Raw genomic sequence first — 57,671 nt, 5'->3', positions numbered from 1 at the left:
TGGTGTCGTGTCATACCAATAGGAATAACCGGTAATCGACACATCACACACGCGTTCAATACGCGATTTAATCATGGTTGCACGCTCGAAAGCCGTGTCTAACAACTGGCTTCGACCCAATGCTAATTTCAATACATCCACAGCCAGTTGCAACGCATCTTGTAAACGCACGAGCTCTCTCGCAATCGACTCTGACTTCAACGCCTCACGCCAGTTACCACGAAAGCCGGTATCACCGAGCACAATACGTAGGTCAGCGGCTGATTGAATTAGCCTCTCGCCAACCTTTTGCAACTGACGCATGTCTTTGGCTTCAGTGCGGTAAGCGATTTCAATGTCTTTGGCTAGTTCTTGGATTTGGCGGCTTGATACTGATTGTCCGAAGTACTGACTGGCAATATCAGGAAGTTGATGCGCTTCATCGAAGATAAACACATCAGCCTCTGGAATAAGCTCACCAAACCCGGTTTCTTTAATCGCTAAATCCGCAAGAAACAGATGGTGGTTTACTACGACAACATCGGAATCCATCGCTTTTTTACGCGCTTTCAGCACAAAACAATCAGTGTAGCTTGGGCATTCTTTACCTAAGCAGTTGTCGTTAGTTGAGGTAATGGTTGGAATAACCGGGCTATCTTCAGCAATATCATCGCAATCACCTAAGTCACCAGTTTGAGTCGCCGAAGACCAGCTGCGCACTTTCACCAACTGAGCTAACAATGTTGGATCGGTATGAGTGCCATGACTTTCGATCATCTGGCGGCTCAAGCGGTCTAAACACAAATAGTTTGAACGGCCTTTCAGCAAAGCAACCTGACCATAAAAGCCAAGCGCATCGACCATGAGTGGTAAATCACGATGAAACAACTGCTCTTGAAGGTTTTTAGACCCCGTACTGATAATAGTTTTCTTGCCACTTAGCAGCGCTGGCACAAGGTAAGCAAACGTCTTACCGGTACCTGTCCCCGCCTCAACAACCAATTGGCTTTGTTGCTCAATGGCCTGTGAGACCGCTTCAGCCATATCCAGCTGAGCTTGTCGTGGTTGAAACCCAGGGATCGCTTTACCCAGAGCACCATCAGCAGAAAACGTTTTAGATATCATAAAGTACGTGGTTTAGAAAAATAGAAGGCGAATTATGGCAGGTTTAGTGAGCCGGTGCGAATCAGAAATGACTGCGCACCGGAGATGTATATCGAATAGAACATGGCAGGCTAAGTCCTTCTTATCAACCTAGCCCAAAACAAGTGAAAGGGTTGTTTAACTACTTACGATTCAAATAACGAGATAACCAAGGCGCACCAGTAAAGTCGGTATCACTTGATTGCATGGCTTTAGCAGCATCAGTCGGAGAAGCCTTACTTTCCCACATTTCATCAAGAACGTTGCCGTCCACCTGAACATCACCAACTAATGAATTTACACGCTTACAATATAACTTTTTCGCTAGTAACTCTTTATCCATAAATGATCACCTATGTATGGCTGAAATGTTGGCTCGCTCTAGTGGGACTTGACCGAGAATGTCGGTTAAAACCGTCAGAAATCTAACCTCTACCTGAATTTGTTAAGCCTCTCAATTTATTAATCCCCTAAATGAACGGTAGATTTTGTTGAAACCAAATTGATAATAGATTAATTATAACGGTGATATTGCGGCTCAGTTCACCGTTCGACGGCCTGCATTAAATTTGAAGAATAAAAACATTTCATGGAAGTAAGATGCAAATGGAAAGAAAAACTTTATTAACACATTGTACTGACGCCCCAGGCCTCATCTCAAAGATCACCAACATTTGTTACAAGCACCAACTCAATATTATTCACAACAATGAGTTCGTTGATAATACTAGCGGCCACTTCTTTATGCGTACCGAGCTAGAGGGTTACTTCAATGACGAAACCTTACTCGCCGATTTAGATCAAGCGCTACCAGAAAACACAAAACGTAAGCTTGTTGATTCATCTCGTAAGCGTGTCGTGATACTCGTGACTAAAGAAGCTCACTGCCTTGGCGATATTCTGATGAAAAACTTCGATGGCAGTTTGGATGTAGAAATTGCCGCTGTTGTTGGCAACTACGATACTCTACAAAGCTTAACCGAGCGTTTTGATATCCCTTATCATCATGTTTCTCACGAAGGTTTAAACCGTGAAGAACATGAGAAGAAGATGCTTGAAGTGATTGACCAGTACGAGGCGGACTATTTGGTTCTTGCCAAATACATGCGAGTGCTGACTCCGGGCTTTGTTGAGAAGTACAACCACAAGATCATCAACATCCACCACAGCTTCTTACCTGCATTTATTGGCGCTAAACCATACCAGCAAGCGTATGAACGCGGCGTAAAAATCATTGGTGCAACGGCGCACTTCGTGACAAACGATCTCGATGAAGGCCCAATCATCAAGCAAGATGTTATCCCAGTGGATCACAACTTCAGCGCAAAAGACATGGCTCAAGCCGGTCGTGACGTAGAGAAAAACGTATTGAGTAAGGCTCTAAACAAAGTGATCAACGATCATGTGTTTGTTTACGGCAACAAGACTGTAATTCTGTAAGTCGGGGATTCGATTTACAGTAAGACTTTCAGTTAGAACCCAATAAAAAACGCGCAACAGGGTTAACCCGTTGCGCGTTTTTTGTATCTGGTTATTAGACTAGCTTTTAGAGATTTCCAACTACGCTCTTTCGTCGCTATCGGGAATGACGAATTCAGCCATGAATCTTCTAACTGTAGACTCTGACATACGTCCTCGAGCGCTCAGTCAGCATCTAAAGATAAACTTTGGCAAACACTATCAAGCACTCCGTCATTCCGACGAGCCTAGGCGAGATCAGGAATCTATCCCAGCAATTCTCTACCCAAATTAAGCCTGTTCAGACTCTACAATCTTCTTCAAAGAGTGTGGATGCAGCTTGATGCAAATCCCTTGATGTTTGAATGCAACCGTTGGGTTATTCAAACGCTCACCCTCGCCTTTCGGGCTAGAGAGTTTGATCTTAACACCTTGCTCAGCCAAGGTTTCAAACTTAGCGGCAAACTGTGGGTAGGTTTCTTTAAGGTCCGCTAGATACTCATCGGCAGTCTGTGCGTGAGAAGGAATCACAAACTCAACGTGCTCCCAGTCTTGAGACGGGTAAATTTTGCCTTCAGCAGGGTACGGAAGCTCTAAACACTCAATCTTCCAACCAAGACTTTGCAATGGTTCATCGAAAGCCAACACGACAATTGGACGACCGTTAATCATCGCTTCTGAAATCGTAGATCCATATTCAGACCATGCTTGATGTGCTGATTTCGCAAGCTCAGTTTCGTTGATTCTTAATGCAATATGATCCGCTTGAGCAAAGCTTAAATCTAAACCCAATGTATTTCCTAGGTTCTCAATTTTCGCCATAAACGTATCAAGGCGCGCAATCATTTGTTGTGGTTCTAGTTCGGCTTGCTTCAGGCTCATCGTCATTGTCTTTGTTCTCCAAATAATGGCTGCATGGTATCAGTTTTACTTTCAGCAACAAGCGTTGCTTTGACAAAAAAACGTTCAAAAAGTACGGTGTCTTACTTTCCTAAATAGACAAAGCTGGCTTGGTCAAAGTCGATTGTCAAAAACCCCTCAGGAAATGTTAATTTTCTATCAATTCGACCTATAAGAAACCCCACAAAATTGGTATGATTAACGCCATTTTTGTGAACTTAAACAGAGTCTGTTGTTCATTTCGGCATTAAATCGTTAACTCGAAGCATAATTAACCAAATTTAATACCCACGAAATAACGGCCACTCTTATTCATCCTTGAATTGAAGGAAACGCGTGTGAATATCCAAGCACTGATTAATGACAAAGTATCTCAGGCTCTAGAAGCCGCTGGCGCACCTGCAGGCTCTCCTGCGGCTGTTCGCCAATCTGCAAAACCACAATTTGGTGACTACCAAGCAAACGGCGTTATGGGCGTTGCTAAACGACTAGGCACTAACCCTCGAGAATTTGCTCAAAAAGTATTGGACGTTCTAAACCTAGACGGTATCGCTTCTAAAGTTGAAATCGCAGGTCCAGGTTTCCTAAACATCTTCCTAGATGAAGCATTCCTAGCACAACAAGCAGACGCAGCACTGGCTGACTCTCGCCTTGGTGTTGCAGCAGCTGAAGCACAAACAATTGTTGCTGACTACTCTGCTCCAAACGTTGCAAAAGAAATGCACGTTGGTCACCTACGTTCAACGATCATCGGTGATGCTGTTGTTCGTACACTTGAGTTCTTAGGTCACAAAGTTATCCGTGCTAACCACATTGGTGACTGGGGTACTCAATTCGGTATGCTTATCGCAAACCTTGAGCGTATCCAAGCTGAAACTGGTGAAGTTTCAATGGAGCTTTCAGATCTTGAGCAGTTCTACCGTGAATCTAAAAAGCTTTACGACGAAGACGAAGAATTCGCAGTAAAAGCACGTGGCTATGTAGTGAAACTGCAAGGCGGCGACGCATACTGTGCTGAAATGTGGAAAAAGCTGGTTGACGTAACCATGGTTCAAAACCAACGTAACTACGATCGCCTAAACGTATCACTGACACGTGATGATGTGATGGGTGAAAGTATGTACAACCACATGCTTTCAAACATCGTTGCTGATCTACAAGCACAAGGCCTAGCAAAAGAGTCTGACGGCGCACAAGTTGTATTCCTAGACGAATACAAAAACAAAGATGGCGACCCGATGGGCGTTATCGTACAAAAACGTGACGGTGGCTTCCTGTACACCACCACCGATATTGCATGTGCTAAATACCGTTTTGAAGAACTGGGCGCAGACCGCGTACTTTACTTCATTGACTCTCGTCAGCACCAACACCTAATGCAAGCTTGGACTATTGTTCGTAAAGCGGGTTATGTTCCTGAGTCTGTATCTCTTGAGCACCACGCATTCGGCATGATGCTAGGTAAAGATGGTAAGCCATTTAAAACTCGTGCAGGCGGTACAGTACGTCTTGCTGACCTTCTGGACGAAGCAGAAGTACGTGCAACTCAGCTGATTGAATCTAAAAACCCTGAGCTAGCAGAAGGCGAGAAGAAAACCATCGCGAACACAGTAGCAATGGCAGCGGTTAAATACGCAGACCTTTCTAAGCACCGTACCACTGATTACGTGTTCGACTGGGAAAACATGCTGGCATTTGAAGGCAACACAGCACCGTACATGCAGTACGCGTACACTCGTGTTGCTTCAATCTTTGCTAAAGCAGGCATTTCTATGGACTCTCTTGAAGGTGAAATCAAAATCACTGAAGAGAAAGAGAAAGCACTTATCGCGAAACTTCTACAATTTGAAGAAGCGGTACAGTCTGTTGCTCGCGAAGGTCAACCACACATCATGTGTAGCTACCTGTTCGAACTTGCTGGTCAATTCTCTAGCTTCTACGAAGCGTGCCCTATCCTTGTGGCTGAAGACGAAACAGTTAAACAGAGCCGCCTGAAGCTTGCTGCACTGACAGCTAAGACTATCAAGCAAGGCCTGTCGCTTCTAGGTATTGAAACTCTAGAGCGTATGTAATTCCCTTCGGGTTACAATGAATAAATACAAAGGTTGATGTGAGAGCATCAACCTTTTGTTTTATCTAACGTATACTGAATTCAAGAAATCGAAATGGATAATAATAATGAGCTTTGAACTTCACCCACAGTTAGCAAAAGACACCACGCTTATCGGCGAATTTCCACTAAGCTTGGCGCTGCTAAGCAAAGACAGCGCAGTGCCTTGGGTTATCTTGGTACCAAAACGTGCCAACCTAAAAGAACTGCACCATCTACCAATGAAAGAACAACAGCAGTTCTTGCTTGAGTCTCAAGCGGTAAGCCAAGCATTAGAGGCGACATTCCAACCAGACAAGTTAAACCTAGGCGCATTGGGTAACATGGTGCCACAACTGCACATTCATCATATTGCACGTTTCAAAGATGATATCGCATGGCCAGGACCAGTATGGGGAAACACCAAAGGTGAGCAGCGTACAGAAGAAGAACAAGCAGCAATCCATACTCGTATCCAGAACGTTCTGTCATTGAGCTCTATCTTCAAGAAAGCATAATTCGAGTTCATCTCAGTACGCTTTAAAGTAAGACTGTTCAGAAAAGATACATAACAAAAAGCCGCTCATCTAAAATAGGTGAGCGGCTTTTTTATTGTCTAATCTCGCCGTTTTCAACGAGAGTATGAAGACCTGAACTACATCATCACATTCAGTGACAGGCCATCTTGTTTGCTGATGGTGTAACGAATACGTGTTGTATGTCCATGCTTGTTGGTGTCGACCAAGCGAGATACCTTCCCTTTCTTGACCCACACACTCAGCATCGCATCAACACCATCTTCACTCATGCCAAACTTAGACGCGAGTTCACTACGAGCTGCGACACCCTCGTTATCAATGTATTGATGAAGTTCAGTTAAAATCATACTACTTGCACCTCTAATGCTTTCTGCTTACTGCCGACTTTCTTGAAGACTCGATACGTCAATACAAAGCCACCAGCAATCGCCACCATCCATACCGCACTGCTGACTGGGTGAGCAGCGAAGTTTGCCGCTTGGTAATAGAAGGTCGCACCGAAGTAGCCAAGTGCCATTGTCCAAACTGCGATGAAACGCGCAAACATCTGACCAAATTCACGAACATAAGCACCCATCGCTGCCACACAAGGTGTGTAAAGCAAGATTAGGATTAAGTAAGCAAATGCCGCATGCCCTGATACAAATTTGTCTTTCAGGTTACCAAAGATAGAAGTATCAACTTCTTGATCCGCAGCGACAGAGCTTGAGTCCGATAAGTCACCCACTTCGATACCTAACGGATCTGAATAGCTCAAGCCAGATAGATTTTCAGGGATGGTCATGACTGCTTCTTGCAAGCTTGCAGCTAAATCGAATTCAGCCGCTTCCTCGTCAGAAGGTGTGGTGTACAAGCTGTTTAATGTACCGACAACCGCTTCTTTAGCGAAGATACCAGTGATGATACCAACCGTTGCTGGCCAGTTCTCTTCAGTAATACCAATCGGTTGGAACACTGGAGTCACAACTTGAGCCGCTTTAGATAGCACTGAGCTTTCGCTGTCTTCGTTACCAAAACTGCCGTCCATACCTAATGAGTTCAGGAAGCTAAGAATAGCCACAACCATTACGATTGTTTTACCAGCACCAAGCACAAAACGCTTTAGTTTTTGCCACGTTTTTAGCATTACGTTTTGCACAGTCGGCAATTCGTAATCCGGCATTTCCATAACCAAGCTATCACTGCTGCCAGGATAGATTGTATTTTTAAGGAATAGGCCTGTGAACACAGAAGCAACAATACCCATGATGTACAAAGCGAAGACTACGTTTTGCCCTGCACCTGGGAAAAATGCGGCTGCAAACAGTGCGTATACTGGTAAACGCGCACCACATGACATAAACGGTGCCATTGATGCTGCCAGTTTACGCTCACGCTCTTGGTCAAGAGTACGTGTTGCCATGATCGAAGGAACGTTACAACCAAAACCAAGTACCAGAGGAACAAAAGCCTTACCCGGCAAGCCGATTTTCTGCATCACTTTATCAAGTACAAATGCAGCACGCGCCATGTAGCCTGAACTTTCTAGTACCGCTAAGAATAGGTAAAGAGCAGCGATTACCGGAATAAAGGTAGCAACCGTTTGAATACCGCCACCGATACCATCGGCAAGGATTGTCACTAACCAAACAGGTAAATGTCCGTCTAATAAGTGATGACCACCATCAACCAATAACGCACCTACACCAATATCAAAGAAGTCGATAAACGCACTACCGATATTGATAGAGAACATGAACATCAAGTACATAATGACGAAGAAGAAAGGAATACCAACCCACTTGTTCAAAATGAATTGGTCTGCTTTTTCTGTGAAGTTTCGGCTTAGCTTGCCTTCACTGCGGCGAACACGCTTACACAGGTCATGTAGAAAAGTGTATTTTGCATCGGCAACCGCAAGGTCAATATCAAAGTCAGCACTCAGGCGCACGCTATCAATTTGAGTGCGAGGCTGAGGAGCAAGACCATTTAAAACCAAGTAATCATTTTCTAAAGCACGAATCGCTAGTGCTCTATGCGACACATCAGCATCATCAAATTGTGATTCAACAGAAGGGATTAGTGCTTCTAATGCTGCGTCGTAATCGATAGAGATAGGGTCAAGGCTCACACCTTGAACAAGTAACTTATGAAGGCGTTCTTTAAAGCGAACCACTTGGCCTTTGTCGTTAGCAGACAAGCTCAGAACCGGACAGCCTAGCTCTTTTTCTAGAGCCTTAAGGTTAATGACCTGACGTTCACGCTTTAATACATCCATTTTGTTCAATACAACGATCATTGGGCGACCCAATTCTCGCAATTGTAATGTCATGTATAAGCTTCTTTCCAAACAGCTCGCATCAACAACATTGATGATCACATCTGCTGGGTGAGTAAGCACAGCGCGAGATGCAATAGACTCATCGATACTGTTCGCGTCATTACCACTGTCTAGCGCGTAGATACCAGGTAAATCGGTAAGCTGAAACTTATCACCAGCGTGAGAATAGACACCCGTCTTCTTTTCTACAGTTACACCGACCCAGTTACCAACATGCTGCTTGGCGCCGGTCAATGCATTAAATAATGTTGTTTTACCACTATTAGGGTTACCAACGGTTAGAACTTGATAATCCATTTAGATAACCTCGATTTGTTCTGCGATGCTTTCACGAATGGCGATTGAAACGCCTCTCACTTCAACTTGAAGCGGATCACCCATAGGTGCACGGCGAATCAACGTCACCTCGGTTTTTGGCAACATGCCCATGACCATAAGTTTTTTTCTAACTTCTGGTGTTAAACCTGTTAGTGCAACAATAGAAGCCGCTTTGCCTTGCTCTAGTTGTGAGAGTTTCATAAATACCCAATTCGTGACTGATAATGAGAAAGATTGTTATTACCAGCATAATACACATACATGACCACAATTCCATTGTGTGAAATCAATGTTTTCGAAAATACATACTCGTAAATTTCGTTAAAAACGTTTACGTCAAAAACGTTACTTTCAACAAGCAACGAGAACTACCTCACTAGTACGAATCTTTCAAAACAACACAAAACCACTATTTATCAAACACTTAAAATAATGTCGGTTTTCTCATGGCCATCTGTCGTTAATTTTATAAGTAAAATAAGTGGGCAGACGTATAGTTACTCCATCGAAGAGAAACTAATTCTCTTTAATTTTATTCCAGAGGTGATGTGGCTTGCCATATCACTCCGGCAGCAAGCGAAGGTGTCCTTGACACCCGTGGTATAGTCCCCCCGGCTATGCCACGATATTTTTTTTCTTCCTCGTTATATCCCTAGCAAACTTACTGCAACCCTAACCCTTTCTATCTCTATCTCTATCTCTATCTCTATCTCTATCTCTATCTCTATCTCTATCTCTATCTCTATCTCTATCTCTATCTCTATCTCTATCTCTATCTCTATCTCTATCTCTATCTCTATCTCATATGAGCGTAAAAAAGCCCCAACACGAATGTCGAGGCTTAGAGTATCTTTATCTAAATGAAAACAGTCTGAATCAGCAGATCACTACTCTTCGTTGTTTTCTGCAAACTTAGAGGGAGACATACCAAAGTGATGCTTAAACCTTTGGCTAAAGTAGGACGGGTCATTAAATCCGGAATCAAAGGCCACGTCTGACACTTTTTCTTCCGCGAGTAAGCGCTCACAAGCATGTTCGAGACGAACTTCATTCAAGTGTTCCTTGAATGTCTTGTGATAAGCGAGTTTAAAACGTCGTTGTAAGCTTCTCTCAGACATGAACAAATACTTCGCAGCAGTTGCTGTACCAAATTCGGCATCAGCGTAGTGTTCACTCACAAGCTGTGAAACTTTGTTTTTCCACTCCTGTTCCGCACTCACTTTCTGTTGTTCTGAACTTGACGCTGTGTGCTTGATCGTCTCGATTTGCTCTATGGTACTCGCTTCAAGGTTTTGCAATACTTGATATTCAATTGGCCAAGACAGTTGAACTTTATTTTGAGAATCCGAAATGAAGGCATTGAGTTCTCCACCACTTTGATTCATCAATAAAGGCAGCTTTTCAATATTAAGATCGGTTGATTTCCCACTACTGTCATTAATCGCTGAAGCCAACTTAGGGAAAGGCATACCATGATCTCTTATCGTAACAACGAGATGACTTTTAACCTCTTCCACCAATATCACCATACTCTGCGATTTGAAATTTCGCTTGATGATACTCGCGACCAAGCTATTAAAGATAATATCGAGATTAAAATACAACAGCGACACATGTCGGTGCTTGGTTTCAACGCTGATATCCAGCTCGATTCCCGCTTTAGCTAAGTCGTCCTTCCAAGCTTTGAGTACCGACTCCAAGATCAAAATCACGTCGTAACAAACCGTTCCCTCTCCCTCTTGGCTATTACTCAATTGAGCTAAGCCATTTTTTAGCGCTAGGATCGGAGACTTTCCTTGGTCATCATTCCAATTGGGTAGCATTACGGCAATCTGATTCACTTCATCGGACAATTCTTTCGCCGTATGAGAAACCAATACATTCTTAACAGACAGCTGCTTTTTGAGCTGTTGATTGGTCGTTAATAAAATCCGGCTTTGATGCCTTAACTGATCGGTCTTTAAAGCGACTTGCGCTTTTAAATGTCTGTTGGCAAAAGTGACATAGCGTGAACGCCAAAACACCAGAATAGTGACTACACAAATAAGTAGAATCAAGGAGCTTGCTGCTGCCCAGTTGCTCAGATACCAAGGCTCAGCTATCGAGAAGCTTTGATTGGTGGAAACAAAACGGTAGTGCGAGTCCTTCACCGGTTTCACTTCAAGCGTGTAGTCACCGGGAAGCAAGTGGTCTAGCGTAAGCAAGCCTCCCTCAAATTCACTCCAAGGTTCATTATCATTGAGCCTATACTCCATCGCAGGAGCAAACGTCGCGGGTAAAATACCAAGCTTGAAACCAATGGAAGAGCCATAAGGTATTTCTTTTAAATCGACCGTTCTTCCGCCAAGCGATACCGTTTCTTGATCAACACTGATCTTGCTTAATAATGCTCGGCTATGAGGCGTCGTCGATACTAAAAGCTCATTGGACAATGCACTGACCACACCATACTTAGAACCTAGAACAAGCCTCGAAGATTGATTTGCCTCACTATAAAACAGTGCACAAGCACCCGCCGCTAATTCATTGGTGATCAAACCAAACGGTGAGCCGATGTGTTTATGCAACTGGCCATCGAGTCCGTAATAACTGATCCCCTTAGATGATCCCAGCCACACACCATTGTCATCGCTGATTAAACAATTCGGGCTGATATTGTCTTCGACAAGGGCGATCTCATCAATGATGTTGCTGTCATAGGGAATTCGGTACACGCCGTAACTGCCAGCAAACCACTGAGAACCGTCCTTTGCTTGCTCAATATCGACAACTTTGCCAAATCGCTCACTAGAACGATTGAAACTGATTCTCTTATCGATAAATGAATAGAAACCATGATCCGTGCCGATGTACACACTGCCTTGCAAGCCTACATTGAGGTCTGTAATTTCGGCGGGGAGAAACTTATCGACCAACCAATCAGCCCCATAAGACGCTAACTGCATAGTCTGGATCGATAACGAATATAGGTTTTGCCCAGATGTCATCCACAAAGTTTGGTCCGGTTGAAGAGCAAAATTCTCAACATGAACGCCCTGAATCGCTCTCGGCAAATCGAGCGGTTCAACCTGTAACGTTTGGGTATTAAAACTAAGAATGCCCTCTTCAGTTGCGATCCAGATTGATGAACCAAAGATCTCAAAATCCTTAACTGGTTTTGTATGAACACGAATAGGAACATCTTCACTTTGCGAATCGACCAAATATAGGCCCATAGATGACGCGACCCAAGACTGGTGGTCAGCAACAGGCTGCACTTTGTTGATCACAACGCTACTCGAGTGCATTCCCATTCCGTTAAGTGGCGTGCGAGAAAAAGTCTTACTAAACAATGAAAAATAACGGATACCATTATTTGTCGCCACCCACATTCCGCCAGCATGATCATTAATTAGTGAGTAAATTTTCTCGCCCGGTAACGAAAAGTCTTGGTTAGCAGCTTGTTCAAAACGAGTGATTTCGCCGGTAATAAAGTTGTAGCTAATCAGGCCGTGCTCAGTACCAATCCAATATTGATCCGTGGTTTCAGCAACCGAGAGAACATGCGAGCCACTGATCTTGGTCTCTTTCTCTGAATTAGCCAAATCGACAATCACAACGCCATTTAATGTCCCAATCAGTAATTCACGTCTCGCATTCGAAAAGTAGACGGTTTCGATGTAGTGTTTATCGGAAGCAGGAACATGGGCAAACTCTTGATTTTCTGAAAGGTAAGTACCAGAACTTGTGGCCAGAACCCATTTTGATAGTACCCACTCAGCATCATTAATCGTAATGTCGCTACTGTTGTTGTATCGGTACAGTTTGAGAAGTGAGTAGGTATTAAATTCTAAGGACTGAGTGTTATAGGTGTAGAAATTGGCTCCATCTGTGACCCAAATAAAGTCACCTGAAGCACCAATATTGGCGATCTCAGCACCGGGGCTCAAACTGAAGGCGAGTTCATTACCGATGCCAGGACTATGTCGGTAGACTTCGTTGTCAAAAAAAGTCCAAAACTCATCGTTAAGAAAAGCGACGCTTTCCGATGAAAACTGCAGAAGGCTGCCCTTGCGTGGCAGTAGAGCCCGACCATCATAAAAGAGCACTTTTCCATGCACATCATGGATCCATAATCCACCACCAGCACCTAGATAGAGGTTTTTGGCCGCAAGGAAATTCCCCTGCGCCTGAACAGGCAAAGGGTAAAAAACAGAGGGTGAGGTATTTACCGCTAGAACGCTAAATGAAATGCTCATTAACATGAACATTCTGAAGATAATTTGAGACAACGTTTAATCCTGAACAGCAACAACACATGAAATTTCGTTCGCCACAACGTCTTATCGTTGCTTCAACGGAAACTAAGTTTTTTTGTGCTTATAATTATCTCTCTATTTTAGCGGAAATTATCGAAGGAGAAAGGAGGTTTGTAATTTGTTGGAAGGTTTTATCTTAGCGGTCACGAAAATGCCGCAAAAAGCGGCATTATTCATAAATTATCGAGAGCAAAGTTAGCAATTAATAACTCGCTAACCATTAATTTCCCATTAGGCAACTTGTGTAGCTATCTGTAAGTTGCTGAAGAAATTCGAAATAACTTCCACTCTTAACTTCAACACTTGAACCAATCGGGTCAAGTTGTCCTTGTTTCGTACTGCTCCCTCGAGTTACCGATTCAATAACAGCGGGGGTAAACTGAGGTTCAGCAAACACACATTGAACATTGTCACGTACCAGAGTTTTCTTAATCGCTATTAAGCTCTTCGCTCCGGGTTTACGTTCAGGGCTCACAGTGAAGTGACCTAAATTATTCAACTCAAATTCTTTCTCAAAGTAACCATACGCATCGTGAAATACGTAGTAGCCTTTGTCTTTAACTGGCGCAAGCTGTTCATGAATAGACTGCTGCTTTTCTTTCAAGGCAATCAAGAATGAATCTAGATTTTCTTGATACGCCATCGCATTGTCTGGATCAGTTTCAATCAACTTAGCTGAGATATAGTTCGCGGCTACTTCAACTTGGTCGATACCTAACCAAAAGTGAGGGTCATGGCTACCATGATGGTGCCCTTCATGAGCATCGTGATCTTCATGTCCGAACTCTCTCAAATTAATCCCAGGGATTTCACTGATTTCGATAACGTTCTCTTTTGAACCAATCACCTTAGTCAAAAAAGCTTCTAGGTCGGGACCGAACCAAATCACCATATCTGCACTGTGAACTTTTTTGACATCAGATGGCTTAAGCGCATAGTCGTGTGGTGACGCATTGCTGTTCATCAACACATCCGGTTCACTAACGCCTTGCGTTAATTCTGTCACTATCATTTGAATAGGTTTGAAGCTTGTTAGAATAGTGCTCGCGCTTGCAACATTTGGGGCTAATAACAAAGTAGCAAGTATAAAATATGAACGTGACATAATTCCTCGATAATAGAAAAGTAGCTTAGGCTTGCGGTAAATGTTACATTATAACATTAGCGAATTGCAAATGAGTTCTATTCATGGATAACTTAATCCAACTAGATTCTGTTAGCGTCGAATTTGACGGTCGAAAGGTTCTAGACAACATCTCTCTAAATTTAGAGCGTGGCAGAATCACGACCCTAATTGGGCCGAACGGTGCTGGGAAATCGACACTGGTAAAAGTGGTACTGGGCTTACAAACCAAGTTTTCAGGTAAAATAACAAAATCGAACAAACTGAAAATTGGTTATGTTCCGCAGAAGCTAAAGCTCAATGATTCACTCCCCTTAAGTGTCGAGCGCTTTCTTAAGTTGACAGGTAAGTTTAGCCAGCAGGAGATACTGGAAGCATTAAAGCTCGTTGGCGCAGAGCACCTGCAGAAAAGCAATATGCATCAGCTATCTGGCGGTGAAAATCAACGAGTTCTTATCGCTCGTTCATTGCTGAGAAGACCCGATCTACTGGTTCTTGATGAACCCGCACAAGGTGTTGATGTACAAGGCCAAATAGACCTGTACGACCTGATCGATACCATTCGCCACCGTTTTGGTTGTGCCGTATTTATGGTTTCACACGATCTGCATTTAGTGATGGCAAAAACAGACGATGTTATCTGTTTGCACCACCATATCTGTTGCTCAGGCGCCCCTGCAGATATCAAACATCACCCCTCTTATATCGCGCTTTTTGGCACCGCGACCCAAGAGACATTAGCCTTTTATCACCACCAACACGAACATCACCATCATGATCTCGCAGGACAGCCTGTCGAAGGCGACGTACATGAATGTTCAAACCATAAACACGGACACCACTAATGCTTGAGTTTCTTCTTCCCTCTATTTTAGCTGGCTTGGGCATTGCTCTCATCGCGGGGCCACTAGGCTCTTTTGTGGTTTGGCGAAAGATGGCTTACTTTGGAGATACCCTTGCTCACGCCTCTTTGATGGGCTTAGCGCTTGGCTTCTTATTCAATATTAATTTGTACTTAGCGCTGCTGATTTGCTGTTTGATGCTGGCTGTATTACTGGTTACGCTACAAAAGCAAAAGCTCGTCGCGACCGATACCCTGCTGGGTATTTTGGCACACAGTGCGCTCTCTTTAGGCCTTGTAGCGGTAAGCTTCTTAGACAATGTTCGTGTCGATTTAATGAGTTACCTATTTGGTGACTTGCTTGCAGTTTCTCCGACCGACTTAGTATTTATCTATGCGGGTGCTGCCGTGATTGGACTGGTACTTGCTATCTTTTGGCGACCACTATTGTCGACGACCGTTAACGAAGATCTCGCAGCAGTTGACGGCATCAACATTGATTTAATGCGTCTTATTTTAATGCTATTGGTTGGGATCGTGATTGCGGTAGGTATGAAGTTTGTTGGTGCATTAATCATGACCTCACTACTTATCATCCCAGCAGCAACGGCAAGAAAGTTTGCCAATACACCGGAACAAATGGCGTTTCTTGCCTCAGTTATTGGCTCTATCGCTGTGTTCGGCGGATTAAGTTTGTCTTGGTTCTATGACACACCAGCCGGACCTTCTGTTGTTATCAGTGCTGCGGCAATGTTTATGTTGTCTCAAATGTACAGAACCCGCGCCTAAAGAGAAAAGTCGGAGTTCATTCTGACTTTTAACAACACAACCGTTGATGCGGCAGTCGTTTACAAAAGAATCGTTATACAAAGTAATCAGTTACAAAAGAAAAAGGCTTGGTCAATGACCAAGCCTTTCTTATATCGTTCAGTTAGCTTCTATCTCATTCGATAAAAGCCAGCTAATTACCAACCCGTGATTTCACGTAGGCCTTTACCGATGTCAGCAAGAGACTTAACAGTCTTAACGCCTGCTGCTTCTAGTGCTGCGAATTTATCTTCAGCAGTACCTTTACCGCCAGAGATGATTGCGCCAGCATGGCCCATACGTTTACCCGGAGGAGCAGTAACACCAGCGATGTAAGATACAACTGGCTTAGTTACGTTTGCTTTGATGAACTCAGCTGCTTCTTCTTCCGCAGTACCACCGATCTCACCAATCATTACGATTGCTTCAGTCTCTGGGTCTTCTTGGAAAAGTTTTAGGATATCAATGAAGTTTGAACCTGGGATAGGGTCACCACCGATACCAACACATGTAGACTGACCAAAGCCTTCATCTGTTGTTTGCTTAACTGCTTCGTACGTCAGAGTACCTGAACGAGATACGATACCTACTTTACCCTTCTTGTGGATATGGCCAGGCATGATACCAATCTTACACTCGTCTGGAGTGATAAGACCTGGACAGTTAGGACCGATCATGCGAACGCCAGTTTCTTCTAGCTTCACTTTAACGTCGATCATATCTGTAGTAGGGATACCTTCAGTGATCGTTACGATCAGTTCGATACCTGCATCAATCGCTTCTAGGATTGCATCTTTACAGAAAGGTGCTGGTACGTAGATAACTGTTGCTGTTGCGCCAGTCACTTCTACTGCTTCACGTACTGTGTTGAATACTGGAAGGCCTAGGTGAGTTTGACCACCTTTACCAGGTGAAACACCACCAACCATTTGCGTACCGTATGCGATAGCTTGGTCTGAGTGGAATGTACCTTGACCGCCAGTGAAACCCTGACAGATTACTTTAGTGTCTTTGTTAATTAATACAGACATTATTTAGCCTCCGCAGCAGCAACAACTTTCTGAGCAGCATCTGTTAGAGATACAGCAGCAATGATATCAACATCAGAATTAGCAAGTACTTCGCGACCTAGGTCTGCGTTTGTACCTTCTAGACGAACAACGACAGGAACTGTTACGCCAACTTCTTTAACTGCACCAATAATACCTTCAGCGATCATGTCACAACGAACGATGCCACCGAAGATGTTTACTAGTACTGCTTTAACATTGTCATCAGAAAGGATGATCTTGAATGCTTCAGCTACACGCTCTTTTGTTGCGCCGCCGCCTACATCAAGGAAGTTTGCTGGCTTGCCGCCGTGTAGGTTTACGATATCCATCGTACCCATAGCAAGGCCTGCACCGTTAACCATACAGCCAACGTTGCCATCAAGTGCTACGTAGTTCAGTTCCCACTGAGCTGCGTGCGCTTCGCGCTCGTCTTCTTGTGAAGGATCGTGCATTTCACGAAGCTTTGGCTGACGGTACATTGCGTTTGAATCAATGTTGATCTTGCCGTCTAGACAAAGAAGGTTACCTTCATTTGTAATAACAAGCGGGTTAATTTCTAGTAGAGCTAGGTCGTACTGAGCGAACATTTCACCAAGACCCATGAAGATCTTAACGAACTGTTTAATTTGATCGCCAGCTAGGCCAAGTTTGAATGCCAGTTCACGGCCTTGGTAAGCTTGAGGGCCAACTAGAGGATCGATCGCTGATTGGTGAATCAACTCTGGAGTTTCTTCAGCGATTTTCTCAATGTCCACACCGCCTTCAGTTGACGCCATGAATACAATTTTGCGAGTTGCACGGTCAACAACAGCACCTAGGTAAAGCTCGTTAGCAATGTTCGATGCTTCTTCTACTAGGATCTTTGTTACAGGCTGACCATTAGCGTCTGTTTGGTAAGTCACTAGGTTTTTACCTAGCCACTTTTGTGCAAACTCTTTAACGCCTTCTTTAGTGTCATGTAGCTCTACGCCGCCCGCTTTACCGCGACCACCAGCGTGTACTTGACACTTAACGACTTTCTTGGCTGTACTGATACGGCCTGCAGCTTCGAAAGCTTCTTGTGCTGTATCACATGCGAAACCTTCTGGTACAGGCAAACCGAATTCTGCAAACAGCTGTTTGGCTTGGTATTCATGCAAATTCATTTTGATATTCCGTTTATTTTCCCTTAAGGGATTATTATTTCCATAACGACACAGTTTCCTGTGGTACGTCTGTAGGGTCTTCTCAAATCAACTGCTGTCCATTTTCTAATGGCTTTACAGTTCAATTGAAGGCCAGACGTTGAGCAGCCTAGCCTTTGAAACTTTTTACGTCTAGCTAACGGGGCTAACTAGACGTTTTAGAGATACTAAACGTCTAATAGCAGACGTGCTGGATCTTCTAGAAGCTCTTTGATTGTCACTAGGAAGCCAACTGATTCACGGCCGTCGATTAGACGGTGATCGTAAGAAAGCGCTAGGTACATCATTGGTAAGATCTCAACCTTGCCATCAACAGCCATTGGACGATCTTGGATTTTGTGCATACCCAAAATTGCCGCTTGAGGCGGGTTGATGATTGGCGTAGACATTAGAGAGCCAAATACACCACCGTTCGTGATAGTGAAGTTACCGCCCATCAGCTCATCAACCGTTAGCTTGCCGTCACGGCCTTTGATTGCTAGCTCTTTGATGCCTTTTTCGATGTCAGCGAAACCTAGTGTGTCACAGTCTTTCAGTACTGGAGTCACTAGACCACGTGGCGTTGATACTGCCATGCTGATGTCGAAGTAGTTGTGGTAAACGATATCTGTACCATCAATAGAAGCGTTAACTTCTGGGAAACGTTTCAGTGCTTCTGTTACTGCTTTCACGTAGAAAGACATGAAACCAAGACGCGTATCGTGACGCTTCTCGAATTGGTCTTTGTACTGCTTACGAAGGTCCATGATTGGCTTCATGTTCACTTCGTTGAAAGTAGTCAGCATTGCTGTGCTGTTCTTCGCTTCTAGAAGACGGTTTGCAACTGTCTTACGTAGGCGAGTCATTGGCACGCGTTTTTGGCTACGAGCTGCTGCTGGCGCTTCGACTACTGGTGCTGATGCTGCTGCCGGAGCCGCTTTCGCTGCTGCTAGGTGTGCGTCGATGTCTTCACGAGTAATACGACCACCAACACCAGTGCCTTTAACGTCAGCTGGTTGTAGGTTGTGTTCTGCAAGAAGACGACGAACAGCAGGGCTTAGTGCGTCGTTGCTTTCTTCTGTAAGTGCCGCTTTGTGGCGCTTATCAGGAGAAGCTTCTGTATCTTCAGTCGTGTCTTTCGTTGGTTCACCAGCGACAGCACCAGGTTTGATTTTCGCAAGAAGCTGCTTAGAAAGTACCGTAGCACCCTCTTCTTCAATGATAGCTTCCAGAACACCCGCTTCAGGAGCCGGTACTTCTAGAACTACTTTATCTGTTTCGATGTCTACAATGACTTCATCACGTGCAACGGCTTCGCCTGGTTTTTTGTGCCAAGTCGCTACTGTTGCATCAGCCACAGATTCAGGTAAATCTGGAACCAGAATTTCAATTGTCATGTCTGTATTTTCCTTTTACTTCTAGTTCTTAAGTAGGGTCAAAGCGTCGTCTACTAACGCTTTTTGTTGTTTCAAGTGTACCGACATATAGCCAACAGCTGGTGACGCTGATGCAGGACGACCTGCGTATTGAATATCAGCACCCACTGGGATAGCAGCTCGGAAATTATGTTGGCTACTGTACCAAGCACCTTGGTTTTGTGGCTCTTCTTGACACCAAACGTAATCGACTACATTTGTGTATTGAGCGATCGCAGCTCTCACGTCTTCGTAAGGGAACGGGTAAAGTTGCTCAATACGCACAATAGCGACATCGTCTTGCTCGTTCTTACGTCTTTGGTCAAGAAGGTCAAAGTAAACCTTACCTGAACAGAACACGACGCGTTTTACGTTCTCAGGAGCCAGATCATCAATTTCTGCGATAGCTGGTTGGAACGTACCGTCTGCAAGATCTTCAAGAGAAGACGTACACAGAGGGTGACGAAGCAATGACTTAGGTGACATTACAATCAGTGGACGACGCATTGGTCTAACGACCTGACGACGAATCATGTGGTAAACCTGTGCTGGCGTTGAAGGAACAACAACCTGCATGTTTTGTTCAGCACATAACTGAAGGTAACGCTCAAGACGAGCAGAAGAGTGCTCAGGGCCTTGACCTTCATAACCGTGAGGAAGCAGCATTGTTAGGCCACATAGACGTGCCCATTTTTGCTCACCTGACGAGATAAATTGGTCAATAACAACTTGTGCACCGTTTGCGAAGTCACCAAATTGTGCTTCCCAAAGGGTTAGACCGCTTGGCTCTGCTGTTGCATAGCCGTACTCAAATGCCAACACAGCTTCTTCTGACAATACCGAGTCAAACACTTGGAATGGCCCTTGTTTGTCATGAATGTTCGCAAGAGGAACATACGTGCTTGCGTCAGTTTGGTTATGAAGTACAGAGTGACGGTGGAAGAACGTACCACGGCCAGAATCTTGGCCAGAAATACGAATACGCTTTCCGTCATCAACAAGCGTTGCATACGCCAGTGTTTCCGCCATACCCCAATCGACTTGTTTCTCGCCATTAATCATGGCAGTACGATCGTTGTACAGTTTATTTACACGGCTCTGAAGCTTGTGACTATCAGGGTACTGACAAATTTTTGAACCCAGCTCTTTCAGACGCTCGATATCAATTTTGTTGTCCCATTCAATGTTCCAGTCATGACCAAGGTATGGAGACCAGTCGACAGAGTGCATGGCCATTGGGCGCCACTCTTTAACCACAACTTCACCGTGATCAAGAGCATCGCGGTATTCGTTAACGAGTTGGGTTGCAGTATCAATACCAAACTCTCCGCGCTCCATCAGCACATCAGCGTATAGCTTACGTGGTGTTGGGTGCTTCTTGATTTTTTGGTACATCAAAGGCTGGGTTGCATTCGGCTCATCGGCTTCGTTGTGACCGTGGCGACGGTAACAAACCAAGTCGATAACAACATCACGTTTAAATGTATTACGGTAATCCAGCGCTAGACGAGCAACAAAAGCAACCGCTTCTGGATCATCGGCATTTACGTGGAAAATCGGTGCCTGAACCATCTTAGCGATGTCAGTACAGTACATTGTAGAGCGAGTATCGCGAGGGTTAGAGGTTGTGAAACCAACTTGGTTATTCACAACGATACGAACCGTACCACCCACACAGAAACCACGAGCAAGTGACATGTTAAATGTCTCTTGTACAACCCCTTGGCCTGCAATTGCAGAATCGCCATGGATAGTAATCGGTAGTACTCGGCTGCCATCATTATCGTCTAAGCGATCTTGACGAGCACGAACCGAACCAATAACTACAGGGTTTACGATTTCTAGGTGTGAAGGGTTAAATGCCAATACTAAGTGAACATTCCCACGTGGCGTTGCGAAGTCAGCAGAGAAACCTTGGTGGTATTTCACATCACCGGTTCCCCATGTGTCGTCGTGCTTACCCGCAAATTCGTCAAATAGGTCTTGTGGCTTTTTACCAAGCACGTTGACCAACATATTTAGACGACCACGGTGAGCCATACCAACAACAACTTCACGCATGCCTTGACCACCAGCATGACGAATAATTTCCTTCGTCATTGGGATCAACGCATCACCACCTTCCAATGAGAAGCGTTTTGCGCCAGGGAATTTAGCACCAAGATAGCGCTCAAGACCTTCAGCAGCAGTTAGCTCTTCTAGGAAAGCTTGCTTTTCTTCTTTATCGAAAGAGGGTTGACCAGAAACAGACTCTAAACGTTGTTGAATCCAACGTTTTTGCTCTGTGTTAGTCATGTGCATGTATTCAGCACCAATCGAACCACAATAAGTTTGCTTTAGAGATTTGTACAAATCTCGAAGCACCATCGTCTCTTGGCCAATAGCGTAAGAGCCGACGTTAAATGTCTCATTGAGGTCATCTTCGGTAAGAGTGTGGAAAGAAGGGTCCAGTTCAGCGACTGTATCTCTTTTCCATAAACCTAGGGGGTCTAGGTTTGCTGCTTGATGCCCTCGGAATCGATAGGCATTAATCAGTTGCAGAACCTTTACTTGTTTCGCATCGACATCAGGATCACTAACTTGGACACTGTAATGCTTTGTTTCTTGAGCGAGTCGACGGAAGTATTCACGAACGCGAGAGTGTGGTTGTTCCACCGTTTCTGAAGCTTGCACAGGCAATTCTTCAAATACGCTTCTCCATTCGTCACTTACCGAGTCGGGGTCACTTAGATACAGTTCGTAGAGTTCTTCTACGTACGTTGCATTGGCGCCAGCCAAGTGTGAAGACTCGAGCCATGCCTTCATCACGCCGTTGTGCATATTTTCCCTTAACCAGTAGTTTTCACGTTTGCTGCGGTCTATGCCGAGCTATTAAAAGGCCGCCCCAAAACTTCTAGGGCGGCAATTTTTATATAACTTAAACCGAACGATTCACTAGCATGGTCTTAATGTGACCAATCGCTTTCGTCGGATTTAATCCCTTAGGACAAACACTTACACAATTCATGATGCCATGGCAACGAAAAACGCTAAATGCATCATCAAGATCGGACAGACGTTCGTCTGTCGCCGTATCTCGGCTATCTATTAGCCAACGGTATGCTGCAAGTAGGCCAGCTGGTCCGATGAACTTATCTGGATTCCACCAGAATGATGGGCATGAAGTCGTACAACATGCACACATAATACATTCATACAAACCATCTAAATGAGCACGCTCATCAGGGCTTTGTAGGTTTTCACGAGCCGGTGGCACATTGCCATCAGACACTAAGAACGGCTTAACTTTTTCGTAGTTATCGTAGAACTGAGTCATGTCTACGATTAAATCACGCACAACAGGCAAACCTGGAAGTGGGCGAATTACGATTTTATCTTGGCCAGAAAGTGCAGATAGAGGCGTGATACACGCCAATCCGTTTTTACCATTCATGTTCAAACCATCAGAACCACATACACCTTCACGGCATGAGCGACGGAATGAAATCGTTGGATCTTGCTCTTTCAAAAGAATAAGCGCGTCCAAAAGCATCATGTCAGAACCTTCTTCCACCTCTAGGGTGTACTCTTTCATGTAAGGCTTCTGGTCCACATCTGGGTTGTAACGGTATAAAGAGAAATTCAGTTTCATGGTCATATCTCCTTAGTACGTACGTGCTTTCGGCGGGAATGCTTCACGATGGATAGGTTCCATGTTTACGCCACGCTTAGTCATACTTTCTGATTCAGGGTTGTAAAGTGAGTGGCATAGCCATTGCTCATCATCACGATCTGGGAAGTCAAAACGAGCATGCGCTCCACGACTCTCTGTACGGAAGTTTGCTGCAACCGCGGTTGCGAATGCCGTTTCCATCAAGTTTTCAAGCTCTAAACACTCAATACGTTGCGTGTTGAACTCAGTCGACTTGTCTGAAAGGTGTGCATTCTTAAGACGCTCACGAATCACTTTCAGCTCTTCTAAGCCGTCAGCCATCGCTTTACCTTCACGGAATACAGAGAAGTTGTTCTGCATACATTGCTGAAGATCTTTACGAATTACCGCAGGATCTTCACCGTCTGTGCTGTTTTCCCAACGATTGTAGCGCTCTAGTGAACGTTCAATGTCGGCTTCAGTTGCTGGTTTTGCTTCAGCTTGCTTGTTCAAAGTCTCACCAAGGTGAAGACCTGTCGCACGACCGAATACAACCAAATCAAGTAGCGAGTTGCCACCTAGACGGTTTGCACCGTGTACTGATACTGAAGCGATTTCGCCACAAGCGAATAGACCTTGAATTTCAACGTCTGTACCATCTTCAGTTTGTTTAATTGCTTGACCAGAAACCTGTGTTGGTACACCACCCATCATGTAGTGACACGTTGGGATTACAGGAATTGGTTCTTTAACAGGATCAACGTGAGCGAACGTACGAGAAAGCTCACATACACCCGGTAGACGAGATTCAAGCGTCTCTTTGCCTAGGTGATCAAGTTTCAGCTTGATGTGTGGACCCCATGGACCATCACAACCACGACCTTCACGAATCTCAACCATCATCGAACGAGCTACAACATCACGACCTGCTAAATCTTTAGCATTCGGAGCATAACGTTCCATGAAGCGCTCGCCGTCTTTATTGAGAAGGTAACCACCTTCACCACGACAACCTTCTGTTACCAAAACACCTGCGCCAGCGATACCCGTTGGGTGGAACTGCCACATTTCGATGTCTTGCATTGGAACGCCTGCACGAATCGCCATACCAACACCGTCGCCAGTGTTAATGTGAGCATTGGTTGTTGATGCGTAAATACGACCAGCACCACCAGTAGCAAGGATTGTTGCCTTCGCTTTGAAGTAGCAAACCTCACCCGTCTCCATACAAAGCGCGGTAGTACCTAAGATTGCACCATCTTCGTTTTTAACAAGATCCAGTGCATACCACTCAGAGAACACAGTAGTTTTATGCTTGATGTTTTGCTGGTAAAGCGTGTGTAGCAGTGCGTGACCAGTACGGTCAGCTGCCGCTGCGGTACGAGCCGCTTGCTCACCACCAAAATTCTTAGATTGGCCACCAAACGGACGTTGGTAAATACTGCCGTTATCAAAACGAGAAAATGGAAGACCCATTTTTTCTAATTCGATAACCGACTCAGGGCCATTTTTACACATGTATTCGATAGCATCTTGGTCGCCGATGTAATCGGAACCTTTAACCGTATCGTACATGTGTTGTTCCCAGTGATCTTCATGCGCATTACCAAGAGCAACGGTGATACCACCTTGCGCCGATACAGTATGAGAACGAGTTGGGAAAACTTTAGATAGCAACGCACAAGATAGGCCTTGCTCAGAAATTTGTAGCGCGGCGCGCATACCAGCACCACCAGCGCCAATTACTACAGCATCAAACTCACGAACAGGAATAGTCACTTACGCACCCCACAAAATAAACAGACCAGAGAAGAAATATCCTAGAAGAACCGCAACAACACCGACTTGAAGACCAACGCGCAATTTTGCACATTTGATGTAGTCAGTTAGTACTTGCCACAAGCCGATCCACGCGTGAACCAAAATTGAAGTAAGTGCTAACATGGTGAAGACTTTAGTGAAGGTACCACCAAAGAATTGCGTCCAAGATGCGTAAGAAATATCACCTGAGAAAGCACAGAAGCTCACTAGGTAGATAGTGTAAAGCGTCATAATGATGGCTGTTGCACGAATCAATAGATAATCATGCACACCATTACGACCAAAAGTAGAAACGTTGTTTACCATACTAAGATCCCCGCTAGTAGAGACAATACCGCTGTTGCTGCGAATGCAACCTTCGCGCTCTTAGCGCCAGATTCCAGCTCTTCAAAGTGACCAAGGTCCATAAGAAGGTGACGAATACCACCAGCAATGTGGTAAGCCAAAGCGGTTAAAATGCCCCACAGAATGAACTTCACGAAGAAACCGTCGACAATGTCGCTAGCTTCCATAAAGCCTTCAGGGGAAGAGAGGGAAATGGATAGTAACCAAAGCAGAATTCCGATCGCAACAAAAGTAATCACCCCAGACACACGGTGTAGGATGGAAGCTATTGCTGTGATAGGAAAGTGGATGGTCTGTAAATCTAAATTAACAGGTCTTGTCTTTCTTTCTTTCACGGGCTCGCTCACTCAGCTCCATTGAGCATGATGGTCATTAAATAACCTTATGTATTGTTATGGACAAAATTTGATTGCAAACCTTCAAAATTTAACATTAACTTAACAAATAACGTAAGTTGAGCCTTAGATAATTGTAAAATAATTGTTAATCGCTAGGTTTCTGAAGACACCTCACATTTCTTCTTAGCCTTGCATTTATAAGGTTTTAACCAAACTTTTCAGCGCCACTATACGGCTGGCAACATTCTAATACAATTGATGCAACAAATAATGCTACACAGAACAGATTTTTAACGAATTTAATGTAAAAAACACTAACAAGTGCACACAAAGCTCCAGAAAAATTGACTTTCCCACGTAAGACCAGTAAAAAAATGGCACATAAACATCCTGGACGGATTAATAATAACAAAGGAGATTGTTATGGCGGATAAGAAAGCTACCCTTCATATTGAAGGTCAAGCACCGATCGAATTGCCGATTACAGAAGGCGTACTTGGTACACCAGTGATCGACGTTCGTACACTAGGTTCTAATGGTTTTTTCACTTTTGATCCTGGTTTTCTTGCCACTGCATCTTGTGAATCGCAAATAACTTATATTGACGGTGGAAAAGGTATTCTTCTACACCGTGGTTATCCAATTGATCAACTGGCCAATAACGCTGATTACTTAGAAGTTTGTTACATTCTTTTATACGGCGAAGCTCCTTCTCGAGCTCAATACGAAGAGTTCAAGACGACGGTCACGCGTCACACCATGGTTCATGAGCAAATTGCTAGTTTCTTCCACGGCTTCCGCCGTGATGCTCACCCAATGGCTGTTATGTGTGGTGTGGTAGGTGCACTTGCTGCGTTCTATCATGATTCATTAGATGTTAATAACGACACACACCGTGAAATTGCGGCATACCGCCTAATTTCAAAAATGCCAACACTGGCTGCAATGTGTTACAAATATTCAATCGGTCAACCGTTTATCTACCCGCGCAATGACCTAGGCTACGCAGAAAACTTCCTACACATGATGTATGCAAACCCATGTGAAGAATATGAAGTAAACCCTGTAGTTGCTCGCGCAATGGACAAAATCTTTACACTACATGCTGATCACGAACAAAACGCTTCAACGTCAACAGTTCGTTTAGCAGGTTCTTCGGGTGCAAACCCATTTGCTTGTATTGCTGCTGGTATCGCTTCTTTGTGGGGCCCTGCTCACGGTGGTGCTAACGAAGCTTGTCTAATGATGCTTGAAGAGATCGGTAGCGTAGACAACATTGAAGAATATGTAGCAAAAGCAAAAGACAAAGATGACCCATTCCGCCTAATGGGCTTTGGTCACCGTGTCTACAAGAACTACGATCCACGTGCAACGGTAATGCGTGAAGCGTGTCACGAAGTACTTAAAGAGCTGAACATTCAAGATCCACTACTTGATGTAGCAATGGAACTTGAGCGCATCGCTCTTTCTGATGAGTACTTTGTATCGAAGAAACTATACCCGAACGTAGATTTCTACTCAGGTATCATTCTGAAAGCGATCGGTATTCCTGTATCAATGTTCACAGTAATCTTCGCGATGTCTCGTACTATCGGTTGGATTGCACACTGGAACGAAATGCACAGCGACCCGACAAACCGTATCGGTCGTCCTCGTCAGTTGTACACTGGTGAAGAACAGCGTGATTTCCAAGCTCTACACGAGCGCGAATAGTAAAGTTTCGACTTTTCTAATCAATTGAAATCAAAAAGGGTTGATGTATTAACATCAACCCTTTTCTTTTCTGCGAGATGCGAGATGCGAGATGCGAGATGCGAGATGCGAGATGCGAGATGCGAGATGCGAGATGCGAGATATTTTGAATTTCTATGACCCCTTGTCAACGCTACAATCAAAGAGATTTCCAACCGCTTCTTTCGTCAGTCTAAGGAATGACGACTTCGAACATAATCCTTTAGAGTTCTGACGGGGTCGTCTCATCGACAGGTACAAATTTATAGTGACTCGTCATCCCCAAGAACGAGGAACGAGTGAGTTAGGGAGCTCATTTAGTTTATAGAGAACCTTGCGAGATTCCCTACTCCTTCCTTCGTCAGTCTAGGGAATGACGAATACACTCGACTCGCATCCTACATCCCATATTTTCTTTTTATACCGGGTTGTCTATATCAATAAACTCAACATCTAAGTCATGCTCTTTCGCTAACCACTCACCTAATGCCTTCACACCATAACGTTCTGTTGCGTGGTGTCCTGCTGCAAAGTAATGAATATCTTGCTCACGCGCTGAGTACGTAGTTCGCTCTGAAATCTCACCAGAGATAAACGCATCAATGCCTTGAGAAGCCGCTAACTCAATGTAATCTTGACCACCACCGGTGCACCAACCAACAGTAGTAATCATTTTGTCTTGGTTCTCTGGAGCAATGTGTAATGGCTTGCGGTTCAAAGCTTGGCCAATCTTTTCTGCGAACTCTGCACCTGTCATTGGCGCACTCAACTTGCCAAACATCGCAACCGATTGTGGGTGCCCTTCTAAACCGCCTTCGACTTCGATATCAAGCAACTCAGCAAGCTTGGCGTTGTTGCCTAACTCAGGGTGAATATCTAGAGGCAAGTGGTAACCCAACAGGTTGATGTCGTTTTTAATCAAGGTACGAATACGCTTGCCCTTCATGCCGCGAATCGCTTCTGATTCACCTTTCCAGAAAAAGCCGTGGTGGACTAACAAAGCATCGGCGTTCAGTTCTACCGCTTTATCAATCAAGGCTTGAGAAGCTGTCACACCAGTAACGATTCGCTTCACTTCTGTTGCCCCTTCAACTTGAAGACCATTAGGACAATAATCTTTAATCTGCTGTGGCTGCAGTTTTTCATTAAGTAGCTTTTCTAATTGTAAGTTATTCATTTTTATTTCCAGCTTACCTTTATAATAACGTCGTTATATCAATTTACGGGTAGAATGTCGAAAGCCCCACGATGAGTTTATGAGGAACAGATGACAGCACTGCAACGTTTTTACCAATGGGTCATCGACTCACCGCCATTACTGGAAATCAAACCACCCGTTTCTGATCTCAGAGCCTTCTCAAGCCCTCATGCCATAGATTCATCACATACATACAATGGTAATCCTAGGCTAGGCTTCCTCTACCAGCACTTATGTGAGCTAGTCATCGATGCTTCGGATAATTATGCAATCAAGTACGATGAGATTCAGATTAATGTAGATGGCAGAACGCTAGGTGCTATCGACTTTATTCTTGAAGAAGAGAGCAGCCACAAGCTGCAACATTGGGAAGTGGCGATTAAGTTTTACCTACTCCATGAACAGACATGGTTTGGTCCTAACTCTCACGACCAATTAGATAAGAAGCTCGATCGAATGTTGAACCACCAGCTAGGTATGTCGTCTTCACCTGCCTTTGTTGAGCAATATCCAGAGATTGATGTCGACTCAAAACATCTCCTCATGCAAGGGCGTCTATATACCAACCCCTTCTTAGATCAAAAAGTACCTACTGAATGTTTGGGCTACGACATTAATTCAAGCCAAGTAAACGGTTTTTGGTGCTATCAAAACCAAGCTCATTTAATTACTGAAGTGCTCTACCCTCTCACCAAAGAGCAATGGGCAGCAGGCACTGATGATTTCACCGGCGAGCCTATCACCGAGTTTGGTGATCGCTTCGTTCATGGGCAAACCAAATCAGGGCAGTTTTGGTTTGTGATGCCAAAAAGTTGGCCACACGGATAATCTATTCAATTATTCAACCACTTAGTCCTAGCCGCTTTACCCATAAACTAATAAAAAAGGGCTGATGCTTTCACATCAACCCTTTCACTATTTACTTGATGACTCTACTAATCTGTATTCGATTATAGGCCAGCGGCTGCAAATACTTGATTAACAATCTCTTGAGCTTCTGCTTCGATTGCTTTTAGGTGCTCTTCACCTTTAAAGCTTTCACAGTAGATCTTGTAGATGTCTTCAGTACCTGATGGACGAGCGGCAAACCAACCGTTCTTAGTTGTCACTTTTAGGCCGCCAATCGCAGCGCCATTACCTGGAGCATGTGTTAGGCGTGCAGTAATTGCATCACCAGCAAGCGTCTCAGCTGAAACCATCTCTGGAGATAGCTTCTTAAGCACGTCTTTTTGTGCGCCATTAGCTACTGCTTGAATACGGTTGTACTTAGATTCACCGTGTTTAGCGGCAAGTTCTTCGTAATATTCTTGTGGGTTCTTACCAGTAACGGCTGTGATTTCAGCCGCAAGTAAGCAAAGAATCAGGCCATCTTTATCTGTTGACCAAGGCGTACCGTCTTTACGTAAGAAAGATGCACCCGCACTCTCTTCACCACCGAAACCAAACTGACCGTTATAAAGGCCATCAACGAACCATTTGAAACCAACTGGCACTTCGCAAAGCTCACGACCTAAGTCAGCAACAACGCGGTCAATCAATGCGCTTGATACCAGTGTTTTACCAACAGCAACGTCTTTACCCCAACCTTCACGGTTACGGTATAAGTAGTCAATACACACCGCTAGGAAGTGGTTGGGATTCATTAAGCCTTTTGGCGTAACAATACCGTGGCGATCGTAATCAGGGTCGTTACCAAACGCTAATTGATAGTCGTCTTTAAGAGCCAGTAAACCTGCCATGGCGTATGGAGAAGAGCAGTCCATACGAACCACACCGTCTTTGTCTAGAGACATAAACTGGAATGAAGGATCAACCGCTTCACTTACAAGAGTAAGGTCTAGGTTGTACGCTTTACCAATTTGACGCCAGTAATCAATACCGCTGCCACCCAGTGGATCAACACCAATTTTGATGTTTGCTTTCTGGATCGCTTCCATATCAACCACATTAACCAAGTCAGCAACGTATGGTGCAACCAGATCCACTTCTTTCACTAACTCTGACTGTTTAGCCTGTGCGATAGGAGTACGCTTTACACCTTGCATTTGCTCAGCAATGATGACATTCGCACGATCTTCAATCGCTTGAGTTAGCTCAGCTTCAGCAGGGCCACCGTGTGTCGGATTGTATTTAATACCACCGTCTTGTGGTGGGTTATGCGAAGGCGTGATAACAATGCCGTCGGCCTTTTTATCATTCACTAGGTTATGCGTAAGGATCGCGTGCGAGATACCAGGTGTTGGAGTAAAGCCATTGTTTTCTTGAATAATAACTTCAACACCGTTCGCTACAAGCACTTCGATAACGGTAGAAAACGCAGGCTCAGAGAGAGCATGAGTATCTTTACCTAAGAAAAGTGGGCCTGTTGTACCTTGCTCAGCACGAACGTCAGCAACCGCTTGTGCGATCGCTAAGATGTGGTTTTCATTAAATGTTGATTTGTCTGCTGTACCACGGTGACCTGAAGTACCGAACAGAACTTTGTGGTCTGGGTTAGTAGCATCCGGTTGCTGTAAGAAATAGTTAGCAACTAAAGCCGGGATATTATGAAGATCTTCCTGCTGAGCTTTCTGCCCAGCACGAGGGTGCATAGCCATTTTTCGACATCCTTATATATAAAATTTAAAAACAAAAAAACCTCATAATATCTTCTTATCCATGGATATTATGAGGTTTAAATCAGATTTCGTTAAATTGAACCTGTTACTTTTTCTATCAATTCTGCTTGGAAACTCATGCGGCTCATAAGCTGTTCAACCATCTGTCTTTTACGGCTAGTGTTGTTATTAGTTATTACCCAAAAAGGACTTTGTGGAATGGCTTTAGGCTTAGTTGTGTTGCCGTTTGCTAGCAAGGTCTCTTCGTTGTCTGCAAAGTAAACACGCTTGCGGCCTTTTACTTGAGTTGCTTCTGAAAAGCTTAAAGGGTCGATTTTATGCAGTGTCGATAACACAAGCATGAAACGATCAATGGCTTTCTTCAGTGATGCAAACTCATCTGATATTAGTAGTGAGCGCATTTCTTTAACACCATCGAACTTCTCTGGAGTAAAGCCTACCTCTTTGCTAACAACGATACCTTTTGGCTCAACGCTCTCTTTGAACGGAACCATGCCTGGGCGATCTACTTGTAACAAGCGGCGCAGAATATCTGAAGCGCTTTCGCCAATACGTTCTGTCTGACCCGCGATATAACGGTATAGGTCTTCATCAACCTCAATTGTTTTCATTCGCTTTTCACAATCTCAATGTTTAAACTCAGGGGGATTATAGCGAGATCCGCGCGGATACTCTACGTCAAACCCACCATGAATAAGATAAAAATGTCAGTACAGCTCAACTATAAATTAGAAGGTGCGGGTCACACCATTGTTTTGATCCATGGATTATTTGGTAATCTGGACAACCTTGGCTTGCTGGCTAGGGATCTGAAGGCCGATCATCAAGTGCTCAGCATTGATCTGCGTAACCACGGTCAGTCCTTCCATAGCGATACTCACAACTATCAAGCAATGGCACACGACGTTGCTCAACTGTTGAATGATCTTGAACTAAAAGATGTCACTGTAATTGGTCACTCTATGGGTGGAAAAGTCGCAATGGCGCTTACCCAGCATCTCGAATTAAATAAGCTGGTTGTGTTGGATATGGCACCGGTCGCCTACACCCAAAGTCGTCACGACAACGTATTCGCAGGCCTACAAGCCGTGATCAAAGAACAACCAACGTCACGCTCAGACGCACTAAAGGTTCTCGCAAAACACATAGAGATAGATGGAGTTCGCCAGTTCCTAACCAAATCTTTGTTCAAATCAGAACAAGGCACCATGGAATGGCGCTTTAACGTTGCGTCACTGCTCGCCAATTACTCGCAGATCATTGGTTGGGAACCGATTGATAAAACCTCGGTCAAAACCTTGCTGATAAAAGGTGGGGATTCTGATTACCTTACGGCTAAGCATCAAACTGCCGTTCAACAGCAGTTTTCCAACGCAAAGGCACATGTTATAGCGAACACCGGACACTGGTTACACGCAGAAAAGCCAGCCGAAGTACTTCGTGCAATAAGAAAATTCATCGCTTAGATAGATTGATTAGTCGATATAAATGAGAGCTGTGTAATCACAGCAGATTAACTTTATCTCACAAGAGTGATATAGTGCGCCCAAGCAAATTTGGTATATAAGGTTCCCATGCTTTACGACTACATGAACATCATTGAATCTGTTGGTTTAGATCTTCTGTTTGCCGCAATTTTCTTTCTAATCGGAATGGCAATTAAAGACGTTCTAAAGGAAGGAAATGTTCCTGCATTTGGTCGTCGCATAGTATGGTTAGTACTTTTCCTTGGCTGCGCAGGTTTTATCGCAAAAGGGATAATCCAACTGAGCTGGGAAGGAACTGGAATCTAACGATTTCCTCCGAACTTTATTACACCGACAACAGACAAAATGAAAGGTAATGATTCTATGGCAAGTGTAGGTCTCTTCTTTGGTAGCGATACAGGTAACACTGAAGCTGTTGCTAAGATGATTCAAAAGCAATTGGGCAAGCAGCTCGTTCAAGTTCAAGACATTGCAAAAAGCAGCAAAGAAGATATCGATAACTTCGATCTACTGCTGCTTGGTATCCCTACGTGGTACTACGGCGAGGCACAATGTGATTGGGATGACTTTTTCCCTGAGCTAGAAGCTATTGATTTCTCAACAAAGCTTGTTGCTATCTTTGGTTGTGGCGACCAAGAAGATTACGCAGAATACTTCTGTGATGCTATGGGTACTATCCGTGACATCGTTGAAGCGAAAGGCGGTACTATCCTAGGTCACACATCAACTGAAGGCTACGAATTCGAAGCATCGAAAGGTTTAGTTGAAGGCGATGACAGCCAATTTGTTGGTCTATGTATTGACGAAGACCGTCAACCAGAACTAACTGATGAGCGCGTAACTAACTGGGTTAAACAAATCCACGAAGAAATGTGCCTAGCAGAGCTAGAAGATTAATTCTCTGGCGATTGTTAATTGTTACAATTAATGACCGTTATGTAGATATGAAAAAACCTCCTTATCGGAGGTTTTTTGCTATTTAAAGTTTATCAATCAACACTCTGCTTCTAATGCTTCGCCATCATCTCTAAATTGTGGCTTCTTTCTAACATATAGAGTTCGCTGAATTTCTGAGACTACATTCCCCTGCTTATCTTTAACGTGGATAATAAATTCGGGGAGACACTTCTCACCAAGCTGTGTCTGACGATAGATATCGTCCAGTTGCCCTTGGCTTATCTCAAAATCTGCATACAAGTCAGATTGCCCTGGCTTGATAAAGTTGATGCTTGCTTCTTTATCCCAAACATAATATCTCTCTCCTAAAATACCCATTAACATCAAAGAGTAAACAGGATCGGTTAGGGAAAATATACTGCCGCCATATTGAGTACGATTGGCATTTTTATTCCACCAACGTAGCTTAAGCACTGTCTTTACTACCCTAAAATCAGCACTGATATGGGCTATCTTAATACCAGCACCCCAGAAAGGAGGCCAAATGTTGAGAGCGAATTTTACGATGTTTGGTTTATATATTCTTGCAAGTTGCTTATTCATAACAACATTCCGTGTTCATATTAGAATTACCGTCACCTTGACTGGTCGTACCTCCACTATAAGTGAGATACTTCCAATTTACAAAACAGATTGTGATGTCAGTGAGTAACCCTTTGAAGTTCGTGGTTTATTGTTATGCCTGACTAAACTATAATGGTATTAATATTGAATTCTGTTAATTGCTGCAGATCATCAACAGGAAAGTATATGTCAGACAATAATCAAGCGCTAAAAGATGCTGGTCTTAAAGTGACCCTCCCACGGCTCAAAATTTTAGAAGTATTACAACAACCAGACTGCCAACATATTAGTGCTGAAGATTTATATAAAAAGCTGATCGACTTAGGTGAAGAGATCGGTCTTGCGACCGTTTATCGCGTACTGAACCAATTCGATGATGCTGGCATTGTAACTCGCCACCACTTTGAAGGTGGTAAGTCTGTATTTGAACTTTCAACACAGCATCACCACGATCACCTAGTATGTTTAGACTGCGGTGAAGTTATCGAATTCTCTGATGATCTTATCGAAGAAAGACAAAAAGAAATCGCTCAACGCTACAACGTACAGTTAACTAACCACAGTTTATACCTGTATGGTAAAAGCATCACTGGGGATTGCAAAGGCAACCCAGACGCACACAAAGCGAAGAAATAACTCAGAACGCTGGCTTAGGCCGGCGTTTTTTATTTGGGCTGATACCGTATTAAGAATCACAGTATTTCCCAGACACAAAAAAACCGGCTCTAAGCCGGTTTTTTATTAATCGTATCTTGAGAAACTAAGCTTTAAGACACTAAGCTTGGAAAAACAGAGCTGAGAAAAACAAAGCCATTAAGCCTCAGTTTTACCCCAAGTATCACGTAGACCAACCGTGCGGTTGAATACTAGTGCGTCTGCTTTAGAGTCTTTCGAATCCACACAGAAGTAGCCTGTACGTTCAAACTGATACGCTTGCTCTGCCACACCTTCGGCTAGGCTAAGTTCAACAAAACCGTTTAGCGTAACAAGTGACTCAGAGTTAAGCGTTGCAGCGAAATCATCAGCAGCGGCTGGGTTTGCCACAGTGAATAGACGATCGTACAAACGAATCTCAGCAGGCAATGCTTTATCAGCTGATACCCAGTGGATAACGCCTTTCACTTTACGGCCATCTGCAGGGTTCTTACCGAGTGTTTCATTGTCGTAAGAACAGAAGATAGTCGTAATGTTGCCTTCTGCATCTTTTTCGATACGCTCAGCTTTGATCACGTAAGCACCACGTAGGCGAACTTCTTTACCTAGAACCAAACGCTTGTACTTCTTATTTGCTTCTTCACGGAAGTCGTCACGTTCAATCCAAACTTCGCGTGTAAATGGAACTTCACGAGTACCCATTTCAGGCTTGTTCGGGTGGTTTGCCACTGTCAGTGTTTCTACTGTATCAGCGTCGTAGTTTTCAATCACGACTTTGATCGGATCAAGAACAGCCATTGCACGAGGTGCATTTTCGTTGAGATCATCACGGATACAAGATTCAAGTGAACCAAACTCAATCATGTTCTCTTGCTTAGTCACACCAATACGCTTACAGAATTCACGGATAGAACTTGAAGTGAAACCGCGACGACGTAGACCAGAGATAGTTGGCATTCGTGGATCGTCCCAGCCTTCAACTAGGTTTTCAACCACAAGTTGGTTCAGCTTACGCTTCGACATTACCGTGTATTCAAGATTCAGACGGCTAAACTCGTATTGACGAGGTTGGCAATCAATCGTGATGTTATCTAGAACCCAGTCATACAAACGACGGTTGTCTTGGAACTCAAGCGTACAGATAGAGTGCGTAATACCTTCTAGCGCATCAGAGATACAGTGAGTGAAGTCGTACATTGGGTAAATGCACCACTTGTCAGCAGTCTGATGGTGGTGAGCAAAACGAACACGGTAAATAACTGGATCGCGCATAACCATGAATGAAGAGCTCATGTCGATCTTAGCACGTAGACATGCTTTGCCTTCTTCGAAGCCACCGTCACGCATTTTCTCAAATAACGCTAGGTTTTCTTCAGGGCTGCGATCACGATATGGGCTCGCTTTACCAGGCTCTTTCAATGTGCCTCGGTACTCACGGATTTGATCAGGACTTAGCTCGTCAACATACGCTAAGCCTTTATTAATTAATTCCACAGCATAAGCGTAAAGCGTATCGAAGTAGTTTGATGAGTAACAAATATCACCAGACCATTCGAAGCCTAACCAGCTTACATCATTCTTAATTGACTCAACGTATTCAACGTCTTCTTTTTCAGGGTTTGTATCATCGAAACGAAGATTACACTGTCCCTGGTAGTCCTGAGCAATACCAAAGTTCAAGCAAATAGATTTAGCGTGACCAATGTGCAGGTAGCCATTTGGTTCCGGCGGGAAACGAGTATGCACGCTACTGTGTGTACCATCCGCTAAATCTTTATCGATAATTTGGCGAATGAAATTCGATGGACGAGCCTCAGCTTCACTCATCTATAGCACCTCTATGTATTTAGTATTGTCAGAGAAAGTTATCTTCCATCCCCAAGAAAAAGGCGGCTTTTGCTACCTATCAAAGATAGAAAGATCATTGTTGCTAATCATCCACAATTCTTCGCCTTTGCACAATAAGAACCATCAGTTAATTGTGATTATTTCGTCTATTCGCTGAAGAATAGAACGAACCTTGTTCACTGGCCTTAAATGGCAGGCACAAAAAAGCCTCCCGTTTGGGAGGCTTTCAATTTGAAACTTACTTAAGAGCAGTTGTTACGTCTTAATAAATACTTCCTTTACTATGGAAGTTTTACATCAGATAGGTCTTCACCAGCACCGATAGCTTTCATTTCGCCAGCTACGATTTCAGCTAGTGGGCCTAGGATAACCTGAAGGTTGTTCTCACCCAGTTTAACCACACCTTTAGCGCCAAGTTTCTTAAGAACAACTTCATCAGCGATAGAGCGGTCTTTTAGCGTTAGACGTAGACGAGTGATACAAGCATCGATTGAAGTCAGGTTTTCGTGACCACCTAGAGCTTTAAGGTATTGACGAGCAACTTCACCTTTTGGAGCGTCGCCAGCAGGAGCAGCTACAGCTTCGTCATCATCTTCACGACCTGGCGATTTCAAGTTGAAAGCGCGGATTGCGAAAGAGAAAGTGAAGAAGTATAGAGCACCGAATCCTAAGCCAATCAATAGTAGAGTAAATGGTTTAGTTGCTAGACCCCAGTTCAATACGAAGTCGATTAGACCAGCAGAGAAACCGAAACCGTGCAGAGTACCAAACATGTTAGCAACAACTAGAGACAGACCTGTAAATACAGCGTGCATTGCGTATAGAGCAGGAGCTAGGAATACGAACATGAATTCTAGCGGCTCTGTGATACCTGTTAGGAATGAACAGAATGCAACTGAGAACAGTGCGCCACCAACTTGGCTACGTTTTTCAGCAGGAGCAGCTAGGTACATTGCAAGAGCAGCACCTGGCAGACCGAACATCATTACTGGGAAGAAACCGTTCATGAATACGCCAGCGCCTTTATCGCCACCGAAGAAACGGTGTAGGTCGCCAGATTTAACAGTGTCAGTCACTTCTTTAACTACAGTAGTGATTTCTGGAGTTACAGAGTTAGCGAATGTGAATGTGTGCTCTTGGCCAACAACTAGAGTTTTAGCAAGTGCAGGGTCAACACAAAGTTGAGTGATGTTAGCGAATGCGCCTTGACCAGCAACAACGATTTCTTGACATGTACCCATACCGAACCAGAAGTATGAGTTCAATACGTGGTGTAGACCTACAGGGATAAGTGCACGGTTAAGAGTACCGTAAACGAATTGGCCAACAGCACCAGACGTTGATACCGCGTGAGCTAATGCATCTAGACCAGATTGAATACCAGGCCAAACCACACCAGACACAGCACCTGCAACAAGTGCAAATAGACCGGCCATGATAGGTACTAAACGTTTACCCGCAAAGAAAGCCAGCCACTCAGGAAGGCGTGTTGCATGGAAAGCGTTGTAAGAGTGACCTGCGATGATACCTGCGAAGATACCGCCGAAGAATGACATGTTAACGTCAGCGTTGATTGTCGTTGCTGTCGCTGTTAGTACGAAGTAAGCAACTGCACCAGCAAGACCCGCTGCGCCGTTACCATCTTTAGAAAGACCAATCGCGATACCTAGACCAAATAGCAGTGGTAGGTTACCGAAGATAGCACCACCAGCTTCTGCCATGAATGGAATATCAAGTAGATCGCCTTGACCTAAACGTAATAGAAGCGCCGCAATCGGAAGCGTTGCGATAGGTAGCATTAACGCCTTACCCAGCTTCTGTGCATATCCTAGAATATTCACCAGTTGTTTCCCCCTATAGGATTTTTTAGAATTCGTTTGAGAAACTTATTTTAGTCGCTCAATTTAGTCCTATTCAGTGTATTCAATTAATTTTGCTCCGCAAATTAAAACCTTACCATTTGTGATCCTAATCACCAGTTTTTACCAAATCCAGAGGTTTTTGCTAGCGAGATCATAAAACTTATTTTATCATTCAAAAAAATGAACATTTATAGATAAAATCTAAACCTAATCATTAGGTAAAAAGATGGTATATCTCGGCTTACATTGCCGTATGAATAATCATTAACAATAAACCTCAATGTATAACAACGAATAATTTTTCATATGTTTTTCAATAATTTAAATAACATCACATTTTGAAGCCGTTTGCCCATAAAAGATAAATCGTTACGTAAATGATGCTCGCAAACTAAGTCCACATTTAGGTAACGAACAAATTTAAAAGATCTCACGAAATAAGGATTAGCTGACTATGTACGCGCTAAGTAACTGTAAAATTTATACTGGTAGTGATGTTCTGACCGATCATGCTGTTGTAATCGAAAACGAACTGATCAAAAAAGTCTGTCCTATCTCTGAATTGCCAGAAGGAATCGAGGTTCGCGATCTAGACGGAGCAAACCTAAGCCCAGGTTTCATTGACCTACAACTGAATGGTTGTGGCGGTGTAATGCTTAACGATGAGATCACTGCAGACACCATGCAGATCATGCACAAAGCAAACCTTAAATCTGGCTGTACTAGCTTCTTACCAACGTTAATCACTTCATCAGATGAAGATATGCGTGCGGTTATCACTGCAGCTCGCGAGTACCACAATCAATACCAGAACCAATCTTTAGGCCTACACCTTGAAGGTCCATACCTAAACGTTGCGAAAAAAGGCATCCATAGCGTCGATCACATCCGCAAATCTGATAGCGAAATGATTGAGCTGATTTGTGAGAACAGTGACCTTGTTGCAAAAGTAACATTGGCTCCAGAACTCAACGACCCAGAGCATATTGAGCGTCTACGCAAAGCCGGTGTGGTTGTTTCGATTGGCCACACTAATGCGACGTACGCAGAAGCTCGTCAAGGTTTCGAATCAGGAATCACTTTCGCCACTCACCTGTTCAATGCAATGACTCCTATGGTTGGTCGTGAGCCTGGCGTTGTTGGTGCGATTTACGATACTCCTGAGGTTTATGCTGGCATTATTGCCGATGGCTTCCACGTTGATTACGCAAACATCAGAATTGCGCATAAAATCAAGGGAGAAAAGTTGGTATTAGTGACGGACGCCACAGCTCCTGCAGGTGCTGACATGGAATACTTTATTTTTGTCGGTAAGAAAGTATATTACCGTGATGGTAAGTGTGTTGATGAAAACGGCACACTGGGCGGCTCAGCTCTGACTATGATTGAAGCAGTTCAGAATACAGTTGAGCACGCTGGTATCGCTTTAGACGAAGCTCTCCGCATGGCTACGCTATACCCAGCTACGGCTATCGGTGTAGAAAGTAAGCTAGGTCGAATCAAAAAAGGCATGGTTGCAAACCTAGCTGTATTTGACCGAGACTTTAACGTTAAAGCGACTGTTGTTAACGGACAATACGAGCACAATTAAGTATGAATGGCGGACAAATAGGTAACGTAGACTTAGTTAAACAACTAAACAGTGCGGCAGTATACCGACTAATAGACCAACAAGGGCCTATCAGTCGTATACAAGTGGCTGATGTAAGCCAGCTCGCACCGGCAAGTGTTACAAAAATTACCCGCCAACTTTTAGAGCGCGGCCTAATTAAAGAGGTTGCGCAGCAAGCGTCTACTGGCGGTAGACGCGCTATCTCCCTAACCACAGAAGTAGAGCCCTTTCACTCTGTCGCTGTGCGCTTGGGCCGAGACTACATTCAAATAAGCCTGCATGACCTTGGCGGTCGTGAGTTGGCTTTCCAACAGCAAGACCTGAATTACTCAGACCAATCAGACCTCACCCAAGGCTTGGTCAATAACTTGAAGGCTTTCATTGCTGAACACCAATCAAAGATCGACCAGCTGATTGCCATTGGGGTCACCCTTCCAGGCTTAGTAAACCCAACAACCGGTGTTGTTGAGTACATGCCAAACACAGACATCGATAACCTTGCGTTAAGCGACATTATTCGCGACACATTCCATGTTGCTTGCTTTGTTGGTAATGACGTTCGAGGAATGGCACTTGCTGAGCACTACTTCGGGGCAAGTAAAGACAGTCAAGATTCTATTTTGGTTAGTGTTCACCGTGGTACTGGTGCTGGTATTATTGTGAATGGTCAGGTTTTCCTTGGTCACAACCGCAACGTAGGTGAAATTGGTCATATCCAAATCGATCCACTTGGTGAACAATGCCAATGCGGTAATTTCGGTTGTCTTGAAACCGTCGCTGCGAACCCTGCCATTGTTGATCGTGTCCAAAAATTAATTAAGCAAGGCTATGAGTCGTCTCTAACAGAGATTGAACACATTACCATTCAAGATGTATGTGACCATGCTATCAATGGCGACGAACTTGCTAAGCAGAGTTTAGTTCGAGTGGGCAATCAACTGGGTAAAGCTATCGCAATGACGATTAACTTGTTTAACCCTCAGAAAGTGATCATTGCTGGTGATATTACAAAGGCACAAGAGATTGTTTTCCCTGCAATTAAGCGCAATGTAGAGAATCAGTCGTTAACGGCTTTCCATAGCGGCCTGCCTATTGTAGCATCACAGATCGATAAACATCCTACGATGGGAGCTTTTGCCATGATTAAGCGTGCCATGCTCAACGGTGTGTTACTTCAAAAGCTTCTTGAAGACTAAAGAAAAACAACTCTGATTTTCCGCGGGCCGTGTTTGTATAAACACGGCCCGTTTTTTTAAGCTAGGGAACTACTACTACAAGTTATGGAACTTATATTAATATCCACTGCGTTTATCGCAGGATTTATTGCTTTAAAGTGTCACCTTCCCCCATTGGTTGGCTTCTTGGTCGCAGGCTTTGGGCTCTTTGCTCTGGGTTTTGAAACCAATGACACCATCATTACCTTGGCTGACCTTGGTGTTACCCTACTTCTATTTACGATTGGCTTAAAGCTCGATATCAAAACCCTACTCTCTAAAGAAATCTGGGCTGGCGCAACAATCCACAACCTTTTATCTACTCTGTTTTTTGCCGTCGCACTGTTTGGTTTTAAATTCCTAGGTATTTCATCGCTTGCAGCTATGTCGATCGAACAGATCGTCCTTCTCGGTTTTGCCCTCTCATTCTCTAGCACTGTATTCGCGGTCAAATCTCTGCAAGAAAAAGGGGAAATGAATGCAACCTATGGCACGCTAGCGATTGGCATTCTGGTCATGCAAGACATCTTTGCCGTGGTATTTTTAACCGCATCGACAGGCAAGATCCCAGAATGGTACGCCATCGCACTGTTCGCTTTGCCATTCTGTCGTCCGTTGTTCTACAAAGTCCTCGATTGGGTTGGTCACGGCGAGATGTTGGTGCTGTTCGGCATTTTCTTCGCATTGGTCGTCGGTGCAGGCTTGTTCCAATTTGTAGGGGTTAAACCCGACCTAGGTGCTCTGATCTTAGGTATGTTGCTAGCAGGTCACCCAAAAGCTTCAGAGCTGTCGAAATCGCTGTTTAACCTCAAAGAGCTTTTCCTTGTCTGCTTCTTTTTGAATATTGGATTATCCGAGCAACCGACTATTCAAGGCTTTATGCTCGCCATTTTATTCTTGTTGTTGCTGCCAGTGAAAGGCGTGCTTTACTTCTTGGTACTCAATCGCTTCAAATTCCGTGTTCGAACCTCTCTACTCGCCTCTCTATCATTGTTTAACTACAGTGAATTTGGCCTCATCGTTGGCGGCCTTGCCTTTAAGATGGGTTGGATGTCTGGTGACATCTTGGTTGCAGTAGCGATTGCAGTGTCACTCTCGTTCTTAATCGCAGCGCCTCTAAACAAAGCGGGCCACAAACTTTATCAACAATCGGGTAAGTGGCTAAAAGAGCACGCTGCTGAGAAGCTCCACCAACGCGACAAACGAATTGATCCAGGTCGTGCTCAAGTGCTTATTCTTGGTATGGGCCGTATTGGTACTGGTGCATACGACGAGCTACGTTCACGCTACGGTAAAGTGAGTTTAGGTGTCGAAGTTCGCGAAGACGCGGCACATAACCACAGAAGCCATGGAAGAAACGTTATTTCTGGCGATGCCACTGACCCAGATTTCTGGGAGCGTATCTTAGATACAGCAAACGTGAAGTTAGTGATCTTGGCTATGCCTCACCACCAAGGTAATCAAACCGCTTTAGAGCAATTAAAGTCGCGTAACTTTAAAGGCCAAATTGCCGCGATTGCTGAATACCCAGATCAACTAGAAACATTAAAAGAAAACGGTGTCGATGCTGCTTTTAACATTTATAGCGAAGCCGGTAGCGGTTTTGCTCGCCACGTTTGTGAGCAGCTAAACCCAAACATCAGTAAAACCTAGTCCTAAACATTTGCTGATTAACCTCTCAAAATTGCTGTTCTTTTGCTCTTTTGAGAGGTTTTTGTTTAAAAAACCAACCGCAATTAGACATCACTCACCAAAACAACCTTAAAATTAGATAATTTCTAACAGAAGTCCCTTTATATTATTTTTTTGCTCACATTCGGTTGCTTTTTTTAGCCAGAATGGCAAATTGAATACAGTTGATTTAGAAATTATTTAAAAGGAAGTTCTATGTGTTCAGTATTTGGCATTCTCGACATTAAAAGTGATGCCGCAGCACTTCGCCCTATTGCTTTAGAAATGTCTAAAAAGCTTCGTCACCGTGGCCCAGATTGGTCTGGTATCTATGCCGGTGAAAAAGCCATTCTTGCTCACGAGCGTTTGGCTATCGTTGGTCTTAACAGTGGTGCACAACCACTATACAGCCAAGATAAAAAGCACATTCTTGCGGTGAACGGCGAAATTTATAACCACAAAGAACTTCGTGCACGCTATGAAGATAAGTACCAGTTCCAGACTGATTCTGACTGTGAAGTTATCCTAGCTCTATACCAAGAAATGGGCGCGGACCTTTTAGAAGAACTTAACGGTATTTTCGCATTCGTTTTATACGACGAAGAGAAAGACGAGTACCTAGTCGGCCGCGACCATATTGGTATCATCCCGCTTTACCAAGGCTACGATGCTCACGGTAACTACTACGTTGCTTCAGAGATGAAAGCACTCGTTGAAGTATGTAAGACGATCAGTGAGTTCCCTCCTGGTAGCTTCTACTCTTCGAAAGATGCAGAACCTCAACGCTACTACATCCGCGATTGGAACGAATACGCAGCCGTTCAAGGTAACAGCACGAGCAAAGAAGAGCTGACTGAAGCACTAGAAGCTGCAGTTAAGCGTCAACTAATGACTGACGTGCCTTACGGTGTACTTCTATCGGGAGGTCTTGATTCATCAATCACATCTGCTGTCGCTAAACGTTTTGCGGCAATGCGTATTGAAGATGATGAGCAATCTGAAGCTTGGTGGCCTCAACTGCACTCATTTGCTGTTGGTCTAGAAAACGCGCCTGATCTGATCGCTGCTCGTGAAGTTGCAGATAAGATTGGTACCGTGCACCACGAGATGACTTACACCATTCAGGAAGGCTTAGATGCAATCCGTGATGTTATCTACCACATTGAAACTTATGATGTAACGACCATCCGTGCTTCAACGCCGATGTACCTGCTTGCTCGTAAGATCAAAGCAATGGGTATCAAGATGGTACTTTCTGGTGAGGGTGCTGATGAAATCTTTGGTGGTTACCTGTACTTCCACAAAGCACCAAACGCGAAAGAGTTCCACGAAGAAACGGTGCGTAAACTTCTTGCTTTAAGCATGTTTGATTGTGCTCGTGCGAACAAATCGTTGGCGGCATGGGGTGTAGAAGGCCGAGTACCATTCTTGGACAAAGAGTTTATCGACGTCGCTATGCGTCTGAACCCTGAAGACAAGATGTGTGGCAACGGTAAGATGGAGAAACACATCCTACGTGAGTGTTTTGAAGACTACCTACCAGATTCAATCGCATGGCGTCAAAAAGAGCAATTCTCTGACGGCGTAGGCTATGATTGGATTGATACGCTGAAAGCAACCGCTGAAGAAAAAGTAACGGATCAACAAATGGAAGCTGCTAAGTTCCGTTTCCCTTACAACACGCCAACAACCAAAGAAGGTTATGCTTACCGTGAAATCTTTGAGGAGCTATTCCCTCTAGAGTCAGCGGCAGAGTGTGTACCTGGTGGCCCTTCAGTTGCTTGTTCATCAGCGAAAGCGATTGAGTGGGATGAGTCATTCAAAAACTGTGTCGACCCATCAGGCCGTGCAGTACAAGCCGTTCACAACGATGCCTACAACGCTTAACGCGTTTTGAACAAACCTTAAAGACTAAAAAGGCGCATTATGCGCCTTTTTGTTTTAAGCCTGTTTTTTTGCTTTGTATTGCTGCATTTATGCGTGAGCTTGTAGTGCTTCATTCTCAATACTGATCGGAACCACTTGGCTGATCATTTTTACTAGCATAATAGATCGAGCTTCACCATCTTTCTGATGGAAAATAGCCTCAACCCCAGCAAACTGGCCACTTTGAATCTTAACCACCTGCCCAGATTCAAACTCAACACAACAATCTTCAACTTCGTTAGTGCAGTACTTCTCGAACTCTTTGAGTTCAAAAACCAAGTCTCCTTGAACCTCATGTGGTCTTGCACCGAACTTAATAAAATCCACAACGCCACGGGTCGAACGAACTGTCGTAAAGCTAGGGCCTTGCTCATAATCAAAGCGAACAAAAATGTAAGACGGGAACAGTGGTTCTTTGACCTGTTTCTCTTTCCCTCTCACTACCTTTTCGACTTCTATTTGAGGGTAAAAGCACTCTACCCCCTGATTTTCTAGGTGCTGTTGAGCGCGTTTTTGATCACCACGCTTACAGTAAAGTAAATACCAACGTTTCATTTAACTAGCCATTTTCTATTTTTAGATATTTTACCACATGCCTAAAACGGTTGAATCGCCATTAATAAAATGAATCGTTACGAGCAAGAAATATTGCGTAGCAGACCAATTTATCAACAAAAAGTTATAGGAGCTGAACTTGGTTAAGCATTGTACAGAGATCATTTAGAGATAAAAAGGCTCATTGTTGTAAGCATATGTACGCCACCTATCATGAGGTTCCCATCCTATTCAACCTCAAACCAATACACCAGACAAATGCATCTAAGCGTTTTTATTCAATGCCGCTTTAAAAAGCTCACTTACCAACCAGCTCAAATCTGGAAAGTTAGTTTGCAGCACATTCCAAATGGTCAACATCAAAAACAAAGAGTTTTAATATCAATAACTTAACAAAACTCAGTTATCGTAACCATAAAATACACCTATTGCAGACTTTTATCCTACTGTGTATACATGAGTAACTATAAAATCTTTTAATACCTAAAATTAGTAAAACTTATGCCAAGCAATCACAACATATTTGGCCACCCTAGAGGCCTATTTCTACTCTTTAGCACCGAGCTATGGGAACGTTTCTCCTACTATGCAATGCGTGCAATTCTTGTTTTATTTCTTACCGATACCACTATCAATGGTGGCCTTGGTTGGTCAACTAAAGATGCCCTCGACCTTTATGGTATCTACACCGGTTTAGTCTATATCACACCATTAATCGGCGGCTGGCTTGCCGATAACTACTTAGGACAACGTAAATCGATCCTAGTGGGTGGTGTATTAATGGCATTAGGCCAATTTACGCTTGCTCTTCCTAACGGCGCTATTGGCTTAGACCAAGTAAATGCTCTTTATCTAGGCTTAGCACTGCTTATCAGTGGTAACGGTATGTTTAAACCAAACATCTCGACCATGGTTGGCGACCTATACCAAGAAGGCGATAACCGACGTGACGGTGCTTTCACCATTTTCTACATGGGCATCAACTTAGGCGCGCTACTGGGTGGCTTAATTTCAGGTGCTGCAGTTGACTCGTTCGGCTGGAAAGCTGGCTTCCTAGCCGCTGGTATCGGTATGGTTATCAGCTTAGTTATGCAGTTGACGATGGCTCAATCATGGTTAGGCAACATTGGCTCAGTACCTGCAGCTGCACGAGCGAAAGCGCTGAACAAATCAAAAGAAAAAACACCACTGACCAAAGAAGAGTTCGACAGACTAAAAGTTATTCTGATTATGGGTCTGTTTGTCATTGTTTTCTGGGCTGGCTTTGAACAAGCTGGCGGCCTGATGAACATCTACACTCAGCAATATACTGACCGTATGATTGGTGGTTTTGAAGTTCCAGCTGCATGGTTTCAATCTCTAAACCCATTCTTCATCATCACCCTCGCACCTATCATTGCGGCGTTTTGGGTCAAGCTTGGTAAGCGTGAACCAAACTCTCCAGTGAAATTTGCGATGGCTTTGTTCTTCCTAGCTCTAGGCTTTGTGTGCATGATGGGCGCAGTAATGGAGCAAGGCGGCGACCTAACAGTGAAAACATCAATGCTGTGGTTAGTCGGTGCTTTCTTCTTCCATACCCTTGGCGAGCTTTGTCTATCTCCTATTGGCCTGTCGTTGGTCACTAAGTTAGCTCCGCTTCGTCTAGCATCGTTAATGATGGGTGCATGGTTTGGCTTCAATGCTGTCGCAAACTACGTAGCTGGCCTTGTGGGTTCTCACGTTGGTGAGCTTGGCGCAATGTCTATCTTCGGTGGTATCGCAATTACAACGACAATTAGTGGCGTCTTACTACTTCTTTGTGCCGGCAAGCTTGTATCATGGATGCATGGTGTAGAAACCAACATGACGCTTGAATCAGAGCCAAAAGCAGAAACTTCGGTTGCTTAATAGCTAGTTCGATTTCAAGACGAAACATCAAGATCAAAAAGGGCTGCTCAATGAGCAGCCCTTTTGTTATCTATTCAATCGACATATCAGCTAGCGATGAAGCGCCACTAGTTCAACCATCATATCGATGTGTGAGTCTCTGTCGTTGAGACACATAATGTAGCTAAAGTCCGAACCACCAGCATCAATGAACGTCTCTTTACACTGGTCTGAAATCTCTTCTAACGTTTCTAAACAATCCACTGAGAATGCAGGCGCCATAATATCGATCTTCTTGATACCTTTACTTGGAAGCGTTTCAAGCGTTTCGTCGGTATAAGGCTTCAACCACTCCTCGCGGCCAAATCGAGATTGGTATGTCATGGTGATGTCTTGCGAGGATAACCCTAACTCTGCAGCAAGTAATTTGGTCGTCGCTTCACAATGTTGAGGGTAAATATCACCTTCATCGGCTAACCTTTTAGGGATGCCGTGGAATGAACACACCAAGTGATCGCCTTTGCCATTTTCTTCCCAATGGCTACGAACACTTTCAGCCAATGCTTTCGCATAGCTAGGGTGAGAGTAATAATCTCGAATAAAGCGATAGCTCGGGATAACAGGCATTTGTTTGAAGGCTTTAGTTAAACCATCAGAAACGGCCGCTGTCGTTGTGCCTGAGTATTGAGGGTATAAAGGCAATACGATGATGTCTTCAACGCCCTGCTCCATTAATTGCTCAACGCCGGTTTTAAGGCTTGGATTACCATAGGTCATCCCCAAAGCTACAGGCATCTGTAATTTTGTTTGTAGCTTTTCAGCTTGTCTCTGCGAATAAACAAGCAGTGGTGAGCCTTCGTCCATCCAAACAGACTGATAAAGCTTAGCCACTTTAGGTGCTCGAATCGGTAGAATCACCCCATGTAAAATAGGACACCAAAGCCAGCGAGTTAGGTTTACCACTCGTTTGTCGTGTAAGAATTCACTTAAAAATCGGCGAACGCCAGCTGGAGTCGCGGTATCTGGTGTTCCTAGGTTAACCAGTAAAACGCCCTGCTTTTTATTATTTTCCATAGCTACCTGAGACCAATGTGTGATTTTCTGGAACGTAATATACTAATCTGCATAAGTTTAAGATCATTGTTACGCAACTAAATTTAAGAATAGTCGTTCTTAACCTGAGTTATCGCAACATCACCTTGATCGTTAGCCGCGCAAATCTAAGCCATAACGCGGAAATTGTGCACAATCGATTTTATCTAGATTGGTATATGACTAAAAATTGAAACAAAAAAAGCGACCTTAAAGGTCGCTTCTAATATATCAAATTCTAAAACTGGCTGTTAGCCAATTATGCTAGTGCTTTCTCAAGTTCTGCACTAACTTCAGCAACTTGCTTAGTACCGTCGAACTTAAGGTACTTAGTGTTGCCTGCTTCAGCTTCTTTACCGTAGTAAGAGATCAGCGGAGCTGTTTGATCGTGGTATACACCTAGACGTGCACGAACTGTTTCTTCTTTGTCGTCATCACGAACCACTAGCTCTTCGCCAGTGATGTCATCTTTACCTTCTTCTTTAGGCGGGTTGTACACATTGTGGTATGTACGGCCAGAAGGAAGGTGAGCACGACGACCAGCCATACGCTCAACAATCACATCGTCAGCTACGTCGAATTCAACAACGTAGTCTACTGCGATACCCATTTCTTTTAGGCCATCAGCTTGAGGGATTGTGCGTGGGAAACCGTCTAGTAGGAAACCTTTCTCACAGTCATCTTGAGCGATACGCTCTTTGATAAGACCAAGGATAATTTCATCAGAAACTAGCTGACCCGCGTCGATTACTGATTTAGCTTGCTTACCAAGCTCAGTACCCGCTTTGATAGCAGCACGTAGCATGTCACCAGTTGAAATTTGAGGGATACCAAATTTGTTCATGATGAAGTTAGCTTGAGTACCTTTACCCGCGCCAGGAGCACCTAGAAGAATGATGCGCATGTTTAATCCTCTTATAAAAATTATGATTTATACCGAAGCTCACTATCCCGCCTTTCTGGTTCAATTTAAGTCGAACAAGAGAGGTTAGGTAACAACTGAGGCTAAGCACAACTGTAAACAGAAGCAAAACGGTAAGTTTCGGTATAACGTTTAAAAATCATACAACTGGAGATGATAGGTTCATAGTCCCAGCTGATTAGGTCGAGCATTCTATCACATTAATATTCAATTTGGCTGAAATTAAGACTAAAGAATGTATCGACAGCGTTTGCGTTCGTCTTGTTAGCAACTTTAGCGACATTTCGATGAAGTTAAGCGACGTTCATAAAAAAAGCCCGCATTCGCGAGCTTTTATTCATAATTATAGTCTTAGCCCAAAGTCGAAAGACTAACGTTTTGTCAGTAGCTCGTTGATTGCACCTAAGAATTGTGACGGATCTTCCATTGAGCCCTTTTCAGCCAGCATAGCCTGGCCAAGTAATAGCTCAACCCAGCGACCAAACGCTTGTTCGTCCGCTTCATCTGCCATCTGTTTAACTAGCGCATGCTCAGGGTTAATCTCAAAGATGTACTTCACCTCAGGAGCCGCTTGTCCCGCAGCTTCTAGAAGTTTAGCCATTTGAGTGCCCATCTCGAAATCATCGGTAACAACAACAGCAGGTGTAGTTGCTAACTTGAATGTCGTACGAACTTCTTTAACACGATCACCAAGGTAAGCTTGAGTGCGGTCAACAACAGACTTGAACTCTTCTTCCGTCTCTTTTTGCTTCTCTTTCTCTTCTTCACCTTCAAACTTGCTTAGATCTAAGCCCGCTTTTGTGATCGACTGGAACTGCTTACCGTCGAAGTCAGTTAGGTAATTCATCACATACTCATCGATACGATCGTACATCAGAACAACTTCGATGCCTTTCGCTTTGAACTGCTCTAGATGAGGGCTGTTCTTAGCCGCGGCATAGCTGTCTGCCGTTAGGTAATAAATCTTGTCTTGACCTTCCTTCATACGTTCTACGTAAGAAGCTAGGCTGATGGTTTGCTCAACAGAATCCACTTCCGTTGATGAGAAACGAAGTAGACCAGCGATTTTTTCTTTGTTCGCCATGTCTTCTGCTGGGCCTTCTTTCAATACTAGGCCGAACTCTTTCCAAAACTCCAAGTACTTGTCGTTGTCGTTCTTCGCCATGCGCTCAAGCATAGTCAACACACGCTTAGTACATGCGCCACGAAGAGACTGAGTCACTTTGTTGTCTTGAAGGATTTCACGAGACACGTTGAGCGGCAGATCATTTGAGTCAATTAAGCCACGAACGAAACGCATGTAAGATGGCATGAACTGCTCTGCATCATCCATGATGAATACGCGCTGCACATAAAGTTTTAAGCCGCTCTTGTGGTCACGGTTCATCATGTCCCAAGGTGCTTTCGCAGGGATGTAAAGCAGGCTAGTGTAGTCGTTCTTACCTTCAACTTTGTTGTGGCTCCACGTTAATGGATCCGCAAAGTCGTGAGAAACGTGCTTGTAAAACTCTTGGTACTCTTCTTTCTCGATATCAGATTTATTACGAGTCCAAAGCGCTTGTGCTTTGTTGATCTGTTCCCAATGCTTCTCTTCGGTGTCTTTACCTTCGTCATCTTTAACCGCAGTTAAGATGGAAACCGGGATACCGATATGATCAGAGTATTTACCAATCACTTCACGCAAGCGCCACTCATTCAAGAATTCTTTACCGTCTTCACGCATATGAAGAACGATGTCAGTACCACGAGATTCTTTAGTGATGTCTTCAATGGTATAGTCGCCCTCACCCGCTGAGTGCCATTGCACAGCTTCATCGCTTGCCAGTCCAGCAGCGCGAGTTCGAACCGTTACAGCGTCTGCAACGATAAATGCAGAATAGAAACCAACACCAAATTGGCCAATAAGCTGAGAGTCTTTGCTTTGGTCATCAGACAGCTTTGAGAAAAAGTCAGCCGTACCTGATTTAGCAATCGTACCCAAATGTTCGATAACGTTGTCGCGGCTCATACCGATACCGTTATCAGAAATGGTCAGAGTGTTGGACTCTGCGTTGAATGACAACTTCACGCCTAAATCCGCATCGCCTTGGTAAAGGTCACCATTCGATAGCGCTTGAAAACGAAGTTTGTCAGCCGCGTCAGATGCGTTAGAGATCAACTCACGTAGGAAAATTTCTTTGTTTGAATACAGTGAGTGGATCATTAGATGAAGTAGCTGTTTTACTTCAGATTGAAAGCCACGAGTCTCTTTATTTTGCGTTGCTGTTTCGCTCATTTTTACTCCAAAACATCTATACTTTATGTTGAATACCGGAAGAGGCGTTACACAGGATACCACTCTTATGTTCATTAACATGAGGATGACAAATGTAAATTCAAGGTCAAAAATCATAAAAACACTGTTTTTTTGATCTGTTTTTATTATCCTTGAGGGTGATAAATATAAAAGAACATAAAAGAAGCCATGATTTGGTGAAGAATTAACGGAACTTCACCTGAGATTTGTCTATTTCGCACTCAAAATCATCCAAAATAGAAGAATTCAATGAGCAATATCGGCACAAAGTTTATTCTCGCACAGCGGTTCGTATTCGACCCAAACAGCAATTCACTTGTTGATCAAGCCAGCGACGGTGAAGTCGTACGCCTTGGTAGCAATGAAAGCCGCATTCTCCTGATGCTGTCAGAAAGACCCAATGAAGTTATCACTCGTAACGAATTACACGAATATGTTTGGCGAGACCAAGGCTTTGAGGTAGACGACTCCAGCTTAACGCAAGCGGTATCGACACTCAGAAAGATGCTGAAAGACTCAACTAAGTCTCCAGAATTCGTAAAGACCGTTCCAAAGCGTGGCTACCAGTTTATCGCTTCTGTTGAACGTTCAGCGCCACTTTCTTCAAGCGAACAGCCTGCCATGGCTGAAGTCGTAGAAAATGAGATGGAGCCGACCTTAGCGTTTACGACGACAGCCGAAGAAGTAGTTACTGAGATGACCGAGTCAGAACCCGTGGCTAAGACTCAAGAAGCTAAGGCTGAAGTAGAACCAAAAGCGACCACAAACGTTGCCGCGAACAAAAATAGTAATAAGTGGACAAGCTTTAGTGCTCTACTTATCGCTATTATTATGCCAATTCTAGTAATCACGTTTACTAACCCAGCTGAATCAGAGTTTCTGACACTGGCTGAAGTTGATGGCGTTAAGGTTCAGACACCGATCAACCACCCAGATTTAAGCAGTTGGTTACCAGCTATAGAGAAATGTGTTGTGCATTACAACAACAACCACACAGGAATGTTGAAGCCGACAGAAGTCATCGCAACAGGCGGACAAACCAATAACCTAGCTCTTAACTATATTCACCCACAAGAATATTCGAGCGAGAATATTACCCTAAGAATTTATGCGAACCAGTCGGATTTAAACGACATTTGTAAAGGTGATCAGTAACATGAAATTAAAAGTCTCTATTATTTTACTGGTTCTTTCTGCTTTTCTTAGTGGTTGGTTGTATTGGGGTAGTGATGCTCAAGTCGAACGTCTGCTAACCGCCCATGAGTGGCAATCAAAAATGGTGACTCTGATTACCGATAAGAAGCAAGCTGACTCGATCGGTCCACTTCGTAAAGTAGAATTATCATCGAACGCTAAGTATCTACCTAATGGTACCTACCTAAGAATGTCTGTGGTTAGGCTATATGGTACCCAAACAGCACCAGCAAATGTGATCAACATTTCTGAAACAGGCCAATGGGATATCAATGATAACTACCTACTGGTTTCACCTACTGAGTTTAAAGACGTGACATCTGCCCAGCGCCAAGATTTTTCGGAAGAGCAACTTGAACTGATCACTCAGGTAATCAAAATGGATGCAGAGCAAAGCCGACGCATTGATATTGTTAACCCGAAAGCACTATTACTGACTAGCTTAAACCACGGCTCGACCGTGTTGTTTTCAAACTAACTCTCTCGAGTAATAAATAAAGGGGCATTGCGCCCCTTTTTTGTCTCTAATTTCTAACATAAGATCCATGGATTGGGTTAATCACTTACCCTAATGTTGGGCTCTCTCCGAACCCACGTTTCAAGCAACTAGCTCGTCAAAATAGCATTTGAAATATTAACGTTCGCCGTTGGCACCAAACTACTGTTTTAGAATTTTCAGGGATATGTATGAGTACAGAATTAAACGCGGTAAGTACATCAATCACCAAAGCAACCATCGCAATACACTATTGTCGTCAATGCAATTGGATGCTTCGTTCTAGTTGGTTATGCCAAGAGTTACTGCATACGTTCAGTGAAGAGATAGAACAAGTGAGTTTACATCCCGATACCGGAGGTCGATTTGAGATCTTTTGTAATGGCGTGCAGATTTGGGAAAGAAAGGCAGACGGTGGCTTTCCTGAAGCCAAAGTTCTGAAGCAAAGAGTGCGAAACATCATTGCTCCAGACAGAGATCTTGGCCACGTAGACTCAAAATAAGCCCTTTTTGAAGCCGTGACCGATTCCGTTTATTTACAACTGCCCGCTCACTAGCAGATCACCTTCAAGGCTAACCACTTTAAACATACCGTTCTCGTATAACCCATAGCTTGCAGCATGATCATTTCGTGGGAACGTCGCCGAGCTTGGATTAAATATGAAGATGCCATCCTGATATTCGGCGACAGGAATATGAGTATGACCATGGGCAATAATATCACCCGCTTTCAATGCTGGTCGCTTGTTGGTGTTATATAGGTGACCATGAGTTAAGAAGATACGCTGACCCGATTCTAGTAGCATCCACGAATAGTCCATCATCATAGGGAAAGACAGCAGCATCTGATCCACTTCACTGTCGCAGTTACCACGAACCGCGATGATCTCTTGAGATAACTCATTCAGTTTTTCAGCAACCGCTGGCGGGTTGTACCCTTCAGGAATTGGGTTTCTTGGACCATGATTCAGAATATCACCCAATAGCACTAAATATTGCGCACCTGACGCTCGGTATAGCTCTAAGACTTTTTCTGTTGCTGGCAGCGAACCGTGTAGGTCTGAAGCAAAAAATAATTTCACACGTACTTCTCCATAAAACTTATGAGGCTATTGTACGTATCAAAATGCTACACGTCATCTCTCGCCATACCGTTGATCACAATATTATTGTAACTAACCATACCGACTATCTTGCTGTCACTGACCACCGGAGCACGACTGATACCAAAGCGTTCGAACAAGCGAGCACAATACTTCACGTTCATATCAGCAGACACACTCAAGGCCGGTTTAGTCATAATTTCATAAACGTTGGTTCGCTTTGGTGAACGGTTTTTAGCCAGTACTTTTTTGGCGATGTCATTCATCAACACGATGCCGTACTCATCATCCTCATGGCGTTTATCGACGATGATCGCTTTCACTTGGTGTTTTTTCGCCATCTCAATCGCTTCTAATACCGTGGTTAGCCCATCAATAATCACGTAAGTATTGGCCATTACATCGCCCACACGGATCTTTTCACTGGTACTCATAGTTCACCCTCCACAACCTTTGTTAACGTCTCAACTTGGTGCGCAACACCTACAGCATCTTCAACATCGATCTGGACAGCGATTCCTTGTCCGGACTCTTGGTCAAACTCCCCTACTTCACCAATGGTTTCAAGAATATGCCTCGCCAAATGTTCTTCAACCACAAACAGCAGCACATCTTTTTGTACCTCTAACGTTAAACCAAAGAAGGTGCGCTTTTGGTTTAAGCCTTGCCCTCTGGCATTGTTAATCACCGTTGCCCCTGTTGCGCCTGCATCACGCGCGGCATCGAGCACGGTGTCTGTCTTGCTCTCTTCTACAAACGCTAAGATTAGTTTAAAGCGCATCTTTGCTCTCCTTAGAGGTGTGTAAACGGTTTAACCATTGTGTTATTTGGGCGTAGCTCATCACTGAGATGATCGGAAACAAACTGGCAAACGCTATTAAGCCGAAACCGTCTATTACTGGGTTTCTCCCCGGTACGGTTGAAGCAAGCCCAAGCCCAAGAGCCGTCACTAAAGGCACAGTCACGGTAGATGTCGTCACCCCGCCTGAGTCGTAAGCCAATGGAATAATGAGCTTGGGGGCGTAAAAGGTTTGAATCACCACGATGACATAACCACAAATAATGTAGTAATGGATAGGATCGCCCGAAACGATACGGTAGCTGCCAAGTGAGATACCGATGGCAACGCCTAATGCCACGGCGATTCTCAGACCATTCACGCTGATACTGCCACCAGATACTTGGTTCGCCTTAATCGCCACTGCAATCAAAGAGGGCTCGGCTATCGTGGTACTGAACCCAATACAAAACGCGAAAAGGTAAACCCAGTAATAATCAAACCAAGCCAAGGTAAGACCTGAACTGATCTTGAACTCAGTTAAAAAACTGGGCTCGGTCAATTGCATGGCCATTGTCTCCCCTAGAGGAAACAACGCGAGCTCCAACCCCATCAAAAAGAGTGATAAGCCAAGAATGACGTAAAAGAAACCGATTAGCACTTTGGCAAGGTTATTGACAGGCTTACGCAGTACCGCTAACTGAAAACCGAAGATGATCACCGCAATCGGAATCACATCCATCACAGTGCCTAGAAAGGTGTCGATAAATTGCTGCACACTGATCATGTCACCACCATCCCGTACACCATGACAAACATCATCGGCAGAAGTGAAGCAAAGGCGATCAATCCAAAGCCATCAATCATCGGGTTTCGTCCTTTAATCGCCGAGGCTAAACCCACTCCCAATGCTGTCACTAACGGAACGGTAATGGTCGATGTTGTCACTCCGCCGGAGTCGTACGCAATCCCAATGATGTTTTCAGGGGCGAAAGCAGTGAGCACCACCACTCCAATATAACCTCCGATGATCATGTACTGAATTGGCCAACCTTTTAAGATTCGCAGCACCCCAAGTAAGATGGCGATCCCCACCGACAATGCTACGGTGAAACGCAAGCCATCGGCGTACTGTTCCATTTCGTCTAAAGAGTTGGGAATAACACCACCTTCAGCGGCCACTTCTGCAGCTTCGGCGGCCACTGCGGTTAATGCGGGTTCGGCAATGGTGGTGCCAAAGCCTAAACAGAAAGCGAAGGTCAATAACCAAAACACGCTCCCCTTGCGAGCAAAAGCTTGAGCCATCGACTCGCCAATTGGGAACAGACCCATTTCAAGGCCAAAGATAAAAAAAGTCAGTCCAAAAACCACCAGCACTAAGCCAGTTAGAATAGACAACAGATGAGGGAGTGGCTCTTGCAAAACAGCAAGCTGGAAGAAAGCAATCACCGCCACGATCGGCAAGAGATCCCTTAGACTACCTAACATGGCTCGAAACAAAGCAAGCACTGCCGTCATCGCAACTCCTAGTCATTGAAATTGTGTCTGGTTATTAATTACTAGGGCGTGTTGATCTTTCGTGAGTGTTTTTTGAACAGCATGGTAAAGAGTTATAATTTGCTTCGCCAAAAGTAAAACCATAACCAATACCATGCCAAGAACAATGCTAACTGATATTCGCTGGGAACTGCTACTCCAAGTTATGAAAAGTACAGGTCGTATTTACGATAAAACTGAACATCGAATGACATTTGAAGGAATACTTTATCGAATGAGAACAGGTATTCCTTGGCGAGATCTACCCTCTGAGTTCGGAGAGTGGAGTACCGTTTACAGACGATTTAATCTTTGGTCAAAGAAAGGGATTTTAGATAATCTTTTCAAAAGCTTATCTAGCATGGCTGACTTTGAATGGGTATTTCTTGATGGCTCTATAGTTAGAGCGCATCAGCATAGTACAGGTGCAGCTACTGAAAGTTCAGAGCAAATAGGAAAAAGTCGCGGGGGCAACTCAACCAAAATTCACTTAGCTGTAGATAGTGGTGGCCTGCCGATTTGCTTTGATTTATCAGAGGGACAACGCCACGATATAGTGCATGCCGAAAGCTTAGTTGAGCAACTCGATGAAGTTAATACCATCGTTTGTGATAAAGGATATGACAGCGAACCTTTCCGTACTTTTGTTAAGGAACGTGGCGGAGAAACAGTAATTGCTAAACGCAATTACGGACAAGATATAGACAAAGACAGTATGGATTGGTGTCTATACAAGTATCGTCACTTGGTCGAAAATGCCTTTGGGAGAATTAAGCATTATCGAGCTATTTCAAGTAGATATGACAAGCTAGAAAGGAATTATGCCAGCATGTTATCACTGGCATTCATGTTAATGTGGCTACCGATGTATTGTTGAACACGGAATGTACAGCAAAGATCAACACGCCCTA

General features: G+C 44.0%; 51 protein-coding genes (1 of these 51 running past the window's edge). 20 read left to right on the top strand and 31 right to left on the bottom strand.

Annotation, left to right across the window (positions count from 1 at the left end):
- Positions 1 to 1,104, bottom strand: partial view of an ATP-dependent DNA helicase gene (locus ED652_RS09465; RefSeq protein WP_122054509.1) — the 5' portion only. 825 nt of this gene lie to the left of the window's left edge; the window shows 1,104 of its 1,929 coding nt (coding positions 1-1,104); the start codon lies at positions 1,102 to 1,104; its stop codon lies off the left edge, out of view.
- 160 nt (positions 1,105 to 1,264) lie between these two features.
- Positions 1,265 to 1,465, bottom strand: coding sequence for a hypothetical protein (locus ED652_RS09460; protein ID WP_017079481.1), 201 nt, complete (start codon positions 1,463 to 1,465; stop codon positions 1,265 to 1,267).
- A gap of 263 nt (positions 1,466 to 1,728) precedes the next feature.
- On the opposite strand from ED652_RS09460, the gene purU reads away from it, so the two are divergent.
- The gene (purU, locus tag ED652_RS09455) at positions 1,729 to 2,562 is read left to right on the top strand and encodes a formyltetrahydrofolate deformylase (RefSeq protein ID WP_029223462.1); all 834 of its coding nucleotides are present in this window, start codon (positions 1,729 to 1,731) and stop codon (positions 2,560 to 2,562) included.
- 309 nt (positions 2,563 to 2,871) lie between these two features.
- On the opposite strand, the gene ED652_RS09450 is transcribed toward purU, so the two are convergent.
- Complete coding sequence (locus ED652_RS09450; RefSeq protein ID WP_102314876.1) at positions 2,872 to 3,468, bottom strand: VOC family protein; 597 nt, start codon at positions 3,466 to 3,468, stop codon at positions 2,872 to 2,874.
- A 350-nt stretch (positions 3,469 to 3,818) separates the two neighbouring features.
- Here ED652_RS09450 and argS point away from each other — a divergent pair, with 350 nt between their 5' ends.
- Both argS and ED652_RS09440 read left to right on the top strand, forming a co-directional pair.
- Positions 3,819 to 5,552, top strand: coding sequence for an arginine--tRNA ligase (gene argS / locus ED652_RS09445; protein ID WP_122054507.1), 1,734 nt, complete (start codon positions 3,819 to 3,821; stop codon positions 5,550 to 5,552).
- Positions 5,553 to 5,658: 106 nt separating this feature from the next.
- A complete protein-coding gene (locus ED652_RS09440) occupies positions 5,659 to 6,087 on the top strand; it encodes an HIT domain-containing protein (protein ID WP_065110960.1) in 429 nt (142 codons plus the stop codon).
- 137 nt (positions 6,088 to 6,224) lie between these two features.
- Here the strand turns inward: ED652_RS09440 and ED652_RS09435 are convergent, their stop codons facing one another.
- The 5 genes from ED652_RS09435 to znuA all read right to left on the bottom strand — a co-directional run bounded on the left by ED652_RS09435 (position 6,225) and on the right by znuA (position 14,149).
- The gene (locus tag ED652_RS09435; protein ID WP_004734201.1) at positions 6,225 to 6,455 is read right to left on the bottom strand and encodes a FeoC-like transcriptional regulator; all 231 of its coding nucleotides are present in this window, start codon (positions 6,453 to 6,455) and stop codon (positions 6,225 to 6,227) included.
- On the bottom strand, positions 6,452 to 8,725 hold the full coding sequence (gene feoB / locus ED652_RS09430; RefSeq protein WP_065103146.1) for a Fe(2+) transporter permease subunit FeoB: 2,274 nt from the start codon (positions 8,723 to 8,725) through the stop codon (positions 6,452 to 6,454). Before feoB ends, ED652_RS09435 begins: the two co-directional genes overlap by 4 nt.
- The gene (locus ED652_RS09425; RefSeq protein ID WP_008221191.1) at positions 8,726 to 8,947 is read right to left on the bottom strand and encodes a FeoA family protein; all 222 of its coding nucleotides are present in this window, start codon (positions 8,945 to 8,947) and stop codon (positions 8,726 to 8,728) included.
- 686 nt (positions 8,948 to 9,633) lie between these two features.
- On the bottom strand, positions 9,634 to 12,984 hold the full coding sequence (locus tag ED652_RS09420; protein WP_122054539.1) for a helix-turn-helix domain-containing protein: 3,351 nt from the start codon (positions 12,982 to 12,984) through the stop codon (positions 9,634 to 9,636).
- A gap of 280 nt (positions 12,985 to 13,264) precedes the next feature.
- Entirely contained in the window at positions 13,265 to 14,149 is an 885-nt protein-coding gene (znuA, locus tag ED652_RS09415) for a zinc ABC transporter substrate-binding protein ZnuA (protein WP_122054505.1), read from the bottom strand.
- Between the two features lie 83 nt (positions 14,150 to 14,232).
- Between znuA and znuC the strand changes: the two genes are divergently transcribed.
- On the top strand, positions 14,233 to 15,012 hold the full coding sequence (gene znuC, locus ED652_RS09410; protein WP_017110326.1) for a zinc ABC transporter ATP-binding protein ZnuC: 780 nt from the start codon (positions 14,233 to 14,235) through the stop codon (positions 15,010 to 15,012).
- Positions 15,012 to 15,797, top strand: a complete 786-nt coding sequence (znuB, locus tag ED652_RS09405) for a zinc ABC transporter permease subunit ZnuB (protein WP_017084084.1) — start codon at positions 15,012 to 15,014, stop codon at positions 15,795 to 15,797. Before znuC ends, znuB begins: the two co-directional genes overlap by 1 nt.
- Before the next feature lie 176 nt (positions 15,798 to 15,973).
- Here znuB and sucD read toward each other — a convergent pair whose 3' ends face one another.
- The 8 genes from sucD to sdhC form a co-directional block, all read right to left on the bottom strand.
- The gene (gene sucD / locus ED652_RS09400; protein WP_004734209.1) at positions 15,974 to 16,846 is read right to left on the bottom strand and encodes a succinate--CoA ligase subunit alpha; all 873 of its coding nucleotides are present in this window, start codon (positions 16,844 to 16,846) and stop codon (positions 15,974 to 15,976) included.
- Positions 16,846 to 18,012, bottom strand: coding sequence for an ADP-forming succinate--CoA ligase subunit beta (gene sucC / locus ED652_RS09395; protein ID WP_004734210.1), 1,167 nt, complete (start codon positions 18,010 to 18,012; stop codon positions 16,846 to 16,848). The genes sucD and sucC overlap by 1 nt, the downstream gene beginning before the upstream one ends.
- 206 nt (positions 18,013 to 18,218) lie before the next feature.
- A complete protein-coding gene (odhB, locus tag ED652_RS09390; protein ID WP_017106130.1) occupies positions 18,219 to 19,427 on the bottom strand; it encodes a 2-oxoglutarate dehydrogenase complex dihydrolipoyllysine-residue succinyltransferase in 1,209 nt (402 codons plus the stop codon).
- Positions 19,428 to 19,448: 21 nt separating this feature from the next.
- Positions 19,449 to 22,265 (bottom strand): 2-oxoglutarate dehydrogenase E1 component, encoded by a 2,817-nt coding sequence (gene sucA / locus ED652_RS09385; RefSeq protein WP_065110959.1) that lies wholly within the window; start codon positions 22,263 to 22,265, stop codon positions 19,449 to 19,451.
- Positions 22,266 to 22,362: 97 nt separating this feature from the next.
- Positions 22,363 to 23,076: a succinate dehydrogenase iron-sulfur subunit gene (locus ED652_RS09380; RefSeq protein WP_009847320.1), complete on the bottom strand. Its 714-nt coding sequence runs from the start codon at positions 23,074 to 23,076 to the stop codon at positions 22,363 to 22,365.
- A gap of 12 nt (positions 23,077 to 23,088) precedes the next feature.
- A complete protein-coding gene (sdhA, locus tag ED652_RS09375) occupies positions 23,089 to 24,855 on the bottom strand; it encodes a succinate dehydrogenase flavoprotein subunit (RefSeq protein ID WP_009847321.1) in 1,767 nt (588 codons plus the stop codon).
- Positions 24,856 to 25,203 carry a succinate dehydrogenase, hydrophobic membrane anchor protein gene (sdhD, locus tag ED652_RS09370; protein WP_004734215.1) on the bottom strand — a complete coding sequence of 116 codons (348 nt, stop codon included), beginning with the start codon at positions 25,201 to 25,203 and terminating at the stop codon, positions 24,856 to 24,858.
- Complete coding sequence (sdhC, locus tag ED652_RS09365; RefSeq protein WP_122054503.1) at positions 25,197 to 25,589, bottom strand: succinate dehydrogenase cytochrome b556 subunit; 393 nt, start codon at positions 25,587 to 25,589, stop codon at positions 25,197 to 25,199. The genes sdhD and sdhC overlap by 7 nt, the downstream gene beginning before the upstream one ends.
- A 414-nt stretch (positions 25,590 to 26,003) precedes the next feature.
- Between sdhC and ED652_RS09360 the strand changes: the two genes are divergently transcribed.
- Positions 26,004 to 27,293, top strand: a complete 1,290-nt coding sequence (locus tag ED652_RS09360; protein WP_004734217.1) for a citrate synthase — start codon at positions 26,004 to 26,006, stop codon at positions 27,291 to 27,293.
- A 436-nt stretch (positions 27,294 to 27,729) separates the two neighbouring features.
- Here the strand turns inward: ED652_RS09360 and ED652_RS09355 are convergent, their stop codons facing one another.
- Positions 27,730 to 28,488, bottom strand: a complete 759-nt coding sequence (locus ED652_RS09355) for a Nif3-like dinuclear metal center hexameric protein (RefSeq protein ID WP_102535623.1) — start codon at positions 28,486 to 28,488, stop codon at positions 27,730 to 27,732.
- 90 nt (positions 28,489 to 28,578) lie between these two features.
- On the opposite strand from ED652_RS09355, the gene ED652_RS09350 reads away from it, so the two are divergent.
- Positions 28,579 to 29,337, top strand: coding sequence for a DUF1853 family protein (locus tag ED652_RS09350; protein ID WP_122054501.1), 759 nt, complete (start codon positions 28,579 to 28,581; stop codon positions 29,335 to 29,337).
- Positions 29,338 to 29,459: 122 nt separating this feature from the next.
- Here the strand turns inward: ED652_RS09350 and pgm are convergent, their stop codons facing one another.
- Together pgm and seqA are read right to left on the bottom strand one after the other, a co-directional pair.
- Positions 29,460 to 31,106 (bottom strand): phosphoglucomutase (alpha-D-glucose-1,6-bisphosphate-dependent), encoded by a 1,647-nt coding sequence (gene pgm, locus ED652_RS09345; protein ID WP_122054499.1) that lies wholly within the window; start codon positions 31,104 to 31,106, stop codon positions 29,460 to 29,462.
- A gap of 92 nt (positions 31,107 to 31,198) precedes the next feature.
- A complete protein-coding gene (gene seqA / locus ED652_RS09340) occupies positions 31,199 to 31,738 on the bottom strand; it encodes a replication initiation negative regulator SeqA (protein ID WP_122054497.1) in 540 nt (179 codons plus the stop codon).
- A gap of 93 nt (positions 31,739 to 31,831) precedes the next feature.
- On the opposite strand from seqA, the gene ED652_RS09335 reads away from it, so the two are divergent.
- The 3 genes from ED652_RS09335 (at position 31,832) to fldA (ending at position 33,511) form a co-directional block, all read left to right on the top strand.
- Positions 31,832 to 32,593 carry an alpha/beta fold hydrolase gene (locus ED652_RS09335; RefSeq protein WP_122054495.1) on the top strand — a complete coding sequence of 254 codons (762 nt, stop codon included), beginning with the start codon at positions 31,832 to 31,834 and terminating at the stop codon, positions 32,591 to 32,593.
- A 108-nt stretch (positions 32,594 to 32,701) separates the two neighbouring features.
- Complete coding sequence (locus ED652_RS09330) at positions 32,702 to 32,920, top strand: DUF2788 domain-containing protein (protein WP_017106123.1); 219 nt, start codon at positions 32,702 to 32,704, stop codon at positions 32,918 to 32,920.
- Positions 32,921 to 32,977: 57 nt separating this feature from the next.
- A complete protein-coding gene (gene fldA / locus ED652_RS09325; RefSeq protein ID WP_122054493.1) occupies positions 32,978 to 33,511 on the top strand; it encodes a flavodoxin FldA in 534 nt (177 codons plus the stop codon).
- 96 nt (positions 33,512 to 33,607) lie between these two features.
- Here fldA and ED652_RS09320 read toward each other — a convergent pair whose 3' ends face one another.
- Positions 33,608 to 34,114: a DUF4442 domain-containing protein gene (locus ED652_RS09320; protein WP_122054491.1), complete on the bottom strand. Its 507-nt coding sequence runs from the start codon at positions 34,112 to 34,114 to the stop codon at positions 33,608 to 33,610.
- A gap of 207 nt (positions 34,115 to 34,321) precedes the next feature.
- Between ED652_RS09320 and fcrX the strand changes: the two genes are divergently transcribed.
- Positions 34,322 to 34,771 (top strand): ferric iron uptake transcriptional regulator FcrX, encoded by a 450-nt coding sequence (gene fcrX / locus ED652_RS09315; RefSeq protein WP_004734226.1) that lies wholly within the window; start codon positions 34,322 to 34,324, stop codon positions 34,769 to 34,771.
- Positions 34,772 to 34,948: 177 nt separating this feature from the next.
- On the opposite strand, the gene glnS is transcribed toward fcrX, so the two are convergent.
- Together glnS and nagE are read right to left on the bottom strand one after the other, a co-directional pair.
- Positions 34,949 to 36,616, bottom strand: a complete 1,668-nt coding sequence (gene glnS / locus ED652_RS09310) for a glutamine--tRNA ligase (RefSeq protein ID WP_122054489.1) — start codon at positions 36,614 to 36,616, stop codon at positions 34,949 to 34,951.
- 302 nt (positions 36,617 to 36,918) lie between these two features.
- Positions 36,919 to 38,478, bottom strand: a complete 1,560-nt coding sequence (gene nagE / locus ED652_RS09305; protein WP_017106119.1) for an N-acetylglucosamine-specific PTS transporter subunit IIBC — start codon at positions 38,476 to 38,478, stop codon at positions 36,919 to 36,921.
- Between the two features lie 475 nt (positions 38,479 to 38,953).
- On the opposite strand from nagE, the gene nagA reads away from it, so the two are divergent.
- The 4 genes from nagA (at position 38,954) to asnB (ending at position 44,883) form a co-directional block, all read left to right on the top strand.
- On the top strand, positions 38,954 to 40,090 hold the full coding sequence (nagA, locus tag ED652_RS09300) for an N-acetylglucosamine-6-phosphate deacetylase (RefSeq protein WP_017106118.1): 1,137 nt from the start codon (positions 38,954 to 38,956) through the stop codon (positions 40,088 to 40,090).
- A 2-nt stretch (positions 40,091 to 40,092) separates the two neighbouring features.
- Entirely contained in the window at positions 40,093 to 41,307 is a 1,215-nt protein-coding gene (locus ED652_RS09295; protein ID WP_102576820.1) for an ROK family protein, read from the top strand.
- An 84-nt stretch (positions 41,308 to 41,391) separates the two neighbouring features.
- A complete protein-coding gene (locus tag ED652_RS09290) occupies positions 41,392 to 42,978 on the top strand; it encodes a cation:proton antiporter family protein (RefSeq protein WP_122054487.1) in 1,587 nt (528 codons plus the stop codon).
- A gap of 234 nt (positions 42,979 to 43,212) precedes the next feature.
- Entirely contained in the window at positions 43,213 to 44,883 is a 1,671-nt protein-coding gene (asnB, locus tag ED652_RS09285) for an asparagine synthase B (protein ID WP_076674330.1), read from the top strand.
- A gap of 87 nt (positions 44,884 to 44,970) precedes the next feature.
- Here asnB and rfaH read toward each other — a convergent pair whose 3' ends face one another.
- On the bottom strand, positions 44,971 to 45,477 hold the full coding sequence (gene rfaH, locus ED652_RS09280) for a transcription/translation regulatory transformer protein RfaH (protein ID WP_076674329.1): 507 nt from the start codon (positions 45,475 to 45,477) through the stop codon (positions 44,971 to 44,973).
- Between the two features lie 501 nt (positions 45,478 to 45,978).
- Between rfaH and ED652_RS09275 the strand changes: the two genes are divergently transcribed.
- Positions 45,979 to 47,364 (top strand): peptide MFS transporter, encoded by a 1,386-nt coding sequence (locus ED652_RS09275; protein WP_122054486.1) that lies wholly within the window; start codon positions 45,979 to 45,981, stop codon positions 47,362 to 47,364.
- Positions 47,365 to 47,454: 90 nt separating this feature from the next.
- Here the strand turns inward: ED652_RS09275 and hemH are convergent, their stop codons facing one another.
- The 3 genes from hemH to htpG all read right to left on the bottom strand — a co-directional run bounded on the left by hemH (position 47,455) and on the right by htpG (position 51,632).
- Positions 47,455 to 48,417 carry a ferrochelatase gene (gene hemH, locus ED652_RS09270; protein ID WP_122054484.1) on the bottom strand — a complete coding sequence of 321 codons (963 nt, stop codon included), beginning with the start codon at positions 48,415 to 48,417 and terminating at the stop codon, positions 47,455 to 47,457.
- Positions 48,418 to 48,694: 277 nt separating this feature from the next.
- Positions 48,695 to 49,339, bottom strand: a complete 645-nt coding sequence (adk, locus tag ED652_RS09265) for an adenylate kinase (RefSeq protein ID WP_009847341.1) — start codon at positions 49,337 to 49,339, stop codon at positions 48,695 to 48,697.
- A gap of 388 nt (positions 49,340 to 49,727) precedes the next feature.
- Positions 49,728 to 51,632 (bottom strand): molecular chaperone HtpG, encoded by a 1,905-nt coding sequence (gene htpG, locus ED652_RS09260; RefSeq protein ID WP_065103134.1) that lies wholly within the window; start codon positions 51,630 to 51,632, stop codon positions 49,728 to 49,730.
- Positions 51,633 to 51,902: 270 nt separating this feature from the next.
- Here htpG and ED652_RS09255 point away from each other — a divergent pair, with 270 nt between their 5' ends.
- From ED652_RS09255 to ED652_RS09245, 3 genes are all read left to right on the top strand, one after another.
- On the top strand, positions 51,903 to 52,808 hold the full coding sequence (locus ED652_RS09255) for a transcriptional regulator (RefSeq protein ID WP_122054483.1): 906 nt from the start codon (positions 51,903 to 51,905) through the stop codon (positions 52,806 to 52,808).
- A gap of 1 nt (position 52,809) precedes the next feature.
- Positions 52,810 to 53,325 (top strand): regulatory protein ToxS, encoded by a 516-nt coding sequence (locus tag ED652_RS09250; protein WP_029223464.1) that lies wholly within the window; start codon positions 52,810 to 52,812, stop codon positions 53,323 to 53,325.
- A gap of 209 nt (positions 53,326 to 53,534) precedes the next feature.
- Positions 53,535 to 53,846 (top strand): SelT/SelW/SelH family protein, encoded by a 312-nt coding sequence (locus ED652_RS09245; protein ID WP_017110341.1) that lies wholly within the window; start codon positions 53,535 to 53,537, stop codon positions 53,844 to 53,846.
- 33 nt (positions 53,847 to 53,879) lie between these two features.
- On the opposite strand, the gene yfcE is transcribed toward ED652_RS09245, so the two are convergent.
- From yfcE to ED652_RS09220, 5 genes are read right to left on the bottom strand one after another with little or no spacing between them, the layout of a single operon-like run.
- The gene (yfcE, locus tag ED652_RS09240; RefSeq protein WP_102558165.1) at positions 53,880 to 54,425 is read right to left on the bottom strand and encodes a phosphodiesterase; all 546 of its coding nucleotides are present in this window, start codon (positions 54,423 to 54,425) and stop codon (positions 53,880 to 53,882) included.
- Positions 54,426 to 54,472: 47 nt separating this feature from the next.
- Complete coding sequence (locus ED652_RS09235) at positions 54,473 to 54,880, bottom strand: CBS domain-containing protein (protein WP_102558166.1); 408 nt, start codon at positions 54,878 to 54,880, stop codon at positions 54,473 to 54,475.
- On the bottom strand, positions 54,877 to 55,227 hold the full coding sequence (locus ED652_RS09230) for a P-II family nitrogen regulator (RefSeq protein ID WP_122054481.1): 351 nt from the start codon (positions 55,225 to 55,227) through the stop codon (positions 54,877 to 54,879). The genes ED652_RS09235 and ED652_RS09230 overlap by 4 nt, the downstream gene beginning before the upstream one ends.
- Positions 55,217 to 56,011, bottom strand: coding sequence for a DUF1538 domain-containing protein (locus tag ED652_RS09225; RefSeq protein ID WP_122054479.1), 795 nt, complete (start codon positions 56,009 to 56,011; stop codon positions 55,217 to 55,219). The genes ED652_RS09230 and ED652_RS09225 overlap by 11 nt, the downstream gene beginning before the upstream one ends.
- Positions 56,008 to 56,742 (bottom strand): DUF1538 domain-containing protein, encoded by a 735-nt coding sequence (locus ED652_RS09220; RefSeq protein ID WP_009847350.1) that lies wholly within the window; start codon positions 56,740 to 56,742, stop codon positions 56,008 to 56,010. The genes ED652_RS09225 and ED652_RS09220 overlap by 4 nt, the downstream gene beginning before the upstream one ends.
- Before the next feature lie 133 nt (positions 56,743 to 56,875).
- Here ED652_RS09220 and ED652_RS09215 point away from each other — a divergent pair, with 133 nt between their 5' ends.
- Positions 56,876 to 57,637, top strand: a complete 762-nt coding sequence (locus tag ED652_RS09215) for an IS5 family transposase (RefSeq protein WP_102276546.1) — start codon at positions 56,876 to 56,878, stop codon at positions 57,635 to 57,637.
- Positions 57,638 to 57,671: the final 34 nt, after the last annotated feature.

Source organism: Vibrio sp. Evd11 (genome assembly GCF_900382755.1).
GTDB classification, from domain to species: domain Bacteria; phylum Pseudomonadota; class Gammaproteobacteria; order Enterobacterales; family Vibrionaceae; genus Vibrio; species Vibrio lentus.
Note: the sequence above shows the minus strand (reverse complement) of the source record. Positions and strands in the feature narration are given on the sequence as shown.

Bases quoted from the DNA above. Each gene is read 5' to 3' on its own strand.
- ED652_RS09460 (WP_017079481.1), bottom strand. From the start codon at position 1,465: ATGGATAAAGAGTTACTAGCGAAAAAGTTATATTGTAAGCGTGTAAAT.
- purU (WP_029223462.1), top strand. From the start codon at position 1,729: ATGGAAAGAAAAACTTTATTAACACATTGTACTGACGCCCCAGGCCTC.
- ED652_RS09450 (WP_102314876.1), bottom strand. From the start codon at position 3,468: ATGACGATGAGCCTGAAGCAAGCCGAACTAGAACCACAACAAATGATT.
- ED652_RS09440 (WP_065110960.1), top strand. From the start codon at position 5,659: ATGAGCTTTGAACTTCACCCACAGTTAGCAAAAGACACCACGCTTATC.
- ED652_RS09435 (WP_004734201.1), bottom strand. From the start codon at position 6,455: ATGATTTTAACTGAACTTCATCAATACATTGATAACGAGGGTGTCGCA.
- feoB (WP_065103146.1), bottom strand. From the start codon at position 8,725: ATGGATTATCAAGTTCTAACCGTTGGTAACCCTAATAGTGGTAAAACA.
- ED652_RS09425 (WP_008221191.1), bottom strand. From the start codon at position 8,947: ATGAAACTCTCACAACTAGAGCAAGGCAAAGCGGCTTCTATTGTTGCA.
- ED652_RS09420 (WP_122054539.1), bottom strand. From the start codon at position 12,984: ATGAGCATTTCATTTAGCGTTCTAGCGGTAAATACCTCACCCTCTGTT.
- znuA (WP_122054505.1), bottom strand. From the start codon at position 14,149: ATGTCACGTTCATATTTTATACTTGCTACTTTGTTATTAGCCCCAAAT.
- znuC (WP_017110326.1), top strand. From the start codon at position 14,233: ATGGATAACTTAATCCAACTAGATTCTGTTAGCGTCGAATTTGACGGT.
- znuB (WP_017084084.1), top strand. From the start codon at position 15,012: ATGCTTGAGTTTCTTCTTCCCTCTATTTTAGCTGGCTTGGGCATTGCT.
- sucD (WP_004734209.1), bottom strand. From the start codon at position 16,846: ATGTCTGTATTAATTAACAAAGACACTAAAGTAATCTGTCAGGGTTTC.
- sucC (WP_004734210.1), bottom strand. From the start codon at position 18,012: ATGAATTTGCATGAATACCAAGCCAAACAGCTGTTTGCAGAATTCGGT.
- odhB (WP_017106130.1), bottom strand. From the start codon at position 19,427: ATGACAATTGAAATTCTGGTTCCAGATTTACCTGAATCTGTGGCTGAT.
- sucA (WP_065110959.1), bottom strand. From the start codon at position 22,265: ATGCACAACGGCGTGATGAAGGCATGGCTCGAGTCTTCACACTTGGCT.
- ED652_RS09380 (WP_009847320.1), bottom strand. From the start codon at position 23,076: ATGAAACTGAATTTCTCTTTATACCGTTACAACCCAGATGTGGACCAG.
- sdhD (WP_004734215.1), bottom strand. From the start codon at position 25,203: ATGGTAAACAACGTTTCTACTTTTGGTCGTAATGGTGTGCATGATTAT.
- ED652_RS09360 (WP_004734217.1), top strand. From the start codon at position 26,004: ATGGCGGATAAGAAAGCTACCCTTCATATTGAAGGTCAAGCACCGATC.
- ED652_RS09355 (WP_102535623.1), bottom strand. From the start codon at position 28,488: ATGAATAACTTACAATTAGAAAAGCTACTTAATGAAAAACTGCAGCCA.
- ED652_RS09350 (WP_122054501.1), top strand. From the start codon at position 28,579: ATGACAGCACTGCAACGTTTTTACCAATGGGTCATCGACTCACCGCCA.
- pgm (WP_122054499.1), bottom strand. From the start codon at position 31,106: ATGGCTATGCACCCTCGTGCTGGGCAGAAAGCTCAGCAGGAAGATCTT.
- seqA (WP_122054497.1), bottom strand. From the start codon at position 31,738: ATGAAAACAATTGAGGTTGATGAAGACCTATACCGTTATATCGCGGGT.
- ED652_RS09335 (WP_122054495.1), top strand. From the start codon at position 31,832: ATGTCAGTACAGCTCAACTATAAATTAGAAGGTGCGGGTCACACCATT.
- ED652_RS09330 (WP_017106123.1), top strand. From the start codon at position 32,702: ATGCTTTACGACTACATGAACATCATTGAATCTGTTGGTTTAGATCTT.
- fldA (WP_122054493.1), top strand. From the start codon at position 32,978: ATGGCAAGTGTAGGTCTCTTCTTTGGTAGCGATACAGGTAACACTGAA.
- ED652_RS09320 (WP_122054491.1), bottom strand. From the start codon at position 34,114: ATGAATAAGCAACTTGCAAGAATATATAAACCAAACATCGTAAAATTC.
- fcrX (WP_004734226.1), top strand. From the start codon at position 34,322: ATGTCAGACAATAATCAAGCGCTAAAAGATGCTGGTCTTAAAGTGACC.
- glnS (WP_122054489.1), bottom strand. From the start codon at position 36,616: ATGAGTGAAGCTGAGGCTCGTCCATCGAATTTCATTCGCCAAATTATC.
- nagA (WP_017106118.1), top strand. From the start codon at position 38,954: ATGTACGCGCTAAGTAACTGTAAAATTTATACTGGTAGTGATGTTCTG.
- ED652_RS09295 (WP_102576820.1), top strand. From the start codon at position 40,093: ATGAATGGCGGACAAATAGGTAACGTAGACTTAGTTAAACAACTAAAC.
- ED652_RS09290 (WP_122054487.1), top strand. From the start codon at position 41,392: ATGGAACTTATATTAATATCCACTGCGTTTATCGCAGGATTTATTGCT.
- asnB (WP_076674330.1), top strand. From the start codon at position 43,213: ATGTGTTCAGTATTTGGCATTCTCGACATTAAAAGTGATGCCGCAGCA.
- rfaH (WP_076674329.1), bottom strand. From the start codon at position 45,477: ATGAAACGTTGGTATTTACTTTACTGTAAGCGTGGTGATCAAAAACGC.
- ED652_RS09275 (WP_122054486.1), top strand. From the start codon at position 45,979: ATGCCAAGCAATCACAACATATTTGGCCACCCTAGAGGCCTATTTCTA.
- hemH (WP_122054484.1), bottom strand. From the start codon at position 48,417: ATGGAAAATAATAAAAAGCAGGGCGTTTTACTGGTTAACCTAGGAACA.
- adk (WP_009847341.1), bottom strand. From the start codon at position 49,339: ATGCGCATCATTCTTCTAGGTGCTCCTGGCGCGGGTAAAGGTACTCAA.
- htpG (WP_065103134.1), bottom strand. From the start codon at position 51,632: ATGAGCGAAACAGCAACGCAAAATAAAGAGACTCGTGGCTTTCAATCT.
- ED652_RS09255 (WP_122054483.1), top strand. From the start codon at position 51,903: ATGAGCAATATCGGCACAAAGTTTATTCTCGCACAGCGGTTCGTATTC.
- ED652_RS09250 (WP_029223464.1), top strand. From the start codon at position 52,810: ATGAAATTAAAAGTCTCTATTATTTTACTGGTTCTTTCTGCTTTTCTT.
- ED652_RS09245 (WP_017110341.1), top strand. From the start codon at position 53,535: ATGAGTACAGAATTAAACGCGGTAAGTACATCAATCACCAAAGCAACC.
- ED652_RS09235 (WP_102558166.1), bottom strand. From the start codon at position 54,880: ATGAGTACCAGTGAAAAGATCCGTGTGGGCGATGTAATGGCCAATACT.
- ED652_RS09230 (WP_122054481.1), bottom strand. From the start codon at position 55,227: ATGCGCTTTAAACTAATCTTAGCGTTTGTAGAAGAGAGCAAGACAGAC.
- ED652_RS09225 (WP_122054479.1), bottom strand. From the start codon at position 56,011: ATGATCAGTGTGCAGCAATTTATCGACACCTTTCTAGGCACTGTGATG.
- ED652_RS09220 (WP_009847350.1), bottom strand. From the start codon at position 56,742: ATGACGGCAGTGCTTGCTTTGTTTCGAGCCATGTTAGGTAGTCTAAGG.
- ED652_RS09215 (WP_102276546.1), top strand. From the start codon at position 56,876: ATGCCAAGAACAATGCTAACTGATATTCGCTGGGAACTGCTACTCCAA.